This window comes from Streptomyces sp. NPDC032126 (genome assembly GCF_055580085.1).
In genome coordinates this window covers 226,516-284,186 of sequence record NZ_JBVIMA010000003.1, presented here as the reverse complement: position 1 = coordinate 284,186, position 57,671 = coordinate 226,516, and the positions used below count along the sequence as shown (strand labels likewise).

At 70.2% G+C, this 57,671-nt stretch carries 52 protein-coding genes, 3 tRNA genes and 1 pseudogene (2 of these 56 only partly in view); 24 read left to right on the top strand and 32 right to left on the bottom strand.

Features of this window, described 5'->3' with window-relative positions:
* The 4 genes in view from ACZ5NW_RS14275 to ACZ5NW_RS14260 are tightly spaced (at most 60 nt apart) and all read right to left on the bottom strand, a layout consistent with a single transcriptional unit that may run on beyond the window.
* A protein-coding gene (locus tag ACZ5NW_RS14275) for a DegT/DnrJ/EryC1/StrS family aminotransferase (RefSeq protein ID WP_468744099.1) crosses the window boundary here: on the bottom strand, window positions 1-806 show its 5' portion. Its footprint begins 292 nt before the window's first position; only the first 806 of its 1,098 coding nucleotides appear in the window; it begins with the start codon at window positions 804-806; the stop codon falls past the left edge of the window.
* Complete coding sequence (locus tag ACZ5NW_RS14270; RefSeq protein WP_468744098.1) at window positions 803-1,750, bottom strand: Gfo/Idh/MocA family oxidoreductase; 948 nt, start codon at window positions 1,748-1,750, stop codon at window positions 803-805. Before ACZ5NW_RS14270 ends, ACZ5NW_RS14275 begins: the two co-directional genes overlap by 4 nt.
* Window positions 1,751-1,764: 14 nt before the next feature.
* Window positions 1,765-2,556, bottom strand: a complete 792-nt coding sequence (locus ACZ5NW_RS14265) for an NAD-dependent epimerase/dehydratase family protein (RefSeq protein ID WP_468744097.1) — start codon at window positions 2,554-2,556, stop codon at window positions 1,765-1,767.
* Between the two features lie 60 nt (window positions 2,557-2,616).
* The gene (locus tag ACZ5NW_RS14260) at window positions 2,617-3,840 is read right to left on the bottom strand and encodes an ATP-grasp domain-containing protein (RefSeq protein WP_468744096.1); all 1,224 of its coding nucleotides are present in this window, start codon (window positions 3,838-3,840) and stop codon (window positions 2,617-2,619) included.
* A 564-nt stretch (window positions 3,841-4,404) separates the two neighbouring features.
* Here ACZ5NW_RS14260 and ACZ5NW_RS14255 point away from each other — a divergent pair.
* Window positions 4,405-6,582, top strand: a complete 2,178-nt coding sequence (locus tag ACZ5NW_RS14255) for a non-ribosomal peptide synthetase (protein WP_468744095.1) — start codon at window positions 4,405-4,407, stop codon at window positions 6,580-6,582.
* Between the two features lie 265 nt (window positions 6,583-6,847).
* Here the strand turns inward: ACZ5NW_RS14255 and ACZ5NW_RS14250 are convergent, their stop codons facing one another.
* The gene (locus ACZ5NW_RS14250; RefSeq protein WP_468744094.1) at window positions 6,848-7,162 is read right to left on the bottom strand and encodes a hypothetical protein; all 315 of its coding nucleotides are present in this window, start codon (window positions 7,160-7,162) and stop codon (window positions 6,848-6,850) included.
* Between the two features lie 197 nt (window positions 7,163-7,359).
* Window positions 7,360-7,446 (bottom strand) — tRNA-Leu (locus ACZ5NW_RS14245).
* Window positions 7,447-7,832: 386 nt separating this feature from the next.
* On the opposite strand from ACZ5NW_RS14245, the gene ACZ5NW_RS14240 reads away from it, so the two are divergent.
* The 6 genes from ACZ5NW_RS14240 to pknB all read left to right on the top strand — a co-directional run bounded on the left by ACZ5NW_RS14240 (window position 7,833) and on the right by pknB (window position 15,932).
* Entirely contained in the window at window positions 7,833-8,699 is an 867-nt protein-coding gene (locus ACZ5NW_RS14240) for an FhaA domain-containing protein (RefSeq protein ID WP_468744093.1), read from the top strand.
* A gap of 10 nt (window positions 8,700-8,709) precedes the next feature.
* A complete protein-coding gene (locus ACZ5NW_RS14235; protein ID WP_468744092.1) occupies window positions 8,710-9,237 on the top strand; it encodes an FHA domain-containing protein FhaB/FipA in 528 nt (175 codons plus the stop codon).
* Window positions 9,238-9,329: 92 nt separating this feature from the next.
* Entirely contained in the window at window positions 9,330-10,877 is a 1,548-nt protein-coding gene (locus ACZ5NW_RS14230; RefSeq protein ID WP_468744091.1) for a Stp1/IreP family PP2C-type Ser/Thr phosphatase, read from the top strand.
* A 27-nt stretch (window positions 10,878-10,904) separates the two neighbouring features.
* Window positions 10,905-12,344 carry an FtsW/RodA/SpoVE family cell cycle protein gene (locus ACZ5NW_RS14225; protein WP_468744090.1) on the top strand — a complete coding sequence of 480 codons (1,440 nt, stop codon included), beginning with the start codon at window positions 10,905-10,907 and terminating at the stop codon, window positions 12,342-12,344.
* Window positions 12,341-13,807: a peptidoglycan D,D-transpeptidase FtsI family protein gene (locus ACZ5NW_RS14220; RefSeq protein WP_468744089.1), complete on the top strand. Its 1,467-nt coding sequence runs from the start codon at window positions 12,341-12,343 to the stop codon at window positions 13,805-13,807. Before ACZ5NW_RS14225 ends, ACZ5NW_RS14220 begins: the two co-directional genes overlap by 4 nt.
* A 169-nt stretch (window positions 13,808-13,976) precedes the next feature.
* Entirely contained in the window at window positions 13,977-15,932 is a 1,956-nt protein-coding gene (gene pknB / locus ACZ5NW_RS14215; RefSeq protein ID WP_468744088.1) for a Stk1 family PASTA domain-containing Ser/Thr kinase, read from the top strand.
* 95 nt (window positions 15,933-16,027) lie between these two features.
* On the opposite strand, the gene ACZ5NW_RS14210 is transcribed toward pknB, so the two are convergent.
* From ACZ5NW_RS14210 to ACZ5NW_RS14185, 6 genes are read right to left on the bottom strand one after another with little or no spacing between them, the layout of a single operon-like run.
* Window positions 16,028-16,762 carry a class E sortase gene (locus ACZ5NW_RS14210; protein ID WP_468744087.1) on the bottom strand — a complete coding sequence of 245 codons (735 nt, stop codon included), beginning with the start codon at window positions 16,760-16,762 and terminating at the stop codon, window positions 16,028-16,030.
* Window positions 16,763-16,774: 12 nt separating this feature from the next.
* Complete coding sequence (locus tag ACZ5NW_RS14205; RefSeq protein WP_468744086.1) at window positions 16,775-17,824, bottom strand: class E sortase; 1,050 nt, start codon at window positions 17,822-17,824, stop codon at window positions 16,775-16,777.
* Entirely contained in the window at window positions 17,821-18,459 is a 639-nt protein-coding gene (locus tag ACZ5NW_RS14200; protein WP_468744085.1) for an aminodeoxychorismate/anthranilate synthase component II, read from the bottom strand. The genes ACZ5NW_RS14205 and ACZ5NW_RS14200 overlap by 4 nt, the downstream gene beginning before the upstream one ends.
* The gene (locus ACZ5NW_RS14195) at window positions 18,456-18,617 is read right to left on the bottom strand and encodes a hypothetical protein (RefSeq protein ID WP_390659762.1); all 162 of its coding nucleotides are present in this window, start codon (window positions 18,615-18,617) and stop codon (window positions 18,456-18,458) included. The genes ACZ5NW_RS14200 and ACZ5NW_RS14195 overlap by 4 nt, the downstream gene beginning before the upstream one ends.
* A 53-nt stretch (window positions 18,618-18,670) precedes the next feature.
* On the bottom strand, window positions 18,671-19,354 hold the full coding sequence (locus tag ACZ5NW_RS14190; protein WP_468744084.1) for a class E sortase: 684 nt from the start codon (window positions 19,352-19,354) through the stop codon (window positions 18,671-18,673).
* A 32-nt stretch (window positions 19,355-19,386) separates the two neighbouring features.
* Window positions 19,387-20,175: a DUF881 domain-containing protein gene (locus tag ACZ5NW_RS14185; RefSeq protein WP_468744083.1), complete on the bottom strand. Its 789-nt coding sequence runs from the start codon at window positions 20,173-20,175 to the stop codon at window positions 19,387-19,389.
* 98 nt (window positions 20,176-20,273) lie between these two features.
* Between ACZ5NW_RS14185 and crgA the strand changes: the two genes are divergently transcribed.
* Entirely contained in the window at window positions 20,274-20,528 is a 255-nt protein-coding gene (gene crgA, locus ACZ5NW_RS14180) for a cell division protein CrgA (RefSeq protein ID WP_468744082.1), read from the top strand.
* Between the two features lie 242 nt (window positions 20,529-20,770).
* Here the strand turns inward: crgA and ACZ5NW_RS14175 are convergent, their stop codons facing one another.
* Window positions 20,771-21,661 (bottom strand): rhomboid family intramembrane serine protease, encoded by an 891-nt coding sequence (locus tag ACZ5NW_RS14175; protein ID WP_468744081.1) that lies wholly within the window; start codon window positions 21,659-21,661, stop codon window positions 20,771-20,773.
* Window positions 21,662-21,782: 121 nt separating this feature from the next.
* The gene (locus ACZ5NW_RS14170; protein WP_468744080.1) at window positions 21,783-22,310 is read right to left on the bottom strand and encodes a peptidylprolyl isomerase; all 528 of its coding nucleotides are present in this window, start codon (window positions 22,308-22,310) and stop codon (window positions 21,783-21,785) included.
* Between the two features lie 304 nt (window positions 22,311-22,614).
* Between ACZ5NW_RS14170 and ACZ5NW_RS14165 the strand changes: the two genes are divergently transcribed.
* Window positions 22,615-23,310: a DUF5324 family protein gene (locus ACZ5NW_RS14165; protein ID WP_468744079.1), complete on the top strand. Its 696-nt coding sequence runs from the start codon at window positions 22,615-22,617 to the stop codon at window positions 23,308-23,310.
* A gap of 80 nt (window positions 23,311-23,390) precedes the next feature.
* Here ACZ5NW_RS14165 and ACZ5NW_RS14160 read toward each other — a convergent pair.
* Window positions 23,391-23,463: transfer RNA gene (locus ACZ5NW_RS14160), tRNA-Ala, on the bottom strand.
* Window positions 23,464-23,641: 178 nt separating this feature from the next.
* Between ACZ5NW_RS14160 and ACZ5NW_RS14155 the strand changes: the two genes are divergently transcribed.
* Together ACZ5NW_RS14155 and ACZ5NW_RS14150 are read left to right on the top strand one after the other, a co-directional pair.
* Window positions 23,642-24,190: a helix-turn-helix domain-containing protein gene (locus ACZ5NW_RS14155; RefSeq protein ID WP_468744078.1), complete on the top strand. Its 549-nt coding sequence runs from the start codon at window positions 23,642-23,644 to the stop codon at window positions 24,188-24,190.
* 188 nt (window positions 24,191-24,378) lie between these two features.
* Window positions 24,379-25,872, top strand: coding sequence for a serine/threonine-protein kinase (locus ACZ5NW_RS14150; RefSeq protein ID WP_468744489.1), 1,494 nt, complete (start codon window positions 24,379-24,381; stop codon window positions 25,870-25,872).
* Here ACZ5NW_RS14150 and ACZ5NW_RS14145 read toward each other — a convergent pair.
* Window positions 25,836-27,212 carry a hypothetical protein gene (locus ACZ5NW_RS14145; RefSeq protein ID WP_468744077.1) on the bottom strand — a complete coding sequence of 459 codons (1,377 nt, stop codon included), beginning with the start codon at window positions 27,210-27,212 and terminating at the stop codon, window positions 25,836-25,838. The genes ACZ5NW_RS14150 and ACZ5NW_RS14145 overlap by 37 nt on opposite strands.
* Entirely contained in the window at window positions 27,209-27,337 is a 129-nt protein-coding gene (locus tag ACZ5NW_RS14140; protein WP_003999697.1) for a DLW-39 family protein, read from the bottom strand. Before ACZ5NW_RS14140 ends, ACZ5NW_RS14145 begins: the two co-directional genes overlap by 4 nt.
* A gap of 319 nt (window positions 27,338-27,656) precedes the next feature.
* Here ACZ5NW_RS14140 and ACZ5NW_RS14135 point away from each other — a divergent pair, with 319 nt between their 5' ends.
* The 3 genes and pseudogenes from ACZ5NW_RS14135 (at window position 27,657) to ACZ5NW_RS14125 (ending at window position 29,595) form a co-directional block, all read left to right on the top strand.
* A complete protein-coding gene (locus ACZ5NW_RS14135; protein WP_468744076.1) occupies window positions 27,657-28,061 on the top strand; it encodes a DUF6344 domain-containing protein in 405 nt (134 codons plus the stop codon).
* Window positions 28,062-28,172: 111 nt separating this feature from the next.
* Window positions 28,173-28,789: pseudogene (locus ACZ5NW_RS14130) on the top strand (UTRA domain-containing protein).
* A gap of 8 nt (window positions 28,790-28,797) precedes the next feature.
* Entirely contained in the window at window positions 28,798-29,595 is a 798-nt protein-coding gene (locus tag ACZ5NW_RS14125; RefSeq protein ID WP_468744075.1) for a glycosyltransferase family 2 protein, read from the top strand.
* Here ACZ5NW_RS14125 and ACZ5NW_RS14120 read toward each other — a convergent pair.
* Both ACZ5NW_RS14120 and ACZ5NW_RS14115 read right to left on the bottom strand, forming a co-directional pair.
* On the bottom strand, window positions 29,570-29,767 hold the full coding sequence (locus ACZ5NW_RS14120) for a ferredoxin (RefSeq protein WP_468744074.1): 198 nt from the start codon (window positions 29,765-29,767) through the stop codon (window positions 29,570-29,572). The two genes, ACZ5NW_RS14125 and ACZ5NW_RS14120, sit on opposite strands and share 26 nt — an antisense overlap.
* Before the next feature lie 85 nt (window positions 29,768-29,852).
* Entirely contained in the window at window positions 29,853-30,368 is a 516-nt protein-coding gene (locus ACZ5NW_RS14115) for a hypothetical protein (RefSeq protein WP_468744073.1), read from the bottom strand.
* A 361-nt stretch (window positions 30,369-30,729) separates the two neighbouring features.
* On the opposite strand from ACZ5NW_RS14115, the gene ACZ5NW_RS14110 reads away from it, so the two are divergent.
* Window positions 30,730-34,839 carry an nSTAND1 domain-containing NTPase gene (locus tag ACZ5NW_RS14110; protein WP_468744072.1) on the top strand — a complete coding sequence of 1,370 codons (4,110 nt, stop codon included), beginning with the start codon at window positions 30,730-30,732 and terminating at the stop codon, window positions 34,837-34,839.
* A 133-nt stretch (window positions 34,840-34,972) separates the two neighbouring features.
* On the opposite strand, the gene ACZ5NW_RS14105 is transcribed toward ACZ5NW_RS14110, so the two are convergent.
* The 10 genes from ACZ5NW_RS14105 to dnaA form a co-directional block, all read right to left on the bottom strand.
* On the bottom strand, window positions 34,973-35,209 hold the full coding sequence (locus ACZ5NW_RS14105) for a hypothetical protein (protein ID WP_468744071.1): 237 nt from the start codon (window positions 35,207-35,209) through the stop codon (window positions 34,973-34,975).
* Window positions 35,210-35,308: 99 nt separating this feature from the next.
* Window positions 35,309-35,385, bottom strand: a tRNA-Ile gene (locus tag ACZ5NW_RS14100).
* A gap of 112 nt (window positions 35,386-35,497) precedes the next feature.
* Complete coding sequence (locus ACZ5NW_RS14095; protein ID WP_468744070.1) at window positions 35,498-36,235, bottom strand: DUF3566 domain-containing protein; 738 nt, start codon at window positions 36,233-36,235, stop codon at window positions 35,498-35,500.
* Between the two features lie 18 nt (window positions 36,236-36,253).
* On the bottom strand, window positions 36,254-38,839 hold the full coding sequence (gene gyrA, locus ACZ5NW_RS14090) for a DNA gyrase subunit A (RefSeq protein WP_468744069.1): 2,586 nt from the start codon (window positions 38,837-38,839) through the stop codon (window positions 36,254-36,256).
* Window positions 38,840-38,881: 42 nt separating this feature from the next.
* Window positions 38,882-40,966, bottom strand: coding sequence for a DNA topoisomerase (ATP-hydrolyzing) subunit B (gene gyrB, locus ACZ5NW_RS14085; RefSeq protein ID WP_468744068.1), 2,085 nt, complete (start codon window positions 40,964-40,966; stop codon window positions 38,882-38,884).
* Between the two features lie 375 nt (window positions 40,967-41,341).
* Window positions 41,342-41,899 carry a DciA family protein gene (locus tag ACZ5NW_RS14080; protein ID WP_468744067.1) on the bottom strand — a complete coding sequence of 186 codons (558 nt, stop codon included), beginning with the start codon at window positions 41,897-41,899 and terminating at the stop codon, window positions 41,342-41,344.
* Window positions 41,896-43,017, bottom strand: a complete 1,122-nt coding sequence (gene recF, locus ACZ5NW_RS14075) for a DNA replication/repair protein RecF (RefSeq protein WP_468744066.1) — start codon at window positions 43,015-43,017, stop codon at window positions 41,896-41,898. The genes ACZ5NW_RS14080 and recF overlap by 4 nt, the downstream gene beginning before the upstream one ends.
* A gap of 34 nt (window positions 43,018-43,051) precedes the next feature.
* Window positions 43,052-43,927 (bottom strand): phosphogluconate dehydrogenase (NAD(+)-dependent, decarboxylating), encoded by an 876-nt coding sequence (gene gnd / locus ACZ5NW_RS14070; RefSeq protein ID WP_468744065.1) that lies wholly within the window; start codon window positions 43,925-43,927, stop codon window positions 43,052-43,054.
* A gap of 220 nt (window positions 43,928-44,147) precedes the next feature.
* On the bottom strand, window positions 44,148-45,278 hold the full coding sequence (gene dnaN, locus ACZ5NW_RS14065; RefSeq protein WP_468744064.1) for a DNA polymerase III subunit beta: 1,131 nt from the start codon (window positions 45,276-45,278) through the stop codon (window positions 44,148-44,150).
* A gap of 960 nt (window positions 45,279-46,238) precedes the next feature.
* On the bottom strand, window positions 46,239-48,191 hold the full coding sequence (gene dnaA / locus ACZ5NW_RS14060) for a chromosomal replication initiator protein DnaA (protein WP_468744063.1): 1,953 nt from the start codon (window positions 48,189-48,191) through the stop codon (window positions 46,239-46,241).
* Between the two features lie 395 nt (window positions 48,192-48,586).
* On the opposite strand from dnaA, the gene rpmH reads away from it, so the two are divergent.
* The 9 genes from rpmH to ACZ5NW_RS14015 all read left to right on the top strand — a co-directional run bounded on the left by rpmH (window position 48,587) and on the right by ACZ5NW_RS14015 (window position 55,468).
* Complete coding sequence (rpmH, locus tag ACZ5NW_RS14055) at window positions 48,587-48,724, top strand: 50S ribosomal protein L34 (RefSeq protein WP_003956500.1); 138 nt, start codon at window positions 48,587-48,589, stop codon at window positions 48,722-48,724.
* A gap of 21 nt (window positions 48,725-48,745) precedes the next feature.
* Window positions 48,746-49,117: a ribonuclease P protein component gene (gene rnpA, locus ACZ5NW_RS14050; RefSeq protein WP_468744062.1), complete on the top strand. Its 372-nt coding sequence runs from the start codon at window positions 48,746-48,748 to the stop codon at window positions 49,115-49,117.
* Window positions 49,114-49,467 (top strand): membrane protein insertion efficiency factor YidD, encoded by a 354-nt coding sequence (gene yidD / locus ACZ5NW_RS14045; RefSeq protein ID WP_468744061.1) that lies wholly within the window; start codon window positions 49,114-49,116, stop codon window positions 49,465-49,467. The genes rnpA and yidD overlap by 4 nt, the downstream gene beginning before the upstream one ends.
* A gap of 3 nt (window positions 49,468-49,470) precedes the next feature.
* Complete coding sequence (gene yidC / locus ACZ5NW_RS14040) at window positions 49,471-50,751, top strand: membrane protein insertase YidC (protein ID WP_468744060.1); 1,281 nt, start codon at window positions 49,471-49,473, stop codon at window positions 50,749-50,751.
* 15 nt (window positions 50,752-50,766) lie between these two features.
* Window positions 50,767-51,279 (top strand): Jag family protein, encoded by a 513-nt coding sequence (locus tag ACZ5NW_RS14035; RefSeq protein ID WP_468744059.1) that lies wholly within the window; start codon window positions 50,767-50,769, stop codon window positions 51,277-51,279.
* A 116-nt stretch (window positions 51,280-51,395) separates the two neighbouring features.
* A complete protein-coding gene (rsmG, locus tag ACZ5NW_RS14030) occupies window positions 51,396-52,112 on the top strand; it encodes a 16S rRNA (guanine(527)-N(7))-methyltransferase RsmG (protein ID WP_468744058.1) in 717 nt (238 codons plus the stop codon).
* A gap of 249 nt (window positions 52,113-52,361) precedes the next feature.
* Window positions 52,362-53,435, top strand: coding sequence for a ParA family protein (locus ACZ5NW_RS14025; RefSeq protein ID WP_468744488.1), 1,074 nt, complete (start codon window positions 52,362-52,364; stop codon window positions 53,433-53,435).
* Window positions 53,432-54,529: a ParB/RepB/Spo0J family partition protein gene (locus ACZ5NW_RS14020; protein WP_468744057.1), complete on the top strand. Its 1,098-nt coding sequence runs from the start codon at window positions 53,432-53,434 to the stop codon at window positions 54,527-54,529. Before ACZ5NW_RS14025 ends, ACZ5NW_RS14020 begins: the two co-directional genes overlap by 4 nt.
* A gap of 321 nt (window positions 54,530-54,850) precedes the next feature.
* Complete coding sequence (locus tag ACZ5NW_RS14015; RefSeq protein WP_468744056.1) at window positions 54,851-55,468, top strand: GNAT family N-acetyltransferase; 618 nt, start codon at window positions 54,851-54,853, stop codon at window positions 55,466-55,468.
* Window positions 55,469-55,563: 95 nt separating this feature from the next.
* On the opposite strand, the gene trxA is transcribed toward ACZ5NW_RS14015, so the two are convergent.
* The 3 genes from trxA to ACZ5NW_RS14000 all read right to left on the bottom strand — a co-directional run.
* Window positions 55,564-55,893 (bottom strand): thioredoxin, encoded by a 330-nt coding sequence (gene trxA / locus ACZ5NW_RS14010; protein WP_468744055.1) that lies wholly within the window; start codon window positions 55,891-55,893, stop codon window positions 55,564-55,566.
* Between the two features lie 44 nt (window positions 55,894-55,937).
* Entirely contained in the window at window positions 55,938-56,909 is a 972-nt protein-coding gene (gene trxB, locus ACZ5NW_RS14005) for a thioredoxin-disulfide reductase (RefSeq protein WP_468744054.1), read from the bottom strand.
* Window positions 56,910-57,056: 147 nt separating this feature from the next.
* On the bottom strand, window positions 57,057-57,671 hold the 3' portion of the coding sequence (locus ACZ5NW_RS14000) for an anti-sigma factor family protein (protein ID WP_468744053.1). The gene runs 243 nt beyond the window's last position; only the last 615 of its 858 coding nucleotides appear in the window; its start codon lies beyond the right edge, outside the window; it ends in the stop codon at window positions 57,057-57,059.

Genomic DNA, 57,671 nt, shown 5'->3' with positions numbered 1-57,671 from the left:
CTGCGTACGCCCTCGACCGACCGCAGCCGCTCGTCGTAGTACGCGAACAGCGCGCGCCGCCTGTCCTTGAACTCGTCGAGGAGCGGCAGGCAGGCGCCGACGACGGCGGCCTGGATCTCGTCGCAGCCGTAGGTGGGCTCCGCGCCCTCGCCGCGGCCGAGGATCTCGTCGAACTCCGCGAGCTGCCGCGCGTCGGTGGCGATGACCGCGCCGGCGTCGCCCAGCGCGCCGACGGTCTTGGCCGGGAAGAAGGAGAACACCCCGCCCCGGGCCGCCGTACCCGCCACGCGCCCCCCGCGGCTCATGCCGATGCCCTGCGCGCTGTCCTCGATGAGCAGCAGACCGCGCTCCGCGCAGAGCGCGCCGAGGCTGTCCATGTCGGCCATGGTGGTGAACAGGTGCACGGCGACGACGGCCCTGGTGCGCTCGGTGATCGCGTCGCGCACCGCGTCGGGGCAGATCGTGTACCGGTCCGGCAGGATGTCGACGATGACGGGGCGGGCCCCGACGTGTGCGATCGCGGCGACCGACGCGAAGAAGGTGTACGCCGGGACGATCACCTCGTCGCCCGGACCGATGCCCTGCTGCTTCAGCAGGACGAGCAGGGCGTCCGAGCCGCTCGCGGTCATCCGCACCCCGGCGCAGCCGAGGCGCCGGGTCAGCTCCTCCTCGACCTCGCGCACCAGGATGCCGTCGACGGCCACGCCTTTGTCGACGCTGCGGGCGATGTCCGCCTCGACGGCGTCCCGGACGCGCTGCCAAGTGGCCGCGTTCCGGAAGAACGGCACAGGGGTGGTGGTGCTCATGGCACACCCGCCTTCCGGCGCGCGGCCTCCAGTACGTCGATGCAGTGCACGTGCATGTCCACGTTGAACCTGGCCTGACTTTCCGCCGGTCCTGCCGTGTAGGCAGACACCAGGCACTCGGTGAGGGGGCGGTCGGGGAGGTCGACGACCCGCCCCGCGCCCTCTTCGGATTCCTTGAAGAAGCTCGACGTCTCGTCCCGGGAGCACGGGAGCGCGACCTCCAGGTCGCCGTCCGCGCACACCACGCGCAGGCTCCTGGTGCGCCGTTCCTTGTCGAGGTGGCCGACGAGCGTGCCGATCAGCCCGCTGGTGTGCCGCACGACCAGATGCGCGCCGCCCGCGTGGGGGATCTCCCGGCCGGCGTGGCGCAGCGGCCGTGCCTCGGCGTGCAGGACGTCGGCGATGTCGCCGAACAGCCAGATCGCGGCGAGCACCTGATGGGGGAGCTCCACCTCGAAGGCGCTGGAGTGGCTCGCGTTGCCCAGGGTGCGCGCGACACGGTTCTTGGACTGCTCGAACTCGTAGTGCAGCGCCCGCCGCCCCGCGTCCAGCTCCCGTTTGATGCGGGCGATCCCCGTGGAGAAGGGCCACACGGCGACCGGGTACAGCTCGGCCCCGGCGTCCGCGCAGAGCCGCGCCATCCGCCGTGCGGTGGGGCCGTCCGTGGTCAGCGGCTTCTCGACGACGATCCGCCGGCCGCCCAGCGCCACGATCTCCTCGACGACACCGGCGTGTCCGGCCGGCGGCACGGTCACATGGAACACGTCCGACGCGCTCACGTCCGGCAGGTCCGACAGCGCCGGATACACCGTCAGATCGGCGTCCGGCACGGCCGGGTCGACGGCCACCATCTCCTCGACGAGGCGGGCGACGACGGACTCCTCGATGGCCGCCCGGTGCAGATCGCGCGCCGCGTGGCCGTAGCCGACCAGTACGGTTCTCATCGCGTCGCCCGCGCTCAGCCGGCGGGGCGCTCGCCGAGCGGCTGCGCGCAGAAGAAGCCGCCGACGTACCGCTGCCCGAGGTCGGCCGCCGCGTCGCCCGCGGCCTTCGCCTCCATCTCCGCGGCGAACGCCTCCGCGTCGTCCAGCGGCTCGAAGCCGATCTTCCGGCCCGCGTCCAGGGACCACCAGCGCCGTGTGTTGGCGGAGACACCCCAGACGAGGTGGTGGCCCTCGGCGTCGAGCGCCGCGTCGACCAGCCGTACGGCGTCGGCGGGGGAGAGCCAGGTCGACAGGGAGCGCACGTCGAACGGCTTGTCGTAGCAGGTGCCGATGCGCAGGCAGACGACGTTCATGCCGAACCGGTCGTGGTAGAGCGCGCCGAGCGCCTCCCCGGCGGCCTTGCTGAAGCCGTAGTACGTGTCCGGCCGGGCCGGTACGTCGCCGGGCAGCTCGGCCGGACCCCGCTCGTGGAAGCCCACGGCGTGGTTGCTGGACGCCAGCACCACCTGCCGCACTCCTTCGAGCCGCGCGGCCTCCAGCACCGTCCGCGTCCCGTTGACGTTGACGTCGAGGATGCGGTCCCAGGTGTCCTCGTCGGTGATGCCCGCGAGGTGCACCACGGCGGTCGCCCCGCGCATCGCGGCCCGCATCGCGTCCAGGTCGGTGACGGACGCCCGCGCGATGCCCTCGCCGGGCACGCTGTCCGTGAGCCGCAGCGGGCGTCGCAGCCCGTCCCGCAGCATCCGGCCCATGTTCCCGGCGGCGCCGGTGATGAGCACCAGTTGATCCATGCTTGCCGAACTCACTTCGCTGTCCTGGGTGTTGACGATGGGTGAGAATTCCGAGGCCGAAGGGGAGTCGCCCGCTCAGACCAGTTCCGTGCCAGACCTGAACCACTCGTTGATCTCGTGCAGCTTCTTCACGACGTCGTCCTCGTCGGCGCCGCGCACCACGGCCTCGCCGACGTGCACGTCGGACGCCGCGGTGGGCGCCGCGATCACATGGCCCGGCCCGACCATCGGCCGGCCGAAGACCACCTCGTCCCGCGCGCCCATCTCCTGCGCGCTCGGGATACGGCGTACGGTGCCGGCGCCGGGCGCCATCAGCAGCACGTACCCGTGGACATCGGCGGACGGCGCGACCGGCGCCGACGGCTCCTCGCCGAAGACGACCTTCGCCCACTCCAGGTGCAGATCGACCCCGAAGTGCGCCTTGACCAGCTGGTCGATGGGCCCGCCGCCGACGCGCCCCGCGCACTCGCTGAAGGTGACCCGGTCCCCGTCGACGAAGACCTCCATGTGGAAGACACCGTCCCGGTGCCCGAGGGCGCCGAGCGCCGCGTGCGCCAGGGCGCGCACCTTCTCGTACAGGGGCCCGTAGGCGTCGGGGGAGAGCGCGATGCTGCCGGAGACGACACCGGAGCGCAGCTCGATGACGTTCTGGAGGTAGCGGCTGATGCCGAGGAAGACCAGCTCCCCGTCCCGCACGATCCCGTCGACGTGATGCTCGGCGCCGGTGACGAACTCCTCGACGAGGAACGGCCCGGCGAAACCGGCGGCGCGGAACGCCTCCAGCGCGTCGTCGAACTCCCGCTCGTCGCGGGCCACATACGTGTTCGCGCAGGAGGCGCCGAGGATCGGCTTGATGACGACGGGCAGTTCGGCCCGCACCCCGTCCAGCGCCCCGGCGTCGGCCAGGACGCGGCAGCGCGCCACGGGCAGCCCGGCCTCCGCGATCCGCTGCTTCTGCAGGTACTTGTCCCGCAGCATGACCGCGGTGTCCGGCCGGACGGGGCTCGCGCCGCCGCCGATGAGCGCCGTGGCGACCAGGGAGAACTCCGCCTGGCTGCACACCACGTCGAAGTCCTCGGGGCCGGCCCCCGCCCGCCGCAGCGCGCTGAGGATCTCCTCCACGTCGGTGCAGTCCGAGACCAGCACGGCCCGCTCGACCTCGGCCTGGTGCCCGAAGCGGGCGTACACGTCCGGTGTGGCGACACACCACACCCGCGCGCCGAGCTCCCGCAGGGCGGCCAGTGTGGTGATCCGCCAGCCGATGAGCAGGACCTTCCGGCCCGTCTGTCCCTGAGCCACGTCTGTTACCCCCAGTGTCCGGTCGGTGTTCCTCAGTCCCAGGCCCAGTTGTCCGGCGACTGCTGCTGGACGGCGACCACGGCCGCCTCGGCCCGCACCGTCGTGGGCGGGGCGTCGGTCGAAGACGCCGTCGCGACGGCCACCGCGGGAAGTGCGAAGAATGCGGAAACAAGTGCCGCTCGAATGAAAGTCTTCATTGTGCGAATTCCCCTCTGCCTCGCTTCGTCGGTGATCTCATCCTGACCCCGGGAAAGCGGCGCGTCACCCTTTTCGACTGGCACCTGTAGGCCATGGCCGCGAGCTGCCATGACGCCCCGCATATGCCCCCTGGCCTGTGGCTGCCATGGCAGGGGGCGGCCAGCGGGAATGAGTGACTCCGCTGGACGGAACGGAGAGGATGAACCCCAAAACAATTCCGCGAGCGTTAATCAATTGCGCCCGACCGAACTCCGGATCGGTGAATTCCGGATATTGCCTGTCCCGGGGCGACGCTCATTTCCGCCCTTCCCGTCACGCCGAGGAGCCCTCGGGGCTTCACCGGCCCCGACCTCTCCTAGGACTCTCGTGAGCAACGCCGAGCCCACCGTGCTGGTCCGCGACCATCTGCGCGAGCACACCGGCAACCGCCCCACCGTCACCGCGGACCTCCCGACCGCCCCCGCCGCCGACGACCCGCGGCGCACGCGGACCCTCGCCGGCGCCGCCCTGGCCCTGCTGGCCGCCCGGGCCACCGACCGGGAGGAGGTGACGGTGTACATCGACGCGACCACCCCGATCACCGTGCCGACCCCACCGACAGCCACCGGCCAGAACCTCCTCGACGCGGTCCACGAGCTGATCCCCGGCGGCCCCCATGCCACGGACACGACCGCCGACACGACCCATGCCCCGGCCCATCCCCCGGCCCCCGCCGCCCCGCACGCCACCCCCGCCTCGCACTCCGACCTCATGCTGTCCCTCGACGGCGACGCCACCCCCGGGGACGCCGAGGCCCGTGGCTGCCCGCTGCTTCTCGACCTCCGCCCGGGGTCCCGGCAACTGCGCCTCGGCTACGACGCCCGTCTGTTCTCCACGGCCACGGCACACCGCCTCGCGGAGACCTACGCGGACCTGTTCGCCCTCCTGCTGAAGGACCCGGCGCAGCCCCTCGCCGCGCTCCTGGCCGCGACCGACGCCGAACGCGCCCGCATCACCGGCGAGTTCAACGCCACGGCGGCGGGCTTCCCGGCCGACCGCACCCTGCACGGCTTCCTCCAGGAGCGGGCCGCGGCCACCCCGGACGCCGTGGCCGTGACCGGCCCCGAGGACCGGATGACGTACGCCGAGCTGAACGCGGCGGCCAACCGCCTGGCCCGGGTGCTGCGCGACCGCGGCGTCGGCGCGGGCGACGTGGTCGGCGTCTGCGTACCCCGCTCCCCGCGCATGCTCGTGGCCGTGTACGCCGTCCTCAAGGCGGGCGGCGCCTACCTGCCGGTGGACCCGACCCTGCCGGCCAACCGCGTCGACTACATCCTCGACCACAGCGGCACCCCCCTGGTCGTGGTCGCCGAGGAGACGGCGCACGTGGCGGCGGGCCGCCGCACGGTCACCGTGACCTCCCCGGAGGTCGAGGCGGCGGACGGCACCGATCTCCCCGCCGCGAGCGGCCCCGAGGACCTGGCCTACGTCATCTACACCTCCGGCTCCACCGGCCGCCCCAAGGGCGTGATGGTCGAGCACCGCGCGATCGTCAACCGCCTGTGGTGGATGCAGCGCGCCTACCCGCTGGGCCCCGACGACGTGATCCTGCACAAGACGCCGTTCACCTTCGACGTGTCCGTCTGGGAGATCTTCTGGTGGTCCCTGGCCGGCGCCTCGGTCGTCACCCTGCCCGGCGGCGACGAACGCGACCCCCAGCGCATCGCCCGCCGCATCGCCGAGACCGGCGTCACCACGATGCACTTCGTGCCGTCGATGCTGCACGCCTTCCTGCAGTACACGGCCCTCACGGGCGACGGCGCGGACCTCTCCTCGCTGCGCCGGGTGTTCGCCAGCGGCGAGGCGCTCGCGGTGAACCACGCCCAGGCGTTCGCCGAGCGCCTGGGCGCCTTCGCCGAGCTGGTCAACCTCTACGGCCCGACCGAGGCCGCCGTGGACGTCACCTGCCAGCCCTGCCGGGACGTCGATGCCACCCGGTCCGTGCCGATCGGCCGCCCCATCGACAACATCCGCCTCTACGTGCGCACCCGCTCCGGCGACCTGGCCCCCGTGGGCACCCCGGGCGAGCTGTGCATCGCCGGCACCGGCCTCGCGCGCGGCTATCTGAACGCGCCCGAACTGACCGAGGAGCGGTTCGTGCCGAACCCCTTCGAGGACGGAGGGCGCCTGTACCGCACGGGCGACCTGGCGCGCTGGCTGGACGACGGGACGATCGAGTACCTCGGCCGCATCGACACCCAGGTGAAGATCCGCGGCTATCGCATCGAGCTGGGTGAGATCGAGCACGTCGCCGCGTCCTGCCCCGGCGTCGCCGACTGCGCGGTCACCACGGCGGCGAACCGGGCGGGCGCCCAGGCCCTGGTCGCCCACGTCGTCCCGGGCCCCGGCTTCTCGAAGGACCGCCTGCGCGCGACGCTCGCCGCGGAGCTCCCGACGTACATGGTCCCGCAGCACATCGTGGAGACCGAGGCCATCCCGACGAACCACAACGGCAAACGCGACCTGAAGAGCCTCCCGAACCCCTTCGACCGCGCCCGCGCGTAACCCCCGTCACAGCGAAGGCGGGCACCGGAGACCCGGTGCCCGCCTTCGACGTGCGGGAGGGAGGAGAGGAGAGAGGAGAGGAGGGAGGAGAGACGAGGCCACAACCCGCACGACGGCCGCAACCCCACTCGACGGCCGCAGCCCACTCGACGGCCCCGACCCGCTCGGCCGCCTCCGCCGAGCAGCCCCGCACGACGACCGCAGCCCCCCTCGACGACCCCGGCCCACTCGCCCGCCTCCGCCCACGAGGCCCGGCACGGCCCCCTCAGTCGCCCTCATCGAGCAGCGCCGACACCCCCAGCTGGAGATCGCCGGCGCAGGAGGCCATGCGCCACCCCTCCGGCCAGGTCCGGGCGAGCCAGTGCCGCCAGGCGGCCAGGGCCACCCGCTCCGCGCCCAGCAGGTCACGGGCGACCACGAACGTCATGGCCACGACGTGCGAGGCGGTGGCCACGAGACTGACATGCTCGACCCCCGGCTGCGGGTCCCGCCGGAGCCAGGAGACCGCCACGTCACAGAGGCGCTGCTCCATGCCCTCGGCGCCCACCGCGGGTTCCAGGACGACCTTGATGGCGTACACAAAATCACCCTAGGTGCCCGGCACCCGGAGGCCCCCGCTCCGCCCGGGGCAGGCTGATGCCATGTCATAAAGCGGCCGAGATCGACGAAGTCGTTACGCGCCCCGCGGCCACCGCCCCTTGAGACTTTCCCCACACCCCGGCGGCACCCCGGAGAACGCGAAAGCCCCGCAGGTCCGAGACCTGCGGGGCTTCCAGCTGGTGCGCGAGGGGGGAGTTGAACCCCCACGCCCTTGCGGGCACTGGAACCTGAATCCAGCGCGTCTGCCTATTCCGCCACCCGCGCATTGGGTGTGTCCTCCGGCTCCGTGCCTCTCGGTGCGGCGCCTTCCGACATGCAGAACATTAGCACGCTGCACGGGGTGCCTTCACATCCCTTTGCCGCCACCCCCGGGCCGCTCCCACGTCTCAGGCCCGACCGGTTCGCGTATCAACCTCGTACCGGTAGCCCCTTCTCCCCCGCAGCCGGACCAGGTCCACAGTCAGGTGCGGGACACTGGTCTGCAGCCGCCTCTACGATCCTGGGCAGAAGTACGGCAGGAGTGACGCTCGGGATCCGTCGACCGGCTAGAGAAGGGGGAACCGGCCGATTCACCGCCGCGTGGATACGATCAGTAAGCAGTACCAGCAGGCAGGGCCCCGGCACAGCAGCTACGACGGAGGAGGTGCCCCATGGGAGTTCTGAAGAAGTTCGAGCAGCGTCTCGAGGGTCTGGTCAACGGCACCTTCGCCAAGGTCTTCAAGTCCGAGGTCCAGCCCGTGGAGATCGCCGGCGCGCTCCAGCGCGAGTGCGACAACAACGCGACCATCTGGAACCGCGACCGCACGGTCGTCCCCAATGACTTCATCGTGGAGCTCAGCGCGCCCGACTACGAGCGCTTGAGCCCCTACTCCGGCCAGCTCGGCGACGAGCTCGCCGGCATGGTCCGCGACTACGCCAAGCAGCAGCGCTACACCTTCATGGGCCCGATCAAGGTGCACCTGGAGAAGGCGGACGACCTCGACACCGGCCTGTACCGGGTGCGCAGCCGTACGCTCGCCTCGTCCAGCAGCCAGGCCCCCGCGGGCATGCCCGCCGCCGGCGCCCAGCGCCCCGGGGGATACGGCCCGCCGTCCGCCGTTCCCGCCCCCCCGCCCATGCCGGCCGCGCCGCCGCCCGGCGCCCGCCCCGGGGGCTACGGCTATCCGCCCGCCGCGGGCGGCCAGCGCCCCGCCACGGCCGGCGGCGGACTCGCGGGCGCACCGCAGCCCGGGTCGCGCACCCGCTACTGGATCGAGATCAACGGCACCCGCCACCAGATCTCCCGCCCGACGCTCGTACTGGGTCGCAGCACCGACGCCGACGTGCGGATCGACGACCCCGGCGTCTCCCGCCGGCACTGCGAGATCCGGACCGGTTCGCCCTCGACGATCCAGGATCTCGGCTCCACCAACGGCATCGTGGTGGACGGGCAGCACACCACCCGCGCTACGCTCCGCGACGGCTCGCGGATCGTCGTGGGCAGCACCACCATCATTTACCGGCAAGCCGAAGGGTGAAGCGGGGGCAATGTCAGAGCTGACCCTCACGGTCATGCGGCTGGGTTTCCTGGCCGTACTGTGGCTGTTCGTGATCGTGGCCGTGCAGGTCATCCGCAGCGACCTGTTCGGTACGCGCGTCACCCAGCGCGGCTCGCGCCGGGAAGCCGGCCGGGCGGCCCAGCAGGCGGCCCCGCGCCAGGCGCCCCCGCAGCAGCGCCAGCAGCAGAACCGGCCGTCCGGCGGTGGCCGCCAGCGCCGCAACGCCCCCTCCAAGCTCGTCGTGACCGAGGGCACCCTCACCGGCACCACCGTCGCGCTCCAGGGCCAGACCATCTCCCTGGGCCGGGCGCACGACAGCACGATCGTGCTGGACGACGACTACGCCTCCAGCCGCCATGCCAGGATCTACCCGGACCGCGACGGCAACTGGATCGTCGAGGACCTGGGCTCCACCAACGGCACGTACCTCGACCGAACGCGGCTGACGACCCCCACACCGATTCCGCTGGGCGCGCCGATCCGCATCGGCAAGACCGTCATCGAGCTGCGGAAGTAGTGCTGCATCATGAATGAGCGCGAGCGGAGCGAGCACGCGGCGGCGGCCGGCACCCCGGGCCCCGGCGCGCTCCCGACCGGAGGGTGGGCAGTGTGGCGCGACACGACCGGCTGTACCCGGAGCCGACGGGCGAGGTGGGCATGAGTCTGTCACTGCGCTTCGCCGCCGGATCGCACAAAGGCATGATCCGGGAAGGCAACGAGGACTCCGGTTACGCCGGTCCGCGCCTGCTCGCCATCGCCGACGGCATGGGCGGCGCCGCCGCCGGTGAGGTCGCCTCCTCCGAAGCCATCTCCACCATCGTCGCGCTCGACGAGGACATCCCGGGCTCCGACGTCCTCACCTCGCTCGCCACGGCCGTGCAGCGCGCCAACGACCAGCTGCGCTCCCTCGTCGAGGAGGACCCCCAGCTGGAAGGCATGGGGACCACGCTGACCGCGCTGCTGTGGACGGGCCAGCGGCTCGGCCTGGTGCACGTCGGCGACTCCCGCGCCTATCTGCTGCGCGACGGCGTCCTCACCCAGATCACCCAGGACCACACCTGGGTGCAGCGCCTGGTCGACGAGGGCCGCATCACCGAGGAAGAGGCCACCACCCACCCCCAACGCTCCCTGCTGATGCGGGCGTTGGGCAGCGGCGACCATGTCGAACCGGACCTGTCGATCCGTGAGGTCCGGGCCGGCGACCGCTATCTGATCTGCTCCGACGGCCTGTCCGGCGTGGTCTCGCACCAGACCCTCGAGGACACCCTCGCCAGCTACCAGGGCCCGCAGGAGACCGTCCAGGAGCTCATCCAGCTCGCGCTGCGCGGCGGCGGCCCCGACAACATCACCGTCATCGTCGCCGACGTCCTCGACCTCGACACCGGCGACACCCTCGCCGGGCAGCTGTCCGACACCCCCGTCGTGGTGGGCGCGGTCGCCGAGAACCAGCTCCAGCTGCACGACAACGGCATCATGCAGACCCCGGCCGGCCGCGCCGCGAGCCTCGGCCGCCACCGGCACACGGGAGGCGGCGGCGAGTTCGGCCCGCCCGGCTCCGGCGACATCACCGGTTTCATCCCCACCGGCGGTCTCGCGGGCTCCCTGGACTACACGGACGAGGACTTCGTCAAGCCGCGCCAGGGCCGCAAGTGGGTGAAGAGATCCTTCTACATCGCCCTCGCGCTCGCCGTCGTCGGCGGCGGGCTCTACGGCGGCTGGCGCTGGACCCAGACCCAGTACTACGTGGGCACCAAGGGCGAGCACGTCGCCCTGTACCGCGGCATCAGCCAGGACCTGGCGTGGGTGTCGCTGTCGAAGGTGGAGAAGGACCACCCCGAGATCGAACTCAAGTACCTGCCGTCCTACCAGCAGAAGCTGGTGCAGGCCACGATCGCCGAGGGCAACCTCTCCGCCGCGCAGAAGAAGATCGACGAGCTGGCCGTGCTGGCGTCCGCCTGCAAGAAGCAGGACACGGGAACCACTGCCGCACCGCCCACGTCCAAGGCATCACCGAGCCCGAAGCCCTCGGGTTCCAAGCCCCCGTCGTCCCCGTCCTCGTCCGCGTCCCCGTCCCCGACCGCGACCGCCACTCCCAGCCCCGGCCCCACCCTGTCGGAGGAAGAGAAAGAGGTCGTCTCGCAGTGCGGCAAGCAGTAGCGAGCCGCTGAGAGGCCCCGTCACACGATGAGCAGCACTACGAACCCGCCGACGCATCACACGTCCACGATCGGCTCGATCGGCACGCCGAGCCGGCGCAACACGGAGCTCGCGCTCCTGGTGTTCGCCGTCCTCATCCCGGTCTTCGCCTACGCCAACGTGGGCCTCGCCATCAACGAGCAGGTGCCGTCCGGCCTGCTGAGCTACGGTCTCGGCCTCGGTCTGCTGGCCGGCGTCGCCCATCTCGTCGTACGCAAGTTCGCGCCGTACGCGGACCCGCTGCTGCTGCCGCTGGCCACGCTGCTCAACGGCCTGGGCCTGGTCGCCATCTGGCGGCTGGACCAGTCCAAGCTGCTGCGCCGCATCGAGCAGGCCGGCACCGCCGCGCCCCGGCAGCTGATGTACACGGCGATGGGCATCGCCCTGTTCATCGTGGTGCTGATCTTCCTCAAGGACCACCGCGTCCTGCAGCGCTACACCTACATCTCCATGCTCGGCGCGCTGTTCCTGCTGCTGCTCCCGCTCGTGCCCGGCCTCGGCCAGAACATCTACGGCGCCAAGATCTGGATCTCCGTCGCCGGCTTCTCCATCCAGCCCGGTGAGTTCGCCAAGATCGTGCTGGCGGTCTTCTTCTCCGGCTACCTGATGGTCAAGCGCGACGCGCTGGCCCTGGCCAGCCGCCGTTTCATGGGCCTGTACCTGCCGCGCGGCCGCGACCTCGGACCGATCCTGGTCGTCTGGTTCATCTCGATCCTCATCCTGGTCTTCGAGACGGACCTCGGCACCTCGCTGCTGTTCTTCGGAATGTTCGTCATCATGCTGTACGTCGCCACCGAGCGGACCAGCTGGATCGTCTTCGGTCTGCTGATGTCCTCGGCCGGCGCGGTCGGCGTGGCGAGCTTCGAGTCGCACGTCCAGCAGCGCGTCGACGCCTGGCTGGACCCGATGCGCGAGTACACGCTGAGCCAGCAGGGCGTCGGCGGCCACTCCGAGCAGGCCATGCAGGCGCTGTGGGCGTTCGGCTCCGGCGGCACCCTCGGCACCGGCTGGGGCCAGGGCCACTCCGAACTGATCAAGTTCGCCGCGAACTCCGACTTCATCCTCGCCACCTTCGGCGAGGAGATCGGCCTGGCCGGCCTGATGGCGCTGCTGCTGCTGTACGGGCTGATCGTGGAGCGCGGTGTGCGCACCGCCCTCGCCGCCCGCGACCCCTTCGGCAAGCTGCTCGCCATCGGCCTGTCCGGCGCGTTCGCGCTCCAGGTGTTCGTCGTCGCCGGCGGTGTGATGGGTCTCATCCCGCTCACCGGTATGACGATGCCCTTCCTCGCGTACGGCGGTTCCTCCGTCATCGCCAACTGGGCCCTGATCGGCATCCTGATCCGTATCAGCGACACCGCGCGCCGCCCGGCACCCGCCCCCGCCACGAACCCCGACGCCGAGATGACCCAGGTGGTCCGACCGTCATGAACAAGCCCCTGCGCCGGATCGCGATCTTCTGCGGGCTGCTGATCCTCACCCTGCTGCTGCGCGACAACTGGCTCCAGTACGTCAAGGCCGACGAGCTCGCCACCGACACCAGCAACCGCCGCGTCAACATCGCCCGCTACGCGACCCCGCGCGGCGACATCATCGTCGGCGGCAAGGCCATCACCGGCTCCACCGAGATGACCAGCGGCGACTTCAAGTACAAGCGCACCTGGAAGGACGGCGCCATGTGGGCGCCGGTCACCGGGTACTCCTCGCAGGCCTTCGGCGCGAACCAGCTGGAGAAGCTCGAGGACGGCATCCTCACCGGCAACGACGACCGGCTGTTCTTCCGCAACACCCTCGACATGATCACGGGCAAGCAGAAGGAGGGCGGCAGCGTCGTCACCACCCTCAACGCCGCCGCGCAGAAGGCCGCCTACGACGGCCTGGGCGACAAGAAGGGCGCGGTCGCCGCGATCGACCCGACCACCGGCAAGATCCTCGCCCTGGTGTCGACGCCGTCCTACGACCCCTCGAAGTTCGCCGGCTACTCCGGCGACGACGAGAAGGCCTGGAACGCCGTCCAGAAGAAGAACAACCCCGACGACCCGATGCTGAACCGCGCCCTGCGCGAGACCTACCCGCCGGGCTCCACCTTCAAGGTCGTCACCGCGGCCGCCGCGCTGGAGAACGGCGTGGAGACCAGCATCGACGACCCCACCGACGCCCCGGACCCGCTGCCGCTGCCGCAGTCCACCACCAAGCTCACCAACGAGCACGGCGACTGCAAGAACGCCAACCTGCGCCACGCGCTGGAGATCTCCTGCAACACCGTCTTCGGCAAGATGGCCGACGACGTCGGCAACGAGAAGATGATCGAGCAGGCGGAGAAGTTCGGCTTCAACAACAAGGAGCTGGACACCCCGGTCCGCGCCGCGCAGAGCGTCTACCCCGAGGACAACAAGCCGCAGAACATCCTCGACGGCATCGGCCAGGGCTCCACGGCCGCCACCCCGCTCCAGATGGCCATGGTCGCCTCCGCCGTCGCCAACGACGGCACCCTGATGCGGCCGTACATGGTCGACCAGCTGCGCGCCTCCAACCTCGACGTGATCGAGACGAACGAGCCCAAGGAGTACTCGCAGGCCGTCTCGTCGGAGACCGCGCAGAAGCTCCAGGAGATGATGGAGACGGTCGTGAAGACCGGCACCGGCACCAGGGCCCAGATCGACGGGGTCGTCGTCGGCGGCAAGACCGGTACCGCGCAGCACGGCAAGAACAACAGCGAGAAGCCGTACGCCTGGTTCATCTCCTACGCCAAGCTGAAGGACGGCAGCTCGCCGGTCGCCGTCGCGGTGGTCGTCGAGGACGGCGCCGCCGACCGCGGTGACATCACCGGTGGCGGTCTGGCGGCCCCGATCGCCAAGGCTGTGATGAAGGCGGTCATCGGCAACAAGACGTGAGCCTGCCCACACCGCCTGCACATACGTGCACGTTGCGATACCGGTCCTGTATCGGGTGACGGGCTTGGCCAGGTCACGGAAAGCGAGCCGGGTACGGTATGCCCGGACGGCATACCGACGAACCCACAAGGGTGAGATCGGGACCGACGGAGAGGGCTGGTAGGTAGCTATGGAAGAGCCGCGTCGCCTCGGCGGCCGGTACGAGCTGGGCCAGGTGCTCGGCCGCGGTGGCATGGCGGAGGTCTATCTCGCGCATGACACCCGCCTTGGCCGCACCGTGGCGGTGAAGACGCTGCGCGCGGACCTCGCGCGCGACCCTTCCTTCCAGGCCCGGTTCCGCCGGGAGGCCCAGTCGGCCGCCTCGCTCAACCACCCCGCGATCGTCGCGGTCTACGACACGGGCGAGGACTACATCGACGGGGTCTCGATCCCGTACATCGTCATGGAGTACGTCGACGGCTCCACGCTCCGTGAGCTGCTGCACAGCGGCCGCAAGCTGCTGCCGGAGCGCTCCCTGGAGATGACCATCGGCATCCTCCAGGCCCTGGAGTACTCGCACCGCAGCGGCATCGTCCACCGCGACATCAAGCCGGCCAACGTCATGCTCACGCGCAACGGCCAGGTCAAGGTGATGGACTTCGGCATCGCCCGCGCCATGGGCGACTCCGGCATGACGATGACGCAGACCTCCGCGGTCATCGGCACCGCCCAGTACCTCTCGCCGGAGCAGGCGAAGGGCGAGCAGGTGGACGCCCGCTCCGACCTGTACTCCACGGGCTGCCTGCTCTACGAGCTGCTGACCGTGCGGCCGCCCTTCGTGGGCGACTCCCCGGTCGCGGTCGCCTATCAGCACGTACGGGAGGAGCCGCAGCCGCCGAGCGTCTTCGACCCCGAGATCACGCCCGAGATGGACGCGATCGTCCTGCGCGCGCTGGTCAAGGACCCGAACTACCGCTACCAGTCCGCCGACGAGATGCGCGCCGACATCGAGGCCTGCCTCGACGGCCAGCCGGTGGCGGCGACGGCGGCGATGGGCTCGGTCGGCTACGGCGGCTACCCCGACGACCAGCCGACGACGGCCCTGCGCTCCACGGACGCCGGCGCCACGTCGATGCTGCCCCCGATGAACCCGGACGACGGCGGCTACGGCTACGACGACCGCCCCGACCGGCGCCGTCAGAAGAAGTCGAACGCCTCCACGATCCTGCTGGCCGTGGCCGCGGTACTGGTCCTCGTCGGCGCGGTCCTGATCGGCAAGTGGGTCGTCAGCGGCGACGGCGTGAGCAACGACAAGACGAACGTGCCGAACTTCGTCGACCAGACGAGGACACAGGCCCAGCAGATGGCCACCAACTCCGATCTCAAGGTGGCCTTCACCTCGAAGGCCTGCGAGAGCACCGAGAAGGGCAAGGTCTGCTCGCAGGACCCGAAGGCCGGCAGCAGCGTCGACAAGAACTCCACCATCAACCTGGTCCTGTCCACGGGCGCGCCCAAGGTCGAGGTGCCCAGTGTCCTCGGCAAGCAGTTCGACGAGGCCAAGGCGCTGCTGGAGAGCGACAAGTACCAGTTCAAGGTGGAGAAGAAGGAAGAGGAGTCGTCCGAGGAGGCCGGCACGGTCCTGGAGCAGGACCGCAAGCTCGGCGACCAGGTCGAGAAGGGCTCCACCATCACCCTCACCGTCGCCAAGGCGGAGGAGAAGGCCACGGTCCCGGACGTCACCGGCAAGGGCTGTGACGACGCGGTGGCCCAGATGGAGGACAACGACCTGAAGGGCAACTGCGTCGAGGTCGACGTCCAGGACCCGAACCAGGTCGGCAAGGCCGTCGGGACCAACCCGCAGGCCGGCTCCAGCGTCGACAAGGGCTCCACGGTCCAGATCCAGATCGGCAAGGCCGCCAACCAGCAGGTCCAGATCCCGGAGATCCGCAACCAGCGCCTCAAGGACGTGCGCAAGACCCTTCAGGACCTGGGTCTCCAGGTCCAGGTGCAGGGCTCGCAGGACGACAACGCCGTGGTCTTCGCGTCCAACCCGCAGCCCGGCAGCACGGTCAACAAGGGCGACACGGTCACCCTGTTCGCCGCGGACCAGGGCGGCGGCAACAACGGCGGCGGCATCTTCGGCTGACCCGCCTGCACACGAGAAGAGCCCCGGCCCCTTCACGGGGGGCCGGGGCTCTTGCCGTACCGGGGGGGGCGGCGCAGGTGCCGTACGGGGGGCGGCTAGCGCAGTTCCTTCGGCGGGGTGCGTTCGCTGTCGACCTTGTCCACGCGGACCAGCTCGCCCCAGACCACGTAGCGGTAGCGGCTGGTGTAGACGGGGGTGCAGGTCGTCAGGGTGATGTAGTGGCCGGCCTTCGTCCTCCCCGCCTCCTTGGGGATCTGGCCGAGGACCTTCACGTTGTACTTCGAGGTCTCGGGGAGGATCGCGAAGACCTTGTAGACGTACCAGTTGTCCTTGGTCTCGAAGACGATCGGGTCGCCCTTGTCGATCTTGTCGATGTTGTGGAACTTGGCGCCGTGGCCGTCGCGGTGGGCGGCGAGGGAGAAGTTGCCCTCCTTGCCCGTCATGGGGAGGACGGCCTTGACCGGGTCGGTGTAGTAGCCGGCCACGCCCTCGTTGAGGACCTTGGTCGAGGTGCCCTTCTCGACCAGCACCTCGCCGTTCCTCATCGCGGGCACGTGCAGGAAGCCGATGCCGTCCTGGGTGTCGAGGGCGCCGGGGCCGGTCTCCTCGGCCCAGTGGTCGCGCACCTTGTCGGCCTGCTTGCCGGCGTGCCGGTCGGCGATGACGTTCGTCCACCACAGCGAGTAGACGACGAACAGGCCGAGCACCAGACCGGCGGTGATCAGCAGTTCGCCGAAGAAGCTGACGGCCAGCGCGATCCTGCCGGGACGACGAGGCCGTCCCGGGGACGCGGACGGGGACGTTTCGGTGTCCTCTGCGGTCGCTGCCACTTTCCCTCAGCCCTAACTCACGAGTGCGTCCGGCTTGCCCTTGCTGCGCGGCCGTTCCTCGACCATCTTGCCCCAGACGATCAAGCGGTACTTGCTGGTGAACTCCGGCGTGCACGTCGTGAGGGTGATGTACCGCCCGGGCCCGGTGAAACCGGACTGCGGGGGCACCGGCTGGAGGACACTCACATTGCTCGGCGAGGTCACCGGGAGCATGGACGTCATCTTGTACACGAAGAACTTGTCCTGCGTCTCCACGACGATGTCGTCGCCCTGCTCCAGCCGGTTGATGTACCGGAAGGGCTCGCCATGGGTGTTGCGGTGGCCCGCGAGGCCGAAGTTGCCGGTCTTCGCGTCGGGCATCGCGGTGGTCAGCGCGCCCGAGCCGTAGTGCCCGACCATGCCCTTGTCGAGCACCTTCTTGTTGCTGACGCCCTCCGCGATCGGCACGACCACGTCCAGCTTGGGGATGTGCAGGATGGCGAAGCCCTGGCCGGGCGAGAAGGTGCCGGGGTTGCGCTTGCCGCTCGCCCAGTCGTCCTGGAGGCTGCTCGCCTCCTTGTCCGCCTGCGCGTGCGCCCGGACGTTGGTCCACCACAGCTGGTAGGTGACGAACAGCAGCATCAGCACGCCGGTGGTGATGAACAGCTCGCCGATCGCCCGGCTGGCGACGACGGCCGGTCCGGGCTTGCGGGCCCGCGCCTGCCGGCGGGCCTCGACCCGGGAGAGCGGCCTGCCGCCGGCCGATCCCAAGGCCGACGCCGAGGTCACTCCCGGCGCCTGCCCCGGGGCCGACGCGGACTCGGCCGGGGCCGCCGTACCGCCATGACGGCCGCGACGCCCCTTGGCGGCCTTCCTACGGGCCGCACGCCCGCCGGTAGGGGTTCCCGTGGCCGATGTGGCTCCTGTGCCCGCAGAGGCCGGTAGGGGCTCCCCGTCGTAGCCCGGGATGCGCAGGGCCATCGTCTCTTCGTCGATCGTGGGCCGCGCCTCAGGGGCATCACCGAAGGACTCGTACGCCTGCACGCCGTACGAGTCCTCGCGTTCCGGGCGCAGCGCGGTCACGCCGTGGCCCTGCCCACCACCGGGGCGAGCCCCGCCGACCTCGCCACCGCGCCCTGGTCCCCGCACTCCGTCAGCCAGTTGGCCAGCATCCGGTGCCCGTGCTCGGTGAGCACCGACTCGGGGTGGAACTGCACGCCCTCGACGGGGAGTTCGCGGTGGCGCAGGCCCATGATGATGCCGTCCTGGGTGCGCGCGGTGACCTCCAGCTCGGCCGGCACGGTCGCGGGCTCGGCGGCCAGCGAGTGATAGCGGGTCGCGGTGAAGGGCGAGGGCAGTCCGGCGAAGACGCCCCGGCCCTCGTGCTCGACCAGCGAGGTCTTGCCGTGCAGCAGCTCGGGCGCGCGGTCCACGACACCGCCGTACGCCACCTGCATGGACTGCATGCCGAGGCACACGCCGAAGACGGGGACGCCGGTGGCGGCGCAGTGGCGGACCATGTCCACGCAGACCCCGGCCTCCTCGGGCGTGCCCGGTCCGGGCGACAGGAGCACACCGTCGAATCCGTCCTGGGCGTGCGCCGTGGACACCTCGTCGTTGCGCAGGACCTCGCACTCGGCACCCAGCTGGTAGAGGTACTGGACCAGGTTGAAGACGAAGCTGTCGTAGTTGTCGACGACGAGAATGCGCGCGCTCACTGGTTGTCCACCGTCACATCGTTGAAGGGAAGCAGCGGTTCGGCCCATGGGAAGACGTACTGGAAGAGGACGTAGACCACGGCCAGGGCCAGCACGATCGAGATCAGCGCCTTGACCCACGCGTTTCCCGGCAGATGCCGCCAGATCCAGCCGTACATGCCGTCCCTTCCGTCGCACCACGGCACCGGCCTCACGCCGTACCGGCACCAGACTAACGGCGCAGCGCCGCGGGCTTTCCGCCATCCACAGGCTGCGTGGAGTCCAGGTGGGCCCAGACGATCAGCCGGTGGCTGTGCCCCCACTCCGGATCGCACGTGGTCAGGGTGAGATACCGGCCCGGGCGCGTATACCCGGACGTACGTGGGACAGGGTCGATCACCTCAACGTCCGTGGGAACGGTTTTGTAGGGGCCTTTGTCGATCCGATACGTGAACCAGGTCGTGCCGTCGGTCAGGACCACCGCGTCCCCGCGCCGCAGCTCCGGGAAGTCCTTGAAGGGGTCTCCGTACGTCCGCCGGTGCCCGGCGACGGAGAAGTTGCCGATCTGCCCGAGCGGGGCGGTGCGGGCGTAGTGCCCGAGCCCCTTCTTCAGGGTGCTCACGGCCGTGCCCTCCAGCACGGGCTTGTTCCACGTGGAACCGAGGCGGGGGATGTACATGATGGCGAAGGGCTTGCCGGCGGGGTACGGCACCGGCCGCGGGGTGGCGGTGGCGCCCGCCGCGGGCGCGGGGCGTAACGGCTGGTGCGCCCACCGGTCCTGGAGGTCGTCGATCTGGTCGTCCATGACGTGGTCGGCCCGCACCCCGGTCCAGAAGAGCACATAGACGACGAAGAGCACGATCACGGTGCCGACGGTGATGCAGAGTTCGCTGACGGTCCTGACGACCACACGCACCGACACAGGTCCCCCCGGCGTCGCTCGCGGACCTACTCCACAGGCTTGGCGTAGTGCAGATCCACTGTGCCCGAGTAGCCGGGCAGAGTCACCGTGCCGTCCTCGGTGACTTTCCAGCCGAGGCCGTAGACATTCACATAGACCATGTAGTTCTGGATCGCGGCGGAGTCCGAGAGGGCCTTGGTGAGCTTGTCCGGGTCGCCGATCGCCTGGATCTTGTACGGCGGTGAGTAGACGCGGCCCTGGAGGATCAGGGTGTTGCCCACACAGCGGACCGCGCTGGTGGAGATCAGCCGCTGGTCCATGACCTTGATGCCCTTGGCCCCGCCCAGCCAGAGGGCGTTCACCACGGCCTGGAGGTCCTGCTGGTGGATGACCAGGTAGTCGGGCTGCGGCTCGGGGTAGCCGGGGAGCTTGGCGGTGGCGTTCGGCGGGGCGTCGTTGAGCGTGACGGTGATCGCCTCGCCCTTGAGCGGCTGGGTGCCGGCGTTCTTCTCCAGGGCGGCGAGCTGGGCGTCCTCGGCCTGGGTGCGGCCGTCGTCGGCCTCGGCGAGGGACTCGACGTCGTCGCGCAGGGCCGCGTTGGACTCGTCCAGTTCGCCGTTCTTGTGGCTGCGTTCCTGAATCAGGTCGGAAAGCTTCAGCAAGGACGTGTCCGTACGGATATTGGTGCCCTTGGCGGTGTTGAAGCTCGTGAAGAAGATGAGCCCCGCCAGGGCGAAGACCCCGGCCGTGAGCACCCGCACCGGACGGAAACGCGGCCTGCGGACGGGGACGGAACCCGTTGATCCCGTCCCGGGGGAGTCGGCAGAATTGCTCAACGTACCCTTATCTCCTTCGGCGCCGTAGAAGCACTACGCTAACGGACGCCCGGGGGAGCGCTCAGTGTCCCCTTGTCAGCAGGAGAGAGTGACCCCTCGTGCCGAAGTCACGTATTCGCAAGAAGGCCGACTACACGCCGCCCCCGGCCAAGCAGGCGGCGACGATCAAGCTGAACAACCGCGCCTGGGTCGCCCCGGTGATGCTGGCCATGTTCCTGATCGGCCTGGCCTGGATCGTCGTCTTCTACGTGACCGACGGGTCGCTGCCCCTCGACAGTCTGGACAACTGGAACATCGTGGTCGGCTTCGGCTTCATCGCCGCCGGCTTCGGTGTCTCCACCCAGTGGAAGTAGCCCTGCCCAAGGCTATCCACTGAGTTATCCACAGGCTTTTTCCACATGGGGAAAAGAACGACGATCTGTGGATAACCCAGCGGGGGTTGACGCCAGTGTGACGGAACTACCGGTGAACACCCGCTGTCGAAAGCATGTTTGCCCCCTGCCTGACCTGCGGAAACACGGGTCAGTGACAGGGGGCACAGCTGTTCCCGCACCTTGTGCACAAGATCCGCCACACGCTGTGGACAACAGAGCGCTCAGGTGAGCTGGGCGGTCCTCAGGAGGGTGACCACGACGACCGCGGCGAGCACCAGCGCACAGGTGCCGTACTGGATGAGCGCGCGATGCTTACGGGGGGCGTGCACCATGCCGTACCCGATCACCAGACCCGCGACGAGACCGCCGATATGGGCCTGCCAGGCGATACCGCTCCAGCCGAAGGTGATGACCAGGTTGATCACCAGCAGGGCGATGATCGGCCGCATGTCGTAGCGCTGGCGACGCGCGAGCACCACGAGGGCGCCGAACAGGCCGAAGATGGCACCCGAGGCACCGAGCGACGCCTGGTTGGGCTCCGCGAGCAGATACGTCAGCCCGCCGCCGGCGAGCCCGGAGACCAGGTACAGCGAGAGATAGCGGGCCCGGCCGAGGGCCGCTTCGAGGGGGCCGCCGATCCACCACAGGCTGAGCATGTTCGACAGGATGTGGATATAGCTGGCGTGCAGGAACATCGAGGTCAGCAGCCGGTACCACTCGCCCTCGGCCACGCCGTCGTAGGGCGGCAGGCCGGTGCTGGAGGCCCTGCCGAGCATCTCGAAGTCACTGGTGAAGCTGTCGCCGATGGCCTGCTGGGCCACGAACGCGGCCACACAGAGCCCGATGAGGATCTTGGTCACCAGGTGGGGGTCGCTCGCGACCGTGCCCCCGGCGATCGTGCGGGGCCGGTTGGCGGCCGGAGCGTGCCCGGTGCCCGAACCGGCCCGCACGCACTCCGGGCACTGGAAACCCACCGACGCGCTGACCATGCACTCGGGACAGATCGGCCGCTCACAGCGGGTGCAGCGCACACCGGTCTCGCGATCGGGATGGCGGTAGCACCCGGGCAGGCTGCCTTGCGCGTCCTGCCGGCTGCCTGGCGCCTGTTCCATGAGCTCCCCTAAGTCACCTGTGGGCAATGCAGTGCCCCGCCCATCCTTACGGACGAGCGGGGCAATAGGTTCCCGGCGCTTCCCCGGGCGCGCGTCAGCGCTTCGCTTCGCTGGCCGCGCGTCAGCGCTTCTCGACGACGACCGACTCGATGACCACGTCGGACACGGGACGGTCGGTGCGCGGGTTGGTCGGCGTGGCGGCGATCGTGTCCACGACCTTCTGGCTGGCCGCGTCGGTGACCTCGCCGAAGATGGTGTGCTTGTTGTTCAGCCATGCCGTCGGGGAGACGGTGATGAAGAACTGGGAGCCATTGGTGCCCGGGCCGGCGTTGGCCATGGCCAGCAGGTACGGCTTGTTGAACTTCAGTTCCGGGTGGAACTCGTCCTTGAACTGGTAGCCGGGGCCGCCGGTGCCGTTGCCCAGCGGGTCACCGCCCTGGATCATGAAACCGCTGATCACCCGGTGGAAGACCGTACCGTCGTAGAGCCTGGCCGTGGACTTCTCGCCCGTCTCGGGGTTGATCCACTCGCGCTCGCCCGTGGCGAGCTCGACGAAGTTCTTGACCGTCTCGGGAGCGTGGTCCGGGAAGAGCCGGATCTCGATGTCGCCGTGGTTGGTCTTCAGGGTGGCATACAGCTGCTCAGCCACGATGTGCCTTCCGTTGTCTTCCTGTGACCCTCCGATCCTCGCACGCCCCACGGCCCACGTCGCCCGACAGCCGCCTCCCGCACCCATCCGGTCCGCCGGGCGGGCAAAAAACAGCCGGAATGGGCCAGGACAGGAGCAGGCCCGGCCGATCCGTGGCATTGTCGACGACAAGCTCCACTTGCCCCGTATTCACCCCCCGGGCACCCGTATGCCCGCCCCCACATGCCGCGCGGCCCCGCGACAGGCATGATCCGCAAAAGGGTGGAAAGTCGAATTACCGTACGCCACCGAGGAGGAGGAACCCGTGACCCGCATCGACAGCGTGCGCGCCGCGACCGGCTCGGCGAAGGACAGCGTGCTGCACGCCGCGGAAGTGGTGGCGCCTTACGCCGACACGGCCAAGGAGAGGGCCGCGCACTACGCGCAAGAGGCCCGCGTACGGCTCGCGCCCAAGGTGTCGCAGGCCGCCGAACAGGCCCGCGTCCAGTACGACGCCCATGTCGCGCCGCGTATCGACCAGGCTCTCGCACATGTACCCCCGAAGGTCGACTACGCCGCGCACGAGGCGGCCATCCGTGCCCGGCTGGCCGCTCGACAGGCCGCCGAGTACTCGCGGCCGAAGATCGAGCAGGCCGTCGCCGCGGCCGGACCGATGAAGGACGAGGCCACCGCCCGCAGCGTGGCCGCGCTGGCGGCGCTGCGCGGCCAGGTGACTCCCAGGGAGATCGAGAAGCTGATGCGCAAGCACCAGCGCAGGGCGAAGGCCGGCAGGGCGGCGAAGGTGCTGGCCGTCGTGGGCGTGGTCGCCGCAGGCGCGTTCGCCGCGTGGAAGTGGTGGGACAAGCAGGCCAACCCGGACTGGCTGGTCGAGCCACCGGCCGCGACAGAGGTCCCCACCTCGGGCGGCCTGACGTCGGTGGACGGCAGCGTCCCGCAGTCCGACCTGGACCCCGAGGTCCAGGCGAAGGAGGACGAGGAGACGAGCAAGCGAGAGGAATGACCCCCCGTTTCACGTGAAACACCCACACACAAGAGCCCCCCTGCCCTGCGTTTCCGCAGATCAGGGGGGCTCTTGGGGTGTGGAGCCTAGGGGAGTCGAACCCCTGACATCTGCCATGCAAAGACAGCGCTCTACCAACTGAGCTAAGGCCCCGAAAACAGACGCCGGAGGAACCGTGTTCCGCCGGGCGCCGCAGACCAGAGTACCGGGTCACCCCCGGGTTCTCGCAAAAAGATTGGGGGTCCCCGCGAACGACCACTCTCCGTAAGATGCTCGGCGTGGTTCGCTACAGCGAACCGTGGTTTTTTTGGGGAAGCGATGGGGAGACGCAATGGACGCCGCACAGCAGGAAGCGACCGCGAGAGCGCGGGAACTGCAGCGGAACTGGTACGGGGAGCCGTTGGGGGCGCTCTTCCGTAAGCTCATCGACGATCTGGGGCTCAACCAGGCTCGTCTCGCGGGGGTACTGGGACTGTCCGCACCGATGCTGTCCCAGCTGATGAGCGGTCAGCGGGCGAAGATCGGCAACCCGGCCGTCGTACAGCGCGTGCAGCTGCTTCAGGAGTTGGCGGCCCAGGTCGCCGACGGCAGCGTCAGCGCAGCCGAGGCGACGGAGCGCATGGAGGAGATCAAGCGGTCCCAGGGGGGTTCCGTACTGAACAACACCACGCAGACCACCAGCAGTTCGGGCGCGCCCACGGTCAAGCGCGTGGTCCGCGAGATCCAGTCCCTGCTGCGCTCGGTGGCCGCCGCCGGCGACATCATCGACGCCGCCGAAGCGCTCGCCCCGGCCCACCCGGAACTGGCGGAGTTCCTCCGGGTGTACGGCGCGGGCCGCACCTCGGACGCCGTGGCGCACTACCAGTCCCACCAGAACTGAGAAACAGCGCGGCCACGCAGGGTCACGGACGGCGCAGGGGGTGTCGCCGTCCGACGGGGGAACCCTGAACCGAAGGCGCGCGAGTGGGGTCGTATCACTCATCCACGGGGTAGCAGTCGGGGGTGGCACGTCCGGGCGGCACGTCCTGGGGCGGCCGGGACAGCGAGGGGGAGGAGTGGCGGACGGTCATGGGTGAGGTCTTCGCCGGGCGGTACGAGCTCGTCGACCCGATCGGACGCGGAGGCGTCGGCGCAGTCTGGCGGGCCTGGGACCACCGCCGCCATCGATATGTCGCCGCCAAGGTGCTTCAGCAGAGCGACGCCCATTCCCTGCTACGTTTCGTCCGCGAGCAGGCCCTGCGCATCGACCATCCGCATGTTCTCGCCCCCGCCAGCTGGGCCGCCGACGACGACAAGGTCCTGTTCACCATGGATCTGGTCGCCGGGGGCTCCCTCGTCCGTCTCGTCGGCGACTACGGACCGCTGCCGCCGCTCTTCGTCTGCACGCTGCTCGACCAACTGCTGTCCGGGCTGGCCGCCGTGCACGGGGAAGGCGTCGTGCACCGCGACATCAAACCGGCGAACATCCTCCTCGAAGCCACCGGCACCGGCCGGCCCCGGCTGCGGCTGTCCGACTTCGGCATCGCCATGCGGCTCGGCGAACCCCGGCTGACCGAGACCAACCTCGTCGTCGGCACCCCGGGCTATCTCGCGCCCGAGCAGATGATGGGCGCCGAACCCGACTTCCCCGCCGACCTGTTCGCGGTCGGCCTGGTCGCGCTCTATCTCCTGGAGGGCGCCAAACCCGACGCCAAGGCGATCGTGCAGTACTTCGCCGAACACGGCACGCCCCGCGCCCCCCAAGGCATACCCGAACCGCTGTGGCAGGTCGTCGCCTCCCTCATCCAGCCGGATCCGACGGCCCGTTTCCGCACCGCCACCGGTGCGCGCAAGGCGCTCGCGGCGGCCGTGGAACTCCTCCCCGAGCCCGGTCCCGACGACGAGATCATCGAGATCTTCGACCAACTCGGGCCCCTGCCCAAGGGGTTCGGACCGACGGGACCGACGACACCGTCCGCCGCGGAGGGCGACGGCGCCGGCGTACCTCCACGGCCTCGATCGGCCCCGAGCCCGTCGCCGTACGACCCCGGTACGGCGTCCCAGGCGACCTGGCCCGGCACGTCCTCACAGCCGACCTGGCCCGGCACCGGCTCCGTCCCCTCGGAGGCGGGCACGGCATCGGTCCCGTCCGGCTGGGGCGCGGCAGCCATCACGCCGACGCCCAGACCGAATCCGGCGCATGGGCCGACACCGGCGCACGCACCGAGGCCCATGCCCACGGCCACGCCGATGCCCGCGCACACCCCGACGGACACTCACACGCCGACGCCCACGCCGACCCCGTCGATGTCGGACACCGGCAGCTTCCATCTCCCGCCGCCCCAGCCACAGCCCCAGTCCCTGGCCCAGCCCTCCCCCTCCACTTTCGCCACCCCCGAGCCGCGCCTCGACACCTCCACCGCCTCATACACCGCGCAGGCCCCGCCGCCGGCGAGGAGCACCCCCGTCCGTCGCAGCCGGGCCCGTCGCCGGCCCGGACCTCCCGCGAAGGTGGCCGTCCCGCTGCTGCTCCTGTCGCTGATCTGCTACGCGGTCGGCTTCTGGGCATTGACCCGCATCTGAGCGACGGCCCGACGTCGGGCCGTCAGTGTCCAGACGCCGAGGACCACCAGCAGCGCGGTGCCCGTCCCGATACCACCGGCCGCGAGCAGCCGCATCCTGAGATCGCCGCCCTCCCTGGGCGCGGCGCTCCTCTCCGGCGGCGCACTGACGCCCTCCTCCCGCGCCTCGAAGACGCCCCGGGGCGCGGACTCCCCCGCGTAGTGCGGCCCCGCCTGCGCCGTACCGTCGACGCCGACGCGCAGCGTCATCCCGTACGGCCCGTCGCCGAAGCGCTCGCCGACCTCGGCGGCGAGATGGACGACGAGGTAGTACGCCCCGGCGAACCGCATCGCGCTCACCGCGTCGGAGACGGCGTACCGGTTGGCGTAGGCGACCGGCGGGACCGGTGCGAGCGTGGCCGCCTTCTGGGTGCCGCCGTATCCGGTGCGGGCGCTGACGACGTCGGCGCGGACCGGGTTGTAGAGGGTCAGCTCCAGCGCGGCGGCCAGATAGCCGGAGTCCTCGCCCGCGCTGCCGAGTTCGACGGTGGCGTGCGGCTGCTGGCCCCAGTCGACCGGCACCTTGTAGTAGAGGGTCTGCCCGGGGGCGATCCGGGCGTTCCAGACGCCCCGCCCGATGGGGGTGGCCGTGGTGAATCCGGCCCCGCCGGTCCGGGACACCGGCTCCCCGGTGGGCGGCGCGGGTGTGGCCGAGTCCCATGAGCTGGGCGCCCGGGTGGCCTCGGCCTGGGCGGGCGGCGGCTCGGTGACGGGCGCCAGCTCCAGCTCCCAGGGCTGCCCGGCGGCCCGTTCCCCGCCGGCCCGCTCCACGACGACGTAGTACGTGCCGGCCTTCTGGCACAGCCGCTTGTTCTCGGCGACCTCCCGCGCGCCCCACGCCGTGACGGGCCGAGGGCTGCGCGCGGCGCCGATGCTCGCGGTGTCGTGGGAGCAGCTCTGTCCGTCGGCGTTCTGCACGGTGACCCGGATGCCGTCCGTGACCGCGAGGTCGGCGCCGGAGCGGGGCACGGCGGTGACGGAGACATAGGTGCTGGAGTCGGCGTCGAGTTCCAGCCGGTAGTAGGTCTTCGCGCCGTCCGTGAGGGAGCTGCGGTAGGTGGTGCCGGGTTCCAGGCGGGCGGCGCCGGTGGTGCCGGTGGCTCCGGGGACGGTGCGGGCGTCGGCGGCGAAGGCGTAGGCGCCCGCGGTCCAGGGGGCGGGGGCGGCCGATGCGGGCCGGGCGGCGAGGCCGGTGACCAGCGCGGCGCAGGTCAGCAGCGCGGCCGCGCGGGCCGGGGCAGTGCAAAACCCCGGCCGCGAAGGGCGGCCGGGGTCTGTACGTAGTGCGTCGGGGGAGCTCACGAACCCGTGGGCACGGAGTCGGTCGCCTCCGTCCACAGATCCTGCTCGGCGCGATCCGCCTGGATCTGGCGGTACACGAGGAGCCCGCCGATGGCGGCCAGTGCGACCAGGAGAAGCTTCTTCACCGCGCGACCTCGTCTTTCCTTGACGTAGGGACCTCTCTGGCGCCCGACTATACACACCGACCGATATCGATCGGTGACCTGCGTCGGGCCGCTCAACTCCCGCCCCCGCCAGCGCCGTAGCAGCCCGTCGCGGCGACGCCGTGGCACCCCGGGAAGCGGATCACCTCCCTCCTGGGGCCGGTTCGTCGGGGCCGTGCGCCCGTCCGGGTGGTGTTCATCCGAACATCGCCACACCGCGTGCGTCGGTCCACCACTTCGCGAGCCCCATACACATCATGAGGAAAGTACGCAAATCGCCCAACCCGAAAGTGAGGGGATCATGGCCAAGACCCAGGTCATGAAGCTGTGGACCGCCATCGTCACCGCCTTCCTCGCCCTGTGCACGGCGCTCGGCCTCGTCACCGCGACCGCCGCGACGGCGGTAGCCCAGAACGAGTCGCCGCGCAACAGCAACAGCGGCGGCAACACCGGCAGCGGCGACCGCCCCGCCTTCGCCCACGCGGCGCCGGCGCATCCGGCGGCGGCTCCCTGGGCCTGGTCCCCTGCCCCCTGGTCCCATGCCCGGTCCCTGCCCCCCACGATGAAGCAGCGCATCCGCGCCGAGGCCCACGGCACGTCCCCCAGCTGCCGGCACCGCCCGACCTCCGACGCCGAGTCCACCGCGTCGTCCCTCCACCCCGACCCGGCGGCCTGTGACGACGACTCCCCGGAGCACCATCGCTAGAACGCGACTCCGGATTCCGTGACGGCGACTTGCGTACAGCCCGTACGAAGCGGCCCGGCGGCTTCCCCAGCCCCCGGGTCCTCGCCTCGTTCAGCGCCGTACGCTGGGTGAATGCCCGTATCCAAGGCCCCCCGATCTCCCCGAACTCCCCGAACGGTCCTCGTCCGGGACAACAGCCGGCACCAATGGGAGAAGGACCGGGCCCGGCAGTCGCGGGAGCGACGCGCGGCGACCGGGGCGACCGAGCGCGACACCGGTCTCGACCAGCGCGACCTCGTCTTCTCCGCGGCCTACCGCGAACTCGGGGCACCCCAGGACCTCGCGGACGCCTTCGCCGTTCGCGTGGGCACCCCGCTCCTCGAACGCGCCTACCGCACGCGCCACGCGCCCGAGAGCGCGCCGTTCAGCCTCGTCACCTCGTACCTCGTGCGCGACATGATCGCCGCGAACCCCGACCTCCTCGACGAGCGCAACGAGCCCTGGCCCGGCGGCACCCAGCACCAACTGGGCACGGTGGGCATCGAGGTGGACCGCGTCGAGGAACGCTGCACCGCCCGCCCGCCGACACCGCGAGAGGCCCACGCCCTCGACCTGCCCCCGGCGCCCCGGTGATCCAGATCCGCAAGACGTCGTACGACATCGACGGCCGTGTCGTGGAGCTGGCCCACGTCACCCTGCCCGGCGACCGCACGGAACTGCTCTTCACCACAGCCCTGGAAAGGTGGTGAGCGCCGCCGTGCCCCGGACGCCACAGCCCCGTCGCATCGTCGTCGTCACCGCGGTCCACGCCCCCTCCGCACCCTTCCTGCCGGACGCCTACGCGTCGCTCCGCGAGCAGGAGCTGCCCGACGGCTGGCAGTGGCACTGGGTGATCCAGACGGACGGCCACGCGGACACCATCACCCCCTACGTCCCCGACGATCCCCGGGTGACCCTCCGCCAGGGCCGCCCCGAACGCCCCGGCGGCCCCGGAGTCGCCCGCACCCTGGCCCTCGCCCACACCGACGGCGCCTACGTCAAAGTCCTCGACGCCGACGACCGGCTCACCCCCGGCGCGCTGGCCCGGGACCTCGCCGCCCTCGAAGCCGACCCGACGCTCGGCTGGGCCACCTCACGCGTCCTGGACCTGCTGCCCGACGGTTCCACGGCCGGCTTCCCCGGCGACCCCGACGAGGGACCCATCGAGCGCGGAACCGTACGGGACCACTGGTCGGCCAACGGCCATATCGCCCCGGTCCACCCGGCCTCCCTCTGCGTCCGCCGCGATCTGCTGCTCGCCCTCGGCGGCTGGATGGCGCTGCCGGCCTCGGAGGACACCGGCCTGCTGCTGGCGCTCGACGCGGTCAGCCGCGGCTGGTTCACGGCGGAGGTGGGGTTGCTGTACCGGAAGTGGGAGGGCCAGATGACCGGCCAGTCCTCGCACGTGGACCCCGAGGAGCGGGCGGCGCGGATGGCGGTGGCGGAATCCCGGGCCAGGGCACTGACGTCCCTCGGCTGGCGCTACCCGGTCACGCCCCGGAATCCCCCAGAGTGATCGCCTGGGAGGGGCACCACAGGGCCGCCTCCCGCACCTCCGGTTCGTCACCGGCGTCCTCGCGCCCCGGGACGAGCGCCACGTACCCGTCCGCCAGGGTGAAGACGGACGGCGCCCTGTGCACGCAGTCGTGCGAGCCGTAACACCGGTCGGGGTCCACGGAGATCCTCATGCGCCCTCCCGTCACGAGCCGGACCTGTACGACCTGCCTGCCCTCCCCGCGGCGCGTTGAACCCGGCGGCGGGCCCCGGCGGGCCTCAGCGCCTGGCCGAGGCGAGCCAATGAGCCACCCTGCGCACGGTGCTCTCGTCGACCCGGTCGACCAGGGCCTGTACGGCGGCCACGTCATCGGGGGCGAGGTCGTAGATCCCGGCCTTGCCCAGCCCCGCCATGAGGGCCTGATGCCGACGGTCCCGCATGCGCTCGGCGAGGCTGGTGAGGGGCTGGGGGGAGGCGGCGGATTGGCCGGAGGCGACGGGCTGCGGGGAGGCGGCGGCGGCCGTGGCGATGGACTCCGCCGTGGCGCTCGACTCCGTGGCCGGAGAGCGCTCCGCGGTGTCGAACCGCTCCCACGCCCCGCCCCCCGGCCCCCACACCTCGACCACCGGTTCCTCCCCGCGCGCCCGCGCGGTGTGGGTCATCTCGCCCACCGCGTAGAGCACGGGCCCTCGATCGGGCGACTCGGCGGCGACCCGCCAGGAATCCGAGGCCGGCTGGTGGAACATCGCGACCCAGCGGGGAGCCCCGGGCGGCTGCGGACTGCGTGTCTCCACTTGCGCTCACCCCTTACGACGGCGGCACGGCGAGGCGACCATAACTGACAGGTCGTCAGATATCCAGAGCGCGGAGGGAGCCGCGGAGGCACGAAAGGACACGATTCGGCACCGGTCCCTCCCCTCGTGGGGACCGGTGCCGAACTCGAGCGGACGCTGTTGACCCGAGCCGTATCGGCGGCGGCACGGATCACGTGTCAGGCGGTCGGCGGTGCCTGTCGGCCGCTGTGTCGAGATCGTGCCAGTCATGGCTTCGAACGAGGAGGTGACGGTGTCCGGTTCAGGGCATCACCGCAGGTCAGGCGTATAGAGTGAGTTTTCCGGTCCGGATGTCCCAGCGGAAGAGGCAAGGGGTGGAGGCTTGATTTCCGACTCGGGAGCGGCACGCACGGCCTTCGCGGAACGGCTCGCGCTGCTGTACAAGGAGGCGGGCAACCCACCCCTCAAGAGCGTCGCCGAGGCGGTCGTACGGCTCCAGCGCGTCGACGAGCGCGGGCGCCCCGTACGGGTCTCCGCCCAGCGCATCAGCGACTGGCGGCGGGCCAGGAACGTACCGGCGCAGTTCGCCGCCCTCGCCGCCGTCCTGCACGTCCTGATCCCCGCCGCCCGCCGGGCCCGGCCCACCCCGGTCGCCCCCGGGCTCTACGACACGACCCAGTGGCAGCGGCTGTGGGAGCACGCGGTGGCCGGCCCCACCGCCGAGAACCCCGCCGCGCCGGCCGACGAGGAGAAGCGCGACACGGCCGACGCCGGGACCGTCCCCGGCGGGGTCTGCCCCTACCGCGGCCTCGCCTCGTACCGCCCGCAGGACGCCGGCTGGTTCTTCGGGCGCGAGCGCAGCACCGAGGCCCTCGTCACCCAACTCCGCGCCGCGGAGGCGACCGGCGGCCTGGTGATGCTCGTCGGCGCGTCCGGAGCGGGCAAGTCCTCGCTGCTCAACGCCGGTCTGGTGCCCGCGCTGGAGAAGGGCGCACTGGGCGGGGCGGGCGAGGAGGCCGACGGGGCACGCCGGGTCCTGCACCTCGTACCGGGCGCCGCGCCCCTGACGGAACTGACCCGCCGCATACCGGAGCTGGGCCAGGTCCTGACCACGGCGTGCGCGACGGACCCGACCGATACGAAGAGGCTCGCGGGGGCCGCACCCGAGGACGATGCCACCCCCGGAGCCCCACACCCCGCCCCCGGCATGCCACCCCCCACCCCCGAAGACTTCACCCGCGCCGTAGGAGCCGCCGTCACCGCCTGGGCCGACTCCCGCTCCAGGACGGACCGCCCCCGCCGCCCCGTCATCATCGTCGACCAGTTCGAGGAAACCTTCACCCTCTGCCCCGACGAGGCCCAGCGCCGCACCTTCGTCCAACTCCTGCACGCCGCCTGCTCACCCGCCGGCCCCTCCGCGTCCGCCCCCGCGATCGTCGTCCTCGGCATCCGCGCCGACTTCTACGAACAGTGCCTCGGCTACCCCGAACTGGCCGACGCCCTCCAGCACCGCCACATGGTGCTCGGCCCGCTGACCGGCGCCGAACTGCGCGACGCGGTGACCGGACCGGCCAAGGCGGTCGGCCTGGAACTCGAACCCGGACTGGCCGAACTGATCGTCCGTGAGGTGAGCGCCGACGGCCCCCGGGGCGCCCACGACGCCGGTGTGCTCCCGCTCCTCTCGCACGCCCTGCTCGCCACCTGGCAGCGCCGCAAGGCGGGCCGGCTCACCCTGGCCGGCTACCGCGCGGCGGGCGGCATCCAGGGCGCGGTCGCCGCGACGGCCGAACGCGCCTGGTCCAGCCTCGACCCGGCCGCCCGCACCGCCGCCCGGCTGCTCCTGCTGCGCCTCGTACGGCTCGGCGAGGACACCCAGGCCACCCGTCGGCGCGGTACCCGCCGCCAGCTCGCGGAGGAGTCCGCGGACCCCGGCAAGACCGAGGAGTCCCTCGAAACACTGGTCCGCGCCCGCCTGGTGACGCTGGACGCGGAGACCGTGGAGATCACCCACGAGGCCCTGCTGCACGCCTGGCCCCGGCTGCGCGACTGGATCGACGAGGACCGCGGCGGCAATCTGCTGCGCCAGCGCCTGGAGGAGGACGGCCGGGCCTGGGAGGACTCCCGCCGCGACTCCTCCCTCCTCTACCGGGGCTCACGGCTGGAACAGGCCCACTCCTGGGCGAGGGGCGCCGGTGACACCTTCCTCACGCGCAGCGCCATGGAGTTCCTGGCCGCCTCGGTGCGGCTGCGCCGGCGCACGGTGTGGATCAGCAGGGCCGCGGTGACGGCCCTGGTCGTCCTGGCGGTGGTGGCGGGCGGCGCGGCGGTGGTCGCCTGGCAGCAGCGCAACGTCGCCGTGTTCGAACAGGTGGTCGCCGAGGCCGACCGGGTCCAGTACACCGACCCGTCGCTCTCCGCCCAGCTCGACCTGGTCGCCCACCGGCTGCGCCCCGACGACGAGGGCACCTCCAACCGCCTGATCTCCATCGTCAACACCCCGCTGGCCACCCCGCTCCTCGGCCACACCGGCGCCGTCTACCTCACCACGTTCAGCCCGAACGGCCAGGTCCTGGCCACCGCCAGCTACGACCGCACCGTCCGCCTCTGGGACGTCGGCGACCCCACCCGCCCCCGGCCGCTGGGCGGTCCGCTGACCGGGCACACCAGCTGGGTGAGCAGCGCGGTCTTCAGCCCGGACGGCCGTACGCTCGCCTCCGCCGGCGACGACGGCACGATCCGCCTGTGGGACGTGACCGACCCGGCCCACCCACGCCCCCTCGCCCCGCTGACCGGCCACCAGGGCACGATCTACCTGCTCGCGTTCAGCCCGGACGGCCGTACGCTCGCCTCCGCGGGCGAGGACCGCACCGTACGGCTGTGGAACATGACCGACCCGGCGCACCCCGCGCCGCTCGGCGCGCTGACCGGCCACACGGCGGCCGTACGGTCCGTGGCGTTCAGCCCGGACGGGCACACGCTCGCGGCGGGGGGCGACGACAACGAGATCCTCCTGTGGGACATGGCGGACCCGCGCCGCCCCGAGCCGTACGACACGGCCCTGACCGGGCACACCGGCGTCGTGCACTCGGTGGCGTTCAGCACCGACGGCCGCACCCTGGCCAGCGGCAGCGCCGACGACACGGTACGGCTGTGGGACGTGACCGACCCGGCCCACGCGGCACCGCTCGGCTCCCCGCTGACGGGTCACACCGGCCCCATCTGGTCCGTGGCGTTCAGCCCCGCCGGGGGGACGCTCGCCGCCGCCAGCGCGGACAGCACGGCCAGCCTGTGGAACGTCAGCGACCCGGCGAACCCGTCCCAGGTGGGCGAGCCCCTGGCGGGAAGCAGCGGCGAGATGTACGCCCTCGGGTTCAGCCCCGACGGCCGCACCCTCGCCACCGGCAGCGGCGACAGCAAGGTCCGTCTGTGGTCGATCCCGACGGCGGACATGACCGGCCGCAGCGGGGCGTTCCGCCCGGACGGCCGACTGCTCGCCACGGCCGCGCGCGACGGCCGGGTCCGGCTGTGGAACGTGGAGGCCCCCGACCGGCCCGTGGCCCTGAGCCGTCCCTTCCAGTCCGCGGACGACGGCCAGCGGTCCCTGGTCTTCTCCCCCGACGGCCGCACCCTCGCGGTCCTCACCGGCGACCGCAGGCTGTACCTCTGGAACGTCTCCGAGCCGTCCCACCCGCTCTCCTACGGCCCACCGGTCGCCCTGCGCACCCGGTTCATGGGCCCCGACGCCCTCGCGTACAGCCCCGACGGCCGCACCCTGGCCACCGCGTACGACGACCACACCGTCCAGCTCTGGAACGTCACCGACCCGTCCCGGGTCGTCCCGTACGGCGCTCCCCTGACGGGCCACAAGGGGTACATCAACACGCTCGCCTTCAGCCCGGACGGTACGACCCTGGCCAGCGGCAGCGCGGACAGCACGATCCGCCTGTGGAACGTCACCGACCCGGCCCGCCCGACCGCCCTCGGCACACCCCTGAAACAGCACCAGGGCCCGGTCAACACCCTGGCCTTCAGCCCCGACGGCCGCACCCTGGCGAGCGGCGGCGACGACGACACGGTCCGCCTCTGGGACGTCACGGAGCCCTCGGAGGCGGCCCGGACCGGTCCCACGCTCACCGGTCACACCGAGGCGGTGGTGTCCCTGACGTTCAGTCAGGACGGGCGGACGCTGGCGAGCGGCGGGGACGACAACACGGTCCGCCTCTGGCACGTGGCCCACCCGTCCTCGGCGGGCCCCATCGGCCAGTCGATGAGCCCCAACGCCAAGAGCGGCACGTTCCTGTCCTTCAGCCCGGGCAGCCGCATGCTGGGCATCTCCAGCGGCGTCGACACGGTCCGCCTGTGGAACCTGGACGTGGACGACGCCATCCACCGCATCTGCTCGGTCACCCGGGGAGTCCTGACCCCCGGCACATGGCACGAGTACCTCCCCCGCCTCTCCTACGACCCCCCGTGCCCCAACCCCACCCCGTGATCCCCATCACACCCCCCACCCGGCTTCCACAGCCCACCCCCCAACCCCCACCGCCCTTGTTAGCCTGGATGTCAGCCCGGTCGCTGACGCATCCCCCGTCGCCAGCGACCGGGCCCTCTCCTACCGCCGACGGCTACATGGGCCCGACGGCAAGGAAAAGGACGGCCGCAACAGCCAGGAACAGGCTCAGCGCGATGAGCAGCCAGGCGGCGATCGCGAGCGCGCGCAGTCGGGCCATCGCCGGCTCACCCTCTGCCACCTTCCTGCGCCGAAGCCTGAAGACGGTCGACGCGCTCCAGAGGCCGGCCAGAGCAACGACGAGATATCCAATGCCCTGGTTCGCTTGGTGCCCGGCGGCAAGGAAGGTCACGGCCTGCTCCTTGAAATGATCACGGCTGATCCGCGCGCCACGGTTTTGCACCCCGGGTGTCAAAAGACCCCCGGACCGATGGTCCGGGGGTCTTCTGGCTGGTGGGGCTAACAGGATTTGAACCTGTGGCCTCATCCTTATCAGGGATGCGCTCTAACCAACTGAGCTATAGCCCCGCCGCGCTCTGCGGTGTGTGTCCCGCGCGCTGACTCCTGAAGATTAGCGCACGACCCGGGCAGTCCCAAAATCGGTTGTCGCAGGTCCCTCGGCGGAGGTTTGGAATCCCGCTCACTCGTCCTCGGCGAGCGTCAGCTCGATGCCGCCGACGAAGCCCGCGGAGAGGTTGTAGATGAACGCGCCGAGCGTCGCGAGCGCCGTCGCGAGGACCACGTCGATCACCGCGATGACCGCGGCGAACATCAGGACGTGGGGGAGCGACAGGAAGGACTGCAGGTCGAAGCCGTTCGACTCGGTCGAGCCGGTCGCCTCCGAGATGGTGCTGCCGACCGACGAGAAGACGCCCATCGCGTCCATGACCATCCACAGCACCGCCGCCGCGACGATCGTGCAGATGCCGAGCGCGATGGAGAGCAGGAAACTGACCTTCATCACCGACCACGGGTCGGCCTTGGCCACCCGGAGCCGCGCCTTGCGGACCCGGGGCGTGGTGCGCGCCCCGGTGCGCGGCCGGCGCACCGCGGCTGCGGAGCCGGCCGGCGGCGCCGCGGGCCCGCCCTGCGTCGGATACGCCTGCGGCGGGTGGTACGGCCCCGAGGCCTGCGCCTGCTGCGGCTGCCGTTCCCCCGGCAGCGGTGAGGCGGCGGCCTGCTGCGCGCCTCGGGTGTCCGTCACGGTCCCCCCCTGGGATCCGGAAGCCTCGGGCTCCGCCGCCTTGACCGGCTTCAAGTTGGTCGTGTGCGGATCCGTGGAGGACGCGGCGGAGCCACGGCCGCCGCCCTCCGTCGACTGACTGGCAGAGGTGCCGGTCGAGGTACCGACCGACCCGGCGCCCGTGGCTCCGCTCACGATGACTCACTCCTCGTGCTACTCGGCCGAGGGCGCGTCACCCTCGTCCGTGCCGGTGGTCGCGGCACCCTCGGCGGAGTCGAGGTCGCCCTCGACCTCCTCCGCCTCGCGCCCCGCCTCGGCGTTACGTGCGATACCGACCACGGCATCGCGCTTGCCCAGGTTGATCAGTTGGACGCCCATGGTGTCACGGCCCGTCTCCCTGACCTCATTGACTCGCGTACGAATCACACCGCCGCCGAGCGTGATGGCGAGGATCTCGTCGTTCTCCTCGACAATCAGCGCGCCGACGAGCGAGCCGCGGTCCTCGACGATCTTGGCGGCCTTGATGCCGAGGCCGCCGCGACCCTGGACGCGGTACTCGTCGACGGCGGTCCGCTTCGCGTACCCGCCGTCGGTGGCAGTGAACACGAACGTACCGGGTCGAACAACATTCATCGAGAGCAGCTCGTCTCCCTCACGGAAACTCATGCCCTTGACACCCGAGGTGGCCCGGCCCATGGGACGCAGCGAGTCGTCCGACGCCGTGAACCTGATCGACTGTGCCTTCTTGCTGATCAGCAGCAGATCGTCGTCGGCCGAGACGAGTTCGGCGCCGATCAGTTCGTCGTCCGAACCGTCCTCCCGCTCCCGGAGATTGATCGCGATCACACCGCCGGAGCGGGGCGAATCGTAATCCTTCAGGGGCGTCTTCTTGACCAGGCCGGCCTTGGTGGCGAGCACCAGGTACGGCGCCACCTCGTAGTCGCGGATGGCGAGGATCTCGGCGATCGCCTCGTCCGGCTGGAAGGCGAGGAGGTTCGCCACGTGCTGGCCGCGCGCGTCCCGGCCCGCGTCCGGCAGCTCGTACGCCTTGGCGCGGTACACCCGGCCCTTGTTGGTGAAGAACAGCAGCCAGTGGTGCGTGGTCGAGACGAAGAAGTGGTCGACGATGTCGTCTTCCTTCAGCTTCGTGCCGCGCACGCCCTTGCCGCCGCGCTTCTGCGACCGGTAGTCGTCCGTCTTGGTCCGCTTGACGTAGCCGCCGCGCGTGACGGTGACGACGATGTCCTCCTCGGCGATGAGGTCCTCGATGGACATGTCACCGTCGTAGGGGATCAGCTGGGTCTTGCGGTCGTCGCCGTACTTCTCGACGATCGCGGCGAGTTCCTCGCTGACGATCCCGCGCTGGCGGACCGGCGAGGCGAGGATCGCGTTGTACTCGGTGATCTTCGCCTGGAGCTCGTCGTGCTCCTGGATGATCTTCTGGCGCTCCAGGGCGGCCAGTCGGCGCAGCTGCATCTCCAGGATGGCGTTGGCCTGGATCTCGTCGATCTCCAGCAGGCCCATCAGGCCCGTGCGCGCGATCTCGACGGTGTCGCTGCGCCGGATCAGCGCGATGACCTCGTCGATCGCGTCCAGGGCCTTGAGGAGGCCGCGCAGGATGTGCGCGCGCTCCTCGGCCTTGCGCAGCCGGAAGCGGGTCCGGCGCACGATGACCTCGATCTGGTGCGTCACCCAGTGGCGGATGAACGCGTCCAGGGAGAGCGTGCGCGGCACACCGTCGACGAGCGCCAGCATGTTGGCGCCGAAGTTCGTCTGCAGGTCGGTGTGCTTGTAGAGGTTGTTCAGGACGACCTTGGCGACCGCGTCCCTCTTGAGCACGATGACGAGGCGCTGACCGGTGCGGGAGCTGGTCTCGTCACGGACGTCCGCGATGCCGCCGACCTTGCCGTCCTTCACCAGGTCGGCGATCTTCTGCGCGAGGTTGTCCGGGTTGACCTGGTAGGGCAGCTCGGTGACGACCAGGCACTGGCGGTTCTGGATCTCCTCGACCTCGACGACCGCGCGCATGGTGATCGAGCCGCGGCCGGTGCGGTAGGCCTCCTCGATGCCCTTGCGGCCCACGACGAGCGCGCCGGTCGGGAAGTCGGGGCCCTTGATGCGCTCGATGAGCGCGTCGAGCAGCTCCTCGTGCGTCGCCTCGGGGTTCTCCAGGTACCACTGGGCGCCGGAGGCGACCTCGCGCAGGTTGTGCGAGGGGATGTTGGTGGCCATGCCGACCGCGATACCGGCGGAGCCGTTGATCAGCAGGTTCGGGAAGCGGGACGGCAGGACGGTCGGCTCCTGGGAGCGGCCGTCGTAGTTGTCCGTGAAGTCGACGGTCTCCTCGTCGATGTCGCGGACCATCTCCATCGACAGCGGCGCCATCTTGCACTCGGTGTAGCGCATGGCGGCCGCCGGGTCGTTGCCCGGGGAGCCGAAGTTGCCGTTGGAGTCGACGAGCGGCATGCGCATCGCCCAGGGCTGGGCGAGGCGGACCAGGGCGTCGTAGATCGAACTGTCGCCGTGGGGGTGGTAGTTGCCCATGACGTCGCCGACCACGCGCGCGCACTTGTAGAAGCCGCGCTCGGGGCGGTAGCCGCCGTCGTACATCGCGTACAGCACGCGGCGGTGGACGGGCTTGAGGCCGTCCCGGACGTCCGGCAGCGCACGCGAGACGATGACGGACATCGCGTAGTCGAGGTACGAGCGCTGCATCTCCGTCTCGAGCCCGACGGGCTCGATGCGAAGAGTGGTCTCGCCGCCTTCCTCAGGCGTCGTAGGAGTGTTCTCGTCGGCCATTGCTGGTGTGGATCCTTCCTGGTGCGGTCAGCTGAGACCGACTCAGATGTCGAGGAAGCGGACGTCCTTGGCGTTGCGCTGGATGAACTGGCGGCGGGCCTCGACGTCCTCGCCCATGAGGACCGAGAACAGCTCGTCCGCCTGGGCGGCGTCGTCGAGGGTGACCTGGCCGAGGACGCGGTGGTCGACGTCCATGGTGGTCACGCGCAGTTCCTCGGCGTTCATCTCGCCGAGGCCCTTGAAGCGCTGGATGGAGTCCTCGCGCACGCGCTTGCCGCGCTGGCGGCCCATCTCCAGCAGGGCGTCGCGCTCGCGGTCCGAGTAGGCGTACTCGACGTCGTCCCGGCCCCACTTGATCTTGTAGAGCGGGGGGCGGGACAGGAACACGTGTCCGGCCTCGACCAGCGGCCGCATGAAGCGGAACAGGAAGGTCAACAGCAGGGTGTTGATGTGCTGGCCGTCGACGTCGGCGTCCGCCATCAGGATGATCTTGTGATAGCGGAGCTTCTCGATGTCGAAGTCCTCGTGCACGCCCGTGCCGAAGGCGGAGATCAGCGCCTGGATCTCCTGGTTCTGCAGGATCTTGTCGATCCTGGCCTTCTCGACGTTGAGGATCTTGCCGCGGATCGGGAGGATCGCCTGGTACTGCGGGTTGCGGCCGGACTTGGCCGAGCCGCCGGCGGAGTCACCCTCGACGATGAAGATCTCGCACTTGGTGGGGTCGTTGGACTGGCAGTCGGAGAGCTTGCCCGGCAGCGACGCCGACTCAAGGAGGCCCTTGCGGCGGGTCAGGTCACGCGCCTTGCGGGCCGCCACGCGCGCGGTGGCCGCCTGGATGCCCTTGCGGATGATGTCCGCGGCCTCGACCGGGTTGCGGTCCAGCCAGTCGTTGAGGTGCTCGTAGACCGCCTTCTGGACGAAGGTCTTCGCCTCGGTGTTGCCCAGCTTGGTCTTGGTCTGGCCCTCGAACTGCGGCTCGCTCAGCTTGACCGAGATGATCGCGGTCAGACCCTCGCGGATGTCGTCACCCGTGAGGTTGTCGTCCTTCTCGCGCAGCAGCTTCTTGTCGCGCGCGTACTTGTTGATGAGCGAGGTGAGCGCCGCCCGGAAGCCCTCCTCGTGCGTACCGCCCTCGTGGGTGTGGATGATGTTGGCGAAGGAGTACACACCCTCGCTGTAACCGCTGTTCCACTGCATCGCCACTTCGAGGGACAGGCTCTTGTCCTTGTCCTCGGCGTCCAGGTCGATCACGGTGGGGTGCACCACGTCTCCCTTGCGGGAGTTGAGGTACTTCACGAAGTCGACGATGCCGCCCTCGTAGTGGTACGTGACGGTCTTGGGCTCGTCCTTCTCGTCCGCCCCGGCCTCGTCCGCGCCGGCCGTGGCCTTCGCCGACGCGCGCTCGTCGGTGAGCCGGATGGTCAGGCCCTTGTTGAGGAACGCCATCTCCTGGAAGCGCCGCGAGAGCGTCTCGAAGGAGTACTCGGTGGTCTCGAAGATGTCCGGGTCGGCCCAGAAGGTGACCGACGTGCCGGTCTCGTCCGTCGCCTCGTGCTGGACGAGCGGAGCAGTCGGAACGCCCAGCTTGTAGTCCTGCGTCCAGCGGTGACCGTCGGTCCTGATCTCGACGGCCACCTTGGTGGACAGGGCGTTCACGACGGAGACACCGACGCCGTGCAGACCACCGGAGACCGCGTAGCCGCCGCCGCCGAACTTGCCGCCCGCGTGCAGGACCGTGAGCACGACCTCGACGGCCGGCTTGCCCTCGGAGGGCACGATGCCCACCGGGATGCCGCGGCCGTTGTCGATGACGCGGACGCCGCCGTCGTCGAGGATCGTCACGTCGATCGTGTCGGCGTGCCCGGCCAGCGCCTCGTCGACGGAGTTGTCGACGACCTCGTACACCAGGTGGTGCAGACCGCGCTCACCGGTCGAGCCGATGTACATACCGGGGCGCTTGCGGACCGCGTCCAGGCCTTCGAGGACGGTGATGGCGCTCGCGTCGTACGACGCCGTGACCTCGCCGTTCGAGGGGGTTGCGGCGTCGGTCGCGCCTTCGTCGGTGGACGGGATGTTCTCGTTGGGGTTGCCGGAATCGGCCACGAAGCGCCCTTTCTGGCACAGCACAAGCCAGGCTCGTCGGCAGGTTGCCGGAGCGGCTGCGGCATGGTGCGTTGGTAAGCCTTGATCAGCGTTGCTCAGCTTTTCCCGGGCGGTCCCCACGTTTGGGGCGGGATTGCTTCCAGTCTACCGGTACCACTGACAACGATGGGGGTTTGCCGGTACCTGAGTCCCCATGTGCCGCCCTCAACCGGTCTCGAAGGACTCCCGATATGTGGAAGGGGGCTCAAAGAGGCTTACAGCGGCACTCAGCGCTTCTGGGTGTCAACCCGTTGCTACCGATGAGTCAGGAGCGGATTCGCACCCATTTACGATCATCCGTATCGGTGTGCGACCCGCGCGCGGACGTGAGGTACGTCACCCCATACATCACCCCGTAGCTCACCCGTAGGTGTCGCCGGGTCCGCTGCTGCCGGGGGCGCGCAACGGGCCGTAGCGCCGGGCCGGACCACCGGGCCCCTGCACCCTGATCTGCCGGACCGCGCCATGACCCAGGTCCTCGTTCAGACGTGCGACCAAGGTGGGGGCGAGCAGCCGCAGATTCGTCGCCCAGGCCGTGGAGTCGCAGCGCACCACCAGCACCCGCTCGTCCTCGTCGTACCGCTCGGGCTCGCAGTGCTTGGCGACGTCCTCGCCGACGATCTGCGGCCAGCGCCCCATCACCCCGCCGACGGCCGCCGGCGCCTCCCAGCCGCGCTCGGTCAGCAGCCGGTTGATCGCGGCGCCGAGCGCCATGGGGTCCCGTCCGTCCGCCCGCGCCCCGGAGCGCAGCCCGCCGCCGCGCCGCGCCTGCTTCTTCTGCTGCGCCGCGTCCCCACGCGCGCGTGCCTGCTCGCGCGCCGCCCGCAGCGCCACGCGCGCGAGATCGACGCCGGACGGCTCGGCAGGCGTGCCGGACTTGCCCGACTTATCAGACTTCTTGGGCTCCTCGGCGCTCATACGCGCTCCACCGTCCCTCCGGACACCGCGTACCGGGCGCCCGTCAGCACATGCGGTACGTCGTCGTCGACCGCCGCCGTCACCAGCACCTGCTCGCCGGGCGCGACCAGCTCGGCCAGGCGTTCGCGGCGGCGGGCGTCCAGTTCTGCGAAGACGTCGTCCAGGACCAGCACCGGCTCGTTGCCCTCGGCGCGCAACAGGTCGTAGGAGGCGAGGCGCAGCGCGAGGGCGTAGGACCAGGACTCGCCGTGCGAGGCGTACCCCTTGGCGGGCAGCTGGCCGAGCTTGAGCAGCAGGTCGTCGCGGTGCGGCCCGACGAGCGTCACACCCCGCTCGATCTCCTGCTTGCGCGACTCGGTGAGCGCGGCCGTCAGCTGCTCGTACAGCTCCTCACGCGTGTGTGCCTCGCCCGGCGCGGACGGCTTGTACTCCAGGGCGACGGGCCCGCCGCCCGGCGCCAGTTGCTCGTACGCCTTGTCGGCCAGCGGCTGGAGCGCGGCGATCAGGTCCAGGCGCTGCGCGAGCAGCTCCGCGCCCGCGCGCGCGAGGTGCTGGTCCCACACGTCGAGCGTCGACAGATCCATGGACCGTCCGCCGTGCCGCCGCGCGAGGGCGGCGGATTTCAACAGGGTGTTCCGCTGCTTCAGGACGCGCTCGTAGTCCGACCGCACGCCCGCCATGCGCGGCGCCCGCGCGGTGATCAGCTCGTCCAGGAACCGCCGCCGCTCCCCGGGGTCCCCCTTCACCAGCGCGAGGTCCTCGGGCGCGAACAGCACGGTCCGTACGATCCCCAGCACGTCCCGGGGTCTGACCTGCGAGGACCGGTTGATGCGGGCGCGGTTGGCCTTGCCGGGGTTGAGTTCCAGCTCGACGAGCTGCTGCCGCTCGCCCTGGCGGACCTGGGCCCGGATGATCGCCCGGTCGGCGCCCATGCGCACCAGGGGGGCGTCGGAGGCGACGCGGTGGCTGCCGAGGGTGGCGAGATAGCCGACGGCCTCGACGAGGTTCGTCTTGCCCTGCCCGTTCGGGCCGACGAAGGCGGTGACGCCCGGGTCGAGCGGGACCTCGACCCGGGCGTACGAGCGGAAGTCGGCCAGCGACAGATGCGTGACGTGCATGGTCGGGTGCCGACCTCCCCAGCTCGGGTCCTGCTTACTTCTTCTCGACCGCGTGGCCACCGAACTGGTTGCGCAGCGCGGCGATCATCTTCATCTGCGGCGAGTCCTCCTGGCGGGAGGCGAACCGCGCGAAGAGCGAGGCCGTGATCGCGGGCAGCGGCACGGCGTGGTCGATGGCGGCCTCCACGGTCCAGCGTCCCTCACCGGAGTCCTGTGCGTAACCGCGCAGCCCGGCGAGGTGCTCGTCCTCGTCGAGCGCGTTCACGGCGAGGTCCAGCAGCCAGGAGCGGATGACCGTGCCCTCCTGCCAGGAGCGGAAGACCTCGCGGACGTTCTCCACGGAGTCGACCTTCTCCAGCAGCTCCCAGCCCTCGGCGTACGCCTGCATCATCGCGTACTCGATGCCGTTGTGGACCATCTTCGCGAAGTGGCCCGCGCCGACCTTGCCGGCGTGCACCGAACCGAAATCGCCCTCGGGCTTGAGCGCGTCGAAGACCGGCTGCACCTTGGCGACGTTCTCCGCGTCGCCGCCGTACATCAGCGCGTAGCCGTTCTCCAGGCCCCAGACGCCGCCGGAGACGCCGCAGTCGACGAAACCGATGCCCTTGGCGGCCAGTTCCTCGGCGTGCTTCTCGTCGTCCGTCCAGCGGGAGTTGCCGCCGTCGACGACGACGTCGCCGGGCTCCAGCAGCTCGGCGAGCTCGTCGATCGTCGACTGGGTGGCCTCGCCGGCCGGGACCATGACCCAGACCACGCGCGGGCCGGAGAGCTTGCCCACAAGCTCTTCCAGGCTGTGGACATCGGCGAGGTCCGGATTGCGGTCGTATCCGACGACGGTGTGGCCCGCGCGGCGGATCCGCTCGCGCATGTTGCCGCCCATCTTGCCGAGGCCGACGAGACCGAGCTCCATCAGTTGTTCCTTAGGTTGCTGTGGTGGCGTATGAGGCACCTTCGTACCCGCGTACGAGCCTAAACCCGGACGCTCACGCACAGCTGTGGGCATACGCGCTCATACGTACACCCTCACCTGCGGTCCCACCTGGGGGTTCTCGGGGTTCCCCCACAGGCCGGGGAGCTTTCTCCACGGCCTGTGGACAACCGACCGGCACCGGCCGCCGAGGCTGAGGGCGTCAGCCGCTCAGGCGCACCGGCATGATCAGGTACTTGTAGGCGACGTCGGCCTCCGCGTCCAGCGCCGGCTTGCCGCTGAGCAGCGCCGGCTTCGTGGACGTCGTGAAGGACAGCTGGGCCACCGGGGAGTCGATCGCGCTCAGACCGTCCAGCAGGAAGGTCGGGTTGAAGGCGATCGAGATGTCGTCGCCCTCCAGCTGGGCGTCGACCCGCTCCACAGCCTGTGCGTCGTCGCTGGAGCCGGCCTCCAGGATCAGCACGCCCTGCTCGAAGCTGAGCCGCACCGGGGTGTTCCGCTCGGCGACCAGCGCGACGCGCTTGACGGCCTCCACGAAGGGCGCGGTCTCGATCACGGCGACGGAGTTGAACTCGGTCGGGAACAGCGTGCGGTACTTCGGGAGGTCGCCCTCCAGCAGCCGGGTCGTGGTGCGGCGGCCGGCGCCCTCGAAGCCGATGAGGCCCTCGCCCGCGCCCGAGCCGGACAGCGCCAGCGTCACGCTGTCGCCGCTCGTGAGGGCCTTGGCGGTGTCCAGGAGCGTCTTCGCGGGCACCAGGGCGACCGCGGAGGCGTCCGGGTTCTCCGGCTTCCACAGGAACTCGCGGACCGCGAAGCGGTAGCGGTCGGTGGAGGCCAGCGTGACGGTGTCGCCCTCGATCTCGATGCGCACACCGGTCAGCACGGGCAGCGTGTCGTCGCGGCCGGCGGCGATGGCCACCTGCTGCACGGCGGAGGCGAAGACCTCGCCGGGGACCGTGCCCGTCGCGTTCGGCATCTGGGGCAGCGAGGGGTACTCCTCCACCGGCAGGGTGTGGAGCGTGAAGCGGGAGGAGCCGCAGACCACGGTCGCCCGTACACCGTCTGTGGAAATCTCCACCGGCCGGTTGGGGAGCGCGCGGGAGATGTCGGCGAGCAGACGGCCGGAGACGAGGACCGTGCCCTCCTCCTCGACCTCCGCCTCGACGCTGACGCGGGCCGACACCTCGTAGTCGAAGCTCGACAGGCTCAGCTGGCCGTCCTCGGCCTTCAGCAGCAGGCCGGCGAGGACCGGCGCCGGCGGACGGGCCGGGAGGCTGCGCGCCGCCCAGGCCACTGCCTCCGCGAGTACGTCGCGTTCCACCCGGATCTTCACCGTTAGCCGCCTCCTGCTGTTGCCGGCGCTTCTCGCCCTGCATCGCTTCGTCGTCTGTCTGGGTGTCGTCGTCCCCGGCGAGGGGAAGGACACCGGGGACCAGTCTGACGCACCGCACTGACAGCTGGTGCCTCTCGGGGTCAAGTCGTGACCAGGGGCAGCCGGGCGCCGAAGAGCGAGTTGTGCACAGCCCCCACTTCAAAGCGAGTTCCGGGCTCTCTCTAGTTGGGAGTAGTAGTAGGGCCTGTGGATACCGTGGATAACCGCGTTTTCGCAGGTCAGGGCCGATATTTTGTCCACCGGGCCTGTGGGCGGAGGCGGTGGACAACTCGGGGTCTCTGTGGAGAACGGAAAGTTCTGCACACCCCGTGCACAGGCTGGGCCGACTTCTCCCCAGCGGCGTCCCCAGGTTTACCCGTCTTTCCCACAGGGCAACCTGGCAACTTCATGTGACGCCTTTCACTCGACCCGGTGAGCGGGCGCGTCACCTTGCCGAACAGTGGACAGGCATGTGGAGAAGCCGGGGATCGCTGGGGACAACCGGGCCCGGCCTGTGGGTGACCGGTGGACAACTTTCTGCACAGCTTGTGGATCATCTCGTTGTCCACAGTCTGTGGAGATCCTTCGTCCACGAATCCACACCCACCTGACCTGGTCTGATGGTCTTTCAACAGGCTCGCCTGTGGAAACGATCTGGACAACTTCGCAGTCCCCAGCGTGTGGACGGAAGAAAGTCACCAAATCTGTGGAGAGTGGCCGTAACCCGACGAGTAATCGAACACCGGGTGTCCGGGTGGGCGGTGGCGGAGGCGGGGACAGAGGCGGGGGAAGCCGTCCCGAGGGCTCGTGGAAGGCGGCCGACAGCCCGGCTCGTAGAAGGCGGCCGGTCGCCCGTAGAAACGCCGAAGGCGCCCCGGGGGTTGGTGCCCGGGGCGCCCTGTGAAGCGGCTGCGCGTGCTCTCAGCCCGCCTTGATGCGGTTCGTCAGCTCGGTCACCTGGTTGTAGATGGAGCGCCGCTCGGCCATCAGATTGCGGATCTTGCGGTCCGCGTGCATGACGGTCGTGTGGTCGCGGCCGCCGAACAGCGCGCCGATCTTCGGCAGCGAGAGATCCGTCAGCTCGCGGCACAGGTACATGGCGATCTGCCGGGCGGTCACCAGCGCGCGCCCGCGCGACGTGCCGCACAGGTCCTCGACGGTCAGCCCGAAGTAGTCCGCCGTCGCGCCCATGATCGCCGTGGAGGTGATCTCCGGCGCCGAGTCCTCGCCGCCCGGGATCAGATCCTTGAGGACGATCTCCGTCAGGCCCAGGTCCACCGGCTGCCGGTTGAGCGACGCGAACGCCGTCACCCGGATGAGCGCGCCCTCCAGCTCACGGATGTTGCGCGAGATGCGGGACGCGATGAACTCCAGCACCTCCGGCGGCGCGTTCAGCTGCTCCTGGACCGCCTTCTTGCGGAGGATCGCGATCCGCGTCTCCAGCTCGGGCGGCTGGACGTCCGTGATCAGACCCCACTCGAAACGGTTCCTCAACCGGTCCTCCAGCGTCACCAGCTGCTTCGGCGGCCGGTCGCTGGAGAGCACGATCTGCTTGTTCGCGTTGTGGAGCGTGTTGAAGGTGTGGAAGAACTCCTCCTGCGTCGACTCCTTGTCCGCGAGGAACTGGATGTCGTCGACGAGCAGGATGTCCATCTCGCGGTACCGCTTGCGGAAGCTGTCGCCCTTGCCGTCGCGGATCGAGTTGATGAACTCGTTGGTGAACTCCTCCGAGCTCACGTACCGCACGCGCGTGCCGGGATAGAGACTGCGCGCGTAGTGCCCGATGGCGTGCAGCAGGTGCGTCTTGCCGAGCCCCGACTCCCCGTAGATGAACAGGGGGTTGTACGCCTTCGCGGGCGCCTCGGCGACGGCCACCGCGGCCGCGTGCGCGAAGCGGTTGGACGCGCCGATGACGAACGTGTCGAAGAGGTACTTCGGATTGAGGCGCGCGGTCGGTTCACCCGGCCCGCCGGTGGGCGTGGCCGACGGCCCCGTCCCGCCGCCCGCCCCGCTCGGAGGCAGCACCAGACCCGAGCCGGGCCCGCCCCGGTGACCGGGACCGGCGCCGGCCGGAGGCTCGGGCAGCTCCCGGCGGCCCGGGTCACGCTGGTCGTAGTCGGACCGTGACGTCTCGTAGTCCCCGCGCTCGTACGGCGCCCGATCCGGGGCCGGAGCGCCGTAGGAGTCCGGTTTCGCCGGTCCGCCGTAGGAGTCCGGCTTGGCCGGGCCGCGGTAGGAGTCGGGGGCGGACGGGCCGTACGGCTCCGGGTCGGCCGGGCCGCCGTAGGCGTCCTGCGAGGACGGCGAGGCGTACGGGTCGCGCTCGGGGAAGCCGAGCCGCTGCTGCTGCCAGCCGTAGTCGTCCTGCTGGGCGCGCGGCCAGGCGCCCGGCTCGGGGCGCTGGTACTCGTTCGGGTAGGCCGGGCGGGCCGTGGGCAGCTGCTCGGCGCGGTGCCGGCCGTAGCCGTCGTACTGGTTGTCGTAGGGGCTGTCGTACTGGTTCTCGTACTGGTTGTCGTACGGACCGGGCGGAAGCTCGGGTTCCTCGTACCGCGACTGCTGCTGGACGGGGGGCGCCGGCGGGGCCGGGGGCTCGCCCACCGAGTCGTCGACGGTGATCGCGATACGGATCGGGCGGCCGCACTCGCGGGTCAGCGACTCGCTGACGATCGGCGCGAGCCGGCCCTCCAGCACGTTCTTCGCGAACTCGTTGGGCACGGCCAGCAGGGCGGTGTCCGCGACCAGGGCCAGCGGCTGGGTGCGCCGCAGCCAGTGCTCGTCCTTCACCTCGACACCCTGGCCACGGCCCTCCCCGAGGAGCTGCTCCAGTACGCGTGGCCACACTGCGGCAAGATCGGCAGGTACGTCAGCCACAGGGCACGCTCTCTCACAGGTCCCACGATCGTGTGATCCGGGACGGGTCGGGATGTAAATCGGTGTGGGTGGGGGACAAGGGAACGAATCGGAGTTCAGCCACGGTAGTCAGCGCGGCGGGTGCGGTTCAAGTTGTTGTCCCCAGCCTGTGGATAGTGTCTCCCGACAGCCGTCGGTTTGACCGGATGGCGTAGCCCCGCGTACCGTAACCAGGTCGAGTTGTCGATGGCTGCTGCCGCCTGCCTCCGATGGGCACAGATCACGTCCCCGCAAGTGCGGGGGTGAACCGGTGATCGGAAAGCGGTGCAATCGGGCGTGACGCGAGCTACTCGTGGGCGCACGGTGACAGCCAGGACGGCACCCCGCAAACCCCGATTTCTTTCTGGAGCCCCCGAGTGAGCAAGCGCACCTTCCAGCCGAACAACCGTCGTCGCGCGAAGACCCACGGCTTCCGGCTGCGTATGCGCACCCGTGCCGGCCGCGCGATTCTCGCGTCCCGCCGTAGCAAGGGTCGCGCCCGCCTTTCCGCCTGATCCCGGTCAGGTCATGCCGTCGTGCTGCCCACCGAGAACCGGCTGAGGCGGCGCGAGGACTTCGCGACCGCGGTACGACGAGGGCGCCGGGCCGGACGCCCGACGCTCGTCGTCCACTATCGAAGCGGTGCCACGGACCCGCACGCGCCTGGGGAGAGCGCTCCCCCGACGCGTGCGGGTTTCGTCGTGAGCAAAGCGGTGGGCGGCGCGGTCGTACGCAACACCGTGAAGCGCCGACTGCGTCATCTCATGCGTGACAGGGTCGCCCTGTTTCCCCCCGGTAGCCTGGTAGTCGTACGAGCGCTGCCCGGATCGGGCGACGCCGCCCACGCACAGCTGGCCCAAGACCTCGATGCCGCCCTGGCGCGGCTGCTGGGAGGGGGCGCGCGATGAAGTACCCGCTGCTGGCCCTGATCAAGCTGTACCAGTGGACGATCAGTCCATTGCTCGGGCCGGTCTGCAAGTACTACCCGTCGTGCTCCCACTACGGCTACACGGCCATCGACCGGCACGGCGCCATCAAAGGAACGGCCCTCACCGCCTGGCGCATCCTGCGGTGCAACCCGTGGTCGCTGGGCGGGGTGGACCATGTTCCACCGCGCAAGCGTCCGCGATGGCACGAGATGCTGCGCGACGCATGGCGCGCACGCAAGGGCGGGCCCTCCGCCGCCGAAACGGCCACCGGGGACAATCCGTCCCCGAGCCCGGCCGCAGAGACCCCGTCCCATGCCCAAGGAGCATGATTAGTGGACACGATTGCCAGCCTCTTCAGCTTCATCACGACACCCGTTTCCTGGGTCATCGTCCAGTTCCACAAGGTGTACGGCGCCATCTTCGGCCCTGACACCGGGTGGGCCTGGGGCCTGTCCATCGTGTCCCTGGTGATTCTGATCCGCATCTGCCTGATCCCGCTCTTCGTGAAGCAGATCAAGTCGACGCGCGCGATGCAGACGCTCCAGCCGGAGATGAAGAAGATCCAGGAGCGCTACAAGAACGATCGGCAGCGCCAGTCCGAGGAAATGATGAAGCTGTACAAGGAGACGGGTACCAACCCGCTCTCCTCGTGCCTTCCGATCCTCGCGCAGTCCCCGTTCTTCTTCGCCCTCTACCACGTGCTCAACGGCATCGCGACGGGCGACCAGATCGGCGTCATCAACGAGAGCCTGCTGGAGAGCGCGCGGAAGGCGCACATCTTCGGTGCTCCGCTCGCCGCGAAGTTCACCGACAGCTCGTCGAAGGTGGAGGCGCTCGGCGCGACCCTCACCGACGTCCGGGTCGTCACCGCGATCATGATCGTCCTGATGTCGGCGTCGCAGTTCTTCACCCAGCGCCAGCTGATGACGAAGAACGTTGACACCTCGGTGAAGACGCCGTTCATGCAGCAGCAGAAGATGCTGATGTACGTCTTCCCGGTCATGTTCGCCGTCTTCGGCATCAACTTCCCGGTCGGTGTCCTCATCTACTGGCTGACCACCAACGTGTGGACCATGGGCCAGCAGATGTACGTCATCCACAACAACCCGACCCCAGGTTCCAAGGCCCAGGCCGCCTACCTGGATCGCCTGTACAAGCACGTCACGCACCACGGCAAGCCCCGTCGCCGCAGCGAGAAGACGATCATCAAGGCCATCGTCGCCAAGGGCCGTGACCGCAACGAGGCCGAGCGCAAGTTCATCAACGGTCTCAACAAGGCCGGCTTCGCCGCCCAGGCCGACGGCAACGTCGTCCGCGGCGAGGCCCAGGCCGCCGCACAGACCGAGGACGGCGCCACCACCACCACGGCGACCGCCCCCAAGCGCCAGCAGCCCAAGCGGCAGAGCAAGTCCCAGCGCCAGTCCGGGGCCGCCAAGCCCGCCGACGAGCCCACGTCGCTGACGAAGTCCGACGAGCCGCAGGACAAGCCGCAGGACACCAAGCCCGCCGCGGGCAAGACCGCCCCGAAGCCCGGCAGCGGCACGCGCAGCAAGGCCCAGTCCGGCCAGCGCAAGGGTGGCCCGCAGCGCCCCAAGTCCCCGTCCAAGAAGTAAGAAGGAGCCCATCCCGTGACGGAAGGCACCACCTCCGCCGCTGCCGAGGGTGCAGACACCCTGACCCGCCTGGAGCAGGAGGGTGAGATCGCGGCGGACTACCTTGAGGGTCTGCTCGACATCGCCGACCTCGATGGCGACATCGACATGGACGTCGAGGCCGACCGCGCCTCTGTGTCGATCATCAGCGACTCGGGCGGCCGCGACCTTCAGAAGCTGGTCGGCCGGGACGGCGAGGTGCTGGAGGCGCTTCAGGAGCTGACGCGCCTGGCCGTGCACCGGGAGACCGGCGACCGCAGTCGGCTGATGCTGGACATCGCGGGCTACCGCGCCAAGAAGCGCACCGAGCTCTCCGAGCTGGGCGCCAAGGCCGCGGCCGACGCCAAGAACAGCGGCGAGCCGGTCAAGCTGAAGCCGATGACGCCGTTCGAGCGCAAGGTCGTCCACGACGCCGTCAAGGCGGCCGGCCTGCGCAGCGAGTCCGAGGGCGAGGAGCCGCAGCGCTTCGTCGTCGTACTCCCCAACTGATTCGGTTCCTACGTTTTCCCGGCCCCGTCTGTTGTGCAGACGGGGCCGGTCTTTGTCAGCCTGGTAGTTCTGGTGGTCGGCGCTGAACGCCGATGCGGTACGGAAGGACGGTCCCCGTGACGGAGGCAGCGGAGCTCCCCCCTGCGCCCGAGCATGCTCGCGAGGTATTCGGCGATCGCTTCGCGGATGCGGTCCGGTACGCCGAGCTGCTGGCCGAGGCAGGCGTACAGCGTGGGCTCATCGGCCCGCGTGAGGTGCCCCGCCTCTGGGAGCGGCACATCCTGAACTGCGCGGTGCTCTCCGAGGTCGTTCCCGAGGGCGTGACGGTGTGCGACGTCGGCTCGGGCGCCGGTCTGCCCGGCATCCCGCTGGCGCTCGTCCGCGACGACATCAAGATCACCTTGCTGGAGCCGCTGCTGCGCCGGACGAACTTCCTCACCGAGGTCGTCGAGCTGCTGGGCCTCGACCATGTGACCGTGATGCGCGGGCGTGCCGAGGAGGTCATGGGCAAGCTGCCGCCGGTGCATGTGGTGACGGCCCGTGCGGTGGCCCCGCTGGACCGGCTCGCCACCTGGGGCATCCCGCTGCTGCGGCCCTACGGCGAGATGCTCGCGCTCAAGGGCGACACCGCCGAGGAGGAGCTGAAGAGCGCGGCGACCGCGCTGAGCAAGCTCGGCGCGGTGGGGACGTCGATCCTTCATGTCGGCGAGGGCGTGGTCGATCCGCTCTCCACGGTCGTGCGGGTCGAGGTCGGGGAGAGCCCCGGCGGTGTGCGCTTCGCGGCCAAGCGGGCGAAGGCGGCCCGCACGGGCCGGACCCGCCGCCGTCGTTGAGTCGTACTCCACACAAGCTGCCAAACCTACGCATGACGGAGTGTCGCGACAGTTCGGCTGTCGGCGCTGTGCATCGTGTTTCACGTGAAACGTCGCTCACTGCTGCACGGCATCATCAGTCGGGGCCGCGCCGCGGCCGAACCCCGCGACCGCAAGCCTCTCGGTTCACTCGATGAGGGATCGGAGTTGTCCACAGAGGTGGATTTCTCCACAGAACACCAGGCCTCACTGGTTCACGACCCCGAAGGCATGGGAGGCTCTGTTCATTGCGAGCCTGAAGTCGAGGAGAGTGAATCCTTGCGGTCCGACGCCAACATCGCGGGACCGATGACCGATCCGGTCCCCGGTCCCCGTACCGAGTCGATGGGGGAGGATGTTTCACGTGAAACACCGCCCCCGATGGACGACACTCCGATCGGTCGTGCTGCCCAACTGGCGGTGGAGGCTCTGGGCCGCGCCGGCGAGGGCCTGCCACGGCCCGAGCAGACGCGTGTCATCGTGGTCGCCAACCAGAAGGGCGGTGTCGGCAAGACGACGACCACCGTCAATCTTGCCGCGTCACTGGCCCTGCACGGTGGCCGTGTCCTAGTGGTCGACCTCGACCCCCAGGGCAATGCGTCCACGGCCCTGGGGATCGACCACCACGCCGAAGTTCCGTCCATCTACGACGTCTTGGTCGACAGCAGACCGCTCTCGGAAGTCGTGCAGCCGGTCCCCGACGTCGAGGGACTCTTCTGCGCCCCGGCCACGATCGATCTCGCCGGTGCGGAGATCGAGCTGGTGTCCCTCGTGGCGCGCGAGAGCCGACTCCAGCGTGCGATTCAGGCGTATGAGCAGCCGCTGGACTACATCCTCATCGACTGCCCGCCCTCGCTCGGCCTTCTGACGGTCAATGCGCTGGTGGCCGGTGCCGAGGTCCTCATCCCGATCCAGTGCGAGTACTACGCGCTGGAAGGGTTGGGGCAGCTGCTCCGCAATGTCGACCTGGTGCGGGGGCACCTCAACCCCACGCTGCATGTGTCGACCATCCTGCTCACCATGTACGACGGCCGGACGCGTCTCGCGTCGCAGGTCGCGGAAGAGGTACGCAGTCACTTCGGCGACGAGGTGCTGCGGACGAGCATTCCCCGCTCGGTCCGCATCTCCGAGGCGCCGAGCTATGGACAGACGGTGCTGACCTACGATCCCGGATCGAGCGGTGCACTGTCCTACCTTGAGGCAGCCCGTGAAATCGCGCTGAAGGGCGTCGGCGTCCGTTACGACGCGACGCACGCCCACATCGGCGCGCAAAGCAATCCAAGCATGGTGGAGGGGATCCAGTGAGTGAGCGACGGAGGGGGCTGGGCCGTGGTCTCGGCGCACTGATCCCTGGCCCGACGGACAAGACGCCGGCATCGACTGCGGTGGCAGGGGGCGCGCCCGGCTCCCCCACCGCCGTTCCGGTGCTGACGGGAGACCGCGGGGTGGCCGCGGCGAAGGTGGCCACTCTGCCGCCTGTTTCACGTGAAACAGAGGAGCAGCCGGTCCATGACGGCCCGGAGCTTCCGGCGCCTCCCATCGGTGCCTACTTCGCGGAGATCCCGCTCGACGACATCACGCCGAACCCGCGCCAGCCGCGTGAGGTCTTCGACGAGGACGCTCTGCAGGAACTCATCACCTCCATCCAGGAGGTCGGCCTGCTCCAGCCGGTCGTGGTGCGGCAGGTCGGTCCCACGCGCTATGAGCTCATCATGGGCGAGCGGCGCTGGCGGGCCAGCCGTGAGGCGGGCCTGGAGGCGATCCCGGCGATCGTGCGGGCCACGGAGGACGACAAGCTCCTCCTGGACGCCCTGCTGGAGAACCTGCACCGGGCTCAGCTGAACCCGCTGGAAGAGGCCGCGGCCTACGACCAGTTGCTGAAGGACTTCAACTGCACGCACGACCAGCTGGCCGACCGTATCGGTCGCTCCCGCCCGCAGGTCTCCAACACCCTGCGTCTGCTGAAGCTGTCGCCGGCGGTCCAGCGCCGGGTTGCCGCAGGAGTGCTCTCCGCTGGGCATGCCCGGGCGCTGCTCTCCGTCGAGGACTCGGAGGAGCAGGACCGCCTGGCGCATCGGATCGTGGCCGAGGGGCTCTCGGTGCGGGCCGTCGAGGAGATCGTGACCCTGATGGGCTCGCGGCCGCAGACGGCTCAGCGCTCCAAGGGGCCCCGGGCCGGCGCGCGGGTCTCCCCGGCCCTGACCGACCTCGCCACCCGGCTCTCGGACCGCTTCGAGACGCGGGTCAAGGTCGACCTGGGCCAGAAGAAGGGCAAGATCACCGTCGAGTTCGCGTCGATGGAGGACCTTGAGCGCATCCTCGACACCCTGGCCCCCGGTGAGGGACCCGCTCTGCAGAAGGGCCTCGCGGAGGGCGGCTCGGACGAAGCGGAGTCCTGAGCGTTCGTCCGACCGGGTTGTTTTACTCGGCAGCTCGCCTGAGCGGGCCGTGTCCGATGGACATCGGAACACGGCCCGCTCTTTGCTTTCCGTCGGTATCGACGGAATCCCATCGTCGATACGATGCGTGAGGGATGGCGCATCCACAGGCAGCACCTCGGAGTGGGAGGCGGGGGCCATGCGAACGATGAGCCGGACCGGACTGGTGGGCGCGGGACTGGCGGGCGCGCTCGGCGGATTCGTCGGCAGCCTGCTCAGGGAACGGAGTGCTCTGACAGCCGCCCGCGGTGCCGCGGGCGAAGGAAGCGAGGAACAGCCTTCATGGGGCGTCGGCTCGTACCGCTCACGCTGGACAACCTTCAGGACCTTCCCCAGCCCTGCCGCTCGTGTGTCTTCTGGGAGCTCGACCCCGTCAGCGGCGAAGCCGCGGTAAAGGCCGGAACAGCCGCTCTGGAGAAGGAGTCATGGATCTCCGCCGTCCTGCTGGACTGGGGATCCTGTGGCCGCGTGGTCTACGTCGACGACGTCCCGGTGGGCTTTGTGCTCTACGCGCCGCCCGCCTACGTCCCGCGTTCGACGGCGTTCCCCACGAGCCCCGTGTCGCCCGATGCCGTCCAGTTGATCACGGCGTTCATTCTGCCGAGGTATCAGGGGCAGGGACTGGGCCGGGTGATGGTCCAGACGGTCGCGAAGGATCTGCTGCGCCGGGGCTTCAAGGCGATCGAGGCGTTCGGTGACGCCCGCTGGAAGGAGCCGGCCTGTCTGCTGCCGGCCGACCATCTGCTGGCCGTGGGTTTCAAGACGGTGCGGCAGCACCCCAGGTATCCCCGGCTGCGGTTGGAACTGCGGTCCACGATCTCCTGGAAGGAGGACGTGGAGCTGGCCCTCGACCGGCTGCTCGGCGCCGTACAGAAGGAGCCGGTTCTGCGGCCGCTGTAAGCCACCGGCGGTTGCGGCGGCTCGTCCGGTGAACGCCGTTGAGCAAAAGGGCCGATCCCTCGTGGGATCGGCCCTTCACTGTTTCACGTGAAACATCACTCAGCGATGAAGTCCTCAAGGTCACGCAGGATCGCGGCCTTCGGCTTGGCACCGACGATGGTCTTGGCGACCTCGCCGCCCTGGTACACGTTCAGGGTCGGGATGGACATGACGCCGTACTTGGCGGCCGTACCCGGGTTCTCGTCGATGTTCAGCTTGACGATCTCGATCTTGTCGCCGTGCTCGGCGGCGATCGCCTCAAGCGACGGGGCGATCTGGCGGCACGGACCGCACCAGGCGGCCCAGAAGTCCACCAGGACGGGCTTGTCACTCTTGAGCACGTCCTGCTCGAAGGAGTCGTCGGTCACGTTCTTCAGGTCGGCCACGGTGGGCTCTCCTCACTGATCGGTGCGTGGGGCGGGGTAGGGGGTCAGACAGAGGTCTTCTCGGGCTCGGCCTGCTGCTCGGTGTCGGCGAGCGCGGCCAGGAAGCGCTCGGCGTCCAGGGCGGCGGAGCAGCCGGTGCCGGCCGCGGTGATGGCCTGGCGGTAGGTGTGGTCGACCACATCACCGGCGGCGAAGACACCGGTCACGTTGGTCCGCGTGGACGGCGAGGCGACCTTCAGGTACCCCTCCTCGTCCAGGTCGAGCTGGCCCTTGAAGAGCTCGGTGCGCGGGTCGTGGCCGATCGCGATGAACAGGCCGGTGACGGCCAGGTCGGACAGCTCGCCGGTCTTGACGTTGCGCAGCTTCAGGCCGGCCAGCTTCTGGTCGCCCTGGACCTCGGCGACCTCGCTGTCCCAGATGAACTTGATCTTCGGGTCGGCGAAGGCGCGCTCCTGCATCGCCTTGGAGGCGCGCAGGGTGTCCCGGCGGTGGACGATCGTGACGGACTTGGCGAAGCGCGAGAGGAAGGTGGCTTCCTCCATCGCGGTGTCGCCGCCGCCGATCACGGCGATGTCCTGGTCCTTGAAGAAGAATCCGTCACAGGTGGCGCACCAGGAGACGCCGCGGCCGGAGAGAGCGTCCTCGTTCGGCAGGCCGAGCTTGCGGTGCTGGGAGCCGGTGGTGACGATGACGGCCTTGGCACGGTGGACGGTGCCGGCGGTGTCCGTGACGGTCTTGATCTCACCGGTGAGGTCGACGGAGACGACGTCGTCCGGCACGAGCTCGGCACCGAAGCGCTCGGCCTGGGCGCGCATGTTGTCCATGAGCTCCGGACCCATGATGCCGTCCTGGAAGCCCGGGAAGTTCTCGACCTCGGTGGTGTTCATGAGTGCACCGCCCGCGGTGACGGCACCCTCGAACACGAGCGGCTTCAGCGACGCGCGCGCGGTGTACAGCGCCGCGGTGTAGCCGGCGGGCCCGGACCCGATGATGATCACGTTACGGACGTCGCTCACGGCTGATTTCCTCGTCTCTGGTCTGCATCGTTCGACCGGTGGGAGCCACTCTGAACTCTCACCCCACCCAACGGATCCTAAGGGGCAGGCATTCCCGGTGTGTCCGGGCACACGGAGGGTGGCGAAGGCAGACCGAGCCGCGGAATCTCAGGGACGCGCGTAGGTGTCCCGCAACAGCACCTTGGCCTGCGCGGACGGCTGCTTCACGCACCGGTCGTCCACGAGGTAGGCGGTGACGCGGGTGCTGTCGGGGTGGGGGAGGACGACAAGGAGAACGTCTGTGCCCTGGAAGACCCCCTCCTTGGTGGCGAGCGCCGCGTCCTCCACGCCGATGGCCTTCTGGACACATGGGGGCACGGCCGGCCCCCGGAGGGTCGTGGGCGGCTCGCTGTCGCCCATGATGTGCTGGGGGGCCTTGGAACCCTTCGTCTGCGCGCCGAGCAGACCGTCGACCTGCTGTTCCAGGTTCTTCTCGGAGAAGGTGTCGGCGGCGGTCGACGGCTGCCCCTGTGCCGTGGTGCCACCGCCGCTGTTGATGAGCGAGGAGACCAGGACGGAGCCGAGGCCCAGGACCGCGGCGCCGAAGACAGCACCGAGGACGGCGACCTTGCGCCGGTCCCGGCGCCGGCGCTCCTTGCGGCCCGGTCCCGTGCCGGTTGTGCCGGGGGTGGCGGGCCGGCCCACGGGGCGCATCGGTGCCGATGTTTCACGTGAAACATGGGCGACGGCGTCCGCGGGTGCGGGTGCCTCGGCGCTCAGGAG

What these genes read in the sequence shown, in the direction of transcription:
- ACZ5NW_RS14240 (WP_468744093.1), top strand. Translation starts at nt 7,833, where the DNA reads ATGGGAGTTCTGAAGAAGTTCGAGCAGCGTCTCGAGGGTCTGGTCAAC.
- ACZ5NW_RS14150 (WP_468744489.1), top strand. Translation starts at nt 24,379, where the DNA reads ATGGGTGAGGTCTTCGCCGGGCGGTACGAGCTCGTCGACCCGATCGGA.
- gnd (WP_468744065.1), bottom strand. Translation starts at nt 43,927, where the DNA reads ATGGAGCTCGGTCTCGTCGGCCTCGGCAAGATGGGCGGCAACATGCGC.
- ACZ5NW_RS14225 (WP_468744090.1), top strand. Translation starts at nt 10,905, where the DNA reads ATGAGCAGCACTACGAACCCGCCGACGCATCACACGTCCACGATCGGC.
- ACZ5NW_RS14220 (WP_468744089.1), top strand. Translation starts at nt 12,341, where the DNA reads ATGAACAAGCCCCTGCGCCGGATCGCGATCTTCTGCGGGCTGCTGATC.
- yidD (WP_468744061.1), top strand. Translation starts at nt 49,114, where the DNA reads ATGAAGTACCCGCTGCTGGCCCTGATCAAGCTGTACCAGTGGACGATC.
- ACZ5NW_RS14025 (WP_468744488.1), top strand. Translation starts at nt 52,362, where the DNA reads ATGGGAGGCTCTGTTCATTGCGAGCCTGAAGTCGAGGAGAGTGAATCC.
- recF (WP_468744066.1), bottom strand. Translation starts at nt 43,017, where the DNA reads ATGCACGTCACGCATCTGTCGCTGGCCGACTTCCGCTCGTACGCCCGG.
- ACZ5NW_RS14195 (WP_390659762.1), bottom strand. Translation starts at nt 18,617, where the DNA reads ATGTACGGCTGGATCTGGCGGCATCTGCCGGGAAACGCGTGGGTCAAG.
- ACZ5NW_RS14135 (WP_468744076.1), top strand. Translation starts at nt 27,657, where the DNA reads ATGGCCAAGACCCAGGTCATGAAGCTGTGGACCGCCATCGTCACCGCC.
- ACZ5NW_RS14015 (WP_468744056.1), top strand. Translation starts at nt 54,851, where the DNA reads ATGGGGCGTCGGCTCGTACCGCTCACGCTGGACAACCTTCAGGACCTT.
- ACZ5NW_RS14080 (WP_468744067.1), bottom strand. Translation starts at nt 41,899, where the DNA reads ATGAGCGCCGAGGAGCCCAAGAAGTCTGATAAGTCGGGCAAGTCCGGC.
- pknB (WP_468744088.1), top strand. Translation starts at nt 13,977, where the DNA reads ATGGAAGAGCCGCGTCGCCTCGGCGGCCGGTACGAGCTGGGCCAGGTG.
- ACZ5NW_RS14175 (WP_468744081.1), bottom strand. Translation starts at nt 21,661, where the DNA reads ATGGAACAGGCGCCAGGCAGCCGGCAGGACGCGCAAGGCAGCCTGCCC.
- ACZ5NW_RS14235 (WP_468744092.1), top strand. Translation starts at nt 8,710, where the DNA reads ATGTCAGAGCTGACCCTCACGGTCATGCGGCTGGGTTTCCTGGCCGTA.
- gyrA (WP_468744069.1), bottom strand. Translation starts at nt 38,839, where the DNA reads ATGGCCGACGAGAACACTCCTACGACGCCTGAGGAAGGCGGCGAGACC.
- ACZ5NW_RS14155 (WP_468744078.1), top strand. Translation starts at nt 23,642, where the DNA reads ATGGACGCCGCACAGCAGGAAGCGACCGCGAGAGCGCGGGAACTGCAG.
- ACZ5NW_RS14270 (WP_468744098.1), bottom strand. Translation starts at nt 1,750, where the DNA reads ATGAGAACCGTACTGGTCGGCTACGGCCACGCGGCGCGCGATCTGCAC.
- ACZ5NW_RS14120 (WP_468744074.1), bottom strand. Translation starts at nt 29,767, where the DNA reads ATGAGGATCTCCGTGGACCCCGACCGGTGTTACGGCTCGCACGACTGC.